Raw genomic sequence first — 47,381 nt, 5'->3', positions numbered from 1 at the left:
TGCTATCTTTTTTATTTTTTCATACATCTAATTCTATTACAGATTTGTTAAAGGTCATCTCTTCATACACCTTTAAATTTTGATATATAGTTCCTAATAATGGTGCCGCTATAGAAAATTTCTCTGCTACATCCAGTAAATATCCTTGCAAGTGCTTCCCTTCAATAAATGAACCCTTTTCCATATCACGCTGCATCGATGACTTCATATCATACGAAATTTTATCAATCGTTTTCATATGTTCCTGGGCAATATTTTCCTTTACTGGAGCTCCTAATACTCTCATGATTTGTACAGATTCCTCAAACACATTACGGATAAAATCACGGCCGCCTTCACTTTCACGGATTGGTCCAATTGGTGCACGCATTAACGTTGTCACACCTGACATTACAGTAATAAATAAATATTTATGCCACATATCTTGCGTAATATTTTCACTTAAAACAAAACTAGACTTCGTACCTGCAAATGCTTTAGAAATATGCTTTACTCTCTCTGAATTTTGAGACTTAATTTCTCCAAACACAAGTCTGTTGGCAGCACTAGTTTGTACAATTTCTCCTTGATCGTTTAACGTCGTCTCGATAAAGCATAAACCGCCAATTACTTTTTCTTCGCCGAATTCTTTTTGTAGTAGTGATAAATGAGCGATACCATTTAACAATGGAATGATTACAGTATTTTCGCCAACAAACGGCTTCAAATCTTGAATAGCCTCGTTTAAGTGATACGCTTTTGTTGAAAATAAAATGACATCAAATGGAGAAGTTCTCTCTTCTTTCGTTATTAATTTCGGTTGGAAGGAAAAATCCCCGTTAACACTTCGGATTACAAGTCCTCTTTCCTCTAATTGTTTTTTCCGTTTACTACGAACAAGAAATGTAACATCTTCTCCCTTTTCGACTAATCTGCCACCAAAAAACCCTCCGACTCCACCAGCGCCTAATACTAAAATCCGCATACAGCATCCCCCTTTTCAAAATACAATTTTACAACTTTTAGTATACATAACATTATACATGTCCTCTGCTAAATAAGCTGAATTTTCACTCTCAATTGAGTATAAAACAGTGGTTATTTTCAAATAAATTTGGGCATGTTGTTTCTATAGCATATATGGAAAGGAAACAATGTAGATGGAGGCAATACAAACAATTGAGGAAAAAGGTGTAGCAACAGCTATATTCCAATTTATATTCCCGTTTTCGTTTAAAACTGGATATGAACAAAATATGTTCCCTTTCTTACAAAAAAACGATTTTCGTCCTTTTCGGCTCGATCATCTCGATGATGAAAATACATATTATGGGGAGTTTAAAGTTTCACATCAAAATATGGAAGCATACTATCTCTCATTTACAAATAAAATTCTCTTTCCTCACTCAGAGCATCAAAAGGGCTTGCAACGTTATTCAAAAGATCTTAACTTAACTGGACATTTAACAACAAACCTTATTTCAATTCCATTCAAGATACACTCTATTGATGTAACACTTTGTCCTTATGAACTTGGCTTCTTAACAATTCGAACAGAAGTAAACACTGCTCCAAACATGACTTTATCTGAAGCAATCGAATTCGCAGATCGCTTCCGTGTACTTGAAACTAAAACTGATACAAATGAGTCTATTTGTATTGAATGTAACGGAAAAAAGTATTCCCAAGTTGAAAAATTCATTTTTGGTTATTTATTTCATGGCGTAACTGATTTCTTTGAAAAGAAGAGATTAAGAAGTTCATACTTTCAAACCTTCCCTTTCTTTGAAGACCAGAGAATGTACGTCCAAACTTTATTGTCACTAAAAGAAGGTATGGAACTTAATGAAGTGGATGTTTATCGTACTTCCAGTCTTTCCGGATTAACAAGTGATGGTAAGCCATATGTGAGTGCAAGTAACCTTCCTTACATTCATAACTATTTAAAAAAACACGCTTACCAGAGATGGGCTCCAAATCGTTATTTCATTATGGAAGAACATATTTTTACATGTGTAACAAATGAAGGAGAACGCGAAATCGATAAACTTGCTAGTCAAATGTACGGAGAATTTTATTACGCTTTATTATTAAACCTATTCCATAAAATTGTTTTATTAAAAATGGCAAACGCCTATGCTGAGCTAAATATTGAACAAGATACTAATGAAATAGAGAAATTAATTTATTCGATTAATTCGTTCACTGCTAATTATTTTTCTTTAGAATTAGTATCTCAATCACAAAGTGAAGATATTTTCTTCCGCTTAAGAAAACTTTTTAATATTGAGGTTTTATACTCGAACGCGAAACAAAATCTTGATAGTTTGTTTAAATATCAAGAAAATGTCGCCTCAAAAAAAGATAGTCTCTTATTATTAATTTTAACGCTCTACTCTGTAGTAGGCCAAATGTTAGGGTTTACTATGATCGATCTTCTAAGAAACACCGATTCAAACAAAATATCGTCACCTCTTGAATTTTTCGCTCTATTAATTGCGATTAGCGGCATTGTCATTTCACTTATTTTAGGGGCTCAAGGGTTATACCAATGGGCTGTGCAGCACAAAAGAAGAAAAGCATGGGTAAAACAAACTGTACTGTCTGCTGTAAAAGAAAAAGAGGATAAAAATTAAAGAAGGTTATTTCCAAATATGTGGTATGCTGCAGTAAATGAAATTTTTATCAGCGATTTTTCAAATATATCGAATTACCGACAAATGACAGAACCGTATAACAAAAAAGGTACTCCAAAATAAAGCTTGGAGTACCTTTTTATTATACGAATTCAGCTTACTTCCCTGCTTCGATTTTCTCTAATGCAGCAGCTACTTGCTCTTCCGTTAATTCATGTTGTATTACGTAGCGGTTACGTGGACTTACACGACATTTATGAGAACATGCACGTAAATATTTCGCTTCGTTTTCTTCAGAACATAAAATTTTCTTATTACATTCTGGATTTGAACAGTTTACATAGCGCTCACATGGTTCACCTGTAAAGTGGTCTTTACCAACGATAACATGTTCTTTTTGATTTACTGGTACAGCGATACGCTCATCAAACACGTAACATTGTCCATCCCAAAGCTCACCTTGTACTTCTGGGTCTTTTCCGTACGTTACAATTCCGCCGTGAAGCTGACTTACATCTTCATAACCTTCACGAACTAACCAACCTGAGAATTTCTCACAACGAATTCCGCCTGTACAATAAGTTAAAATCTTTTTACCTTCAAGTGTTTCTTTGTTTTCTCTAATCCAATCTGGTAATTCACGGAATGATTCAATATCAGGTTTAATCGCACCTTTGAAGTGTCCTAAATCAAATTCATAATCATTTCGTGCATCAATGATAACTGTATCTTCTTGTTTCATTGCCTCATAAAAATCTTTTGGCTCTAAATACTTCCCAGTTATTTCGTGTGGGTTAATGTCATCTTCTAGACGAAGTGTAACTAATTCTGGACGAGGACGTACGTGCATTTTCTTGAATGCATGCCCTTCTTCTTCATCTATTTTAAATACGATACCATCAAAACGTGGATCATTGTTCATTGCTTCCATGTATTTTTCTGTTTGCTCTACAGTTCCAGAACAAGTTCCGTTAATACCTTCTTTTGCTACAAGAATTCTTCCTTTTAATTCAAGTGAATTACAAAATTCTAAATGCTCTGCCGCGAATTCTTCTGGATTTTCAATTGTTGTGTACATGTAATATAGTAATACTCTGTATGGTTTTGTAGTTGCCAATGTATTTCTACCACCTATCTAATTTTTAAAATCATGTATAAGTTAACGTTCATATCAAAACATATATAATAAGAAAATGAATCCCATTTTCTTTTCTTTATACTATTTTCTATCAGTTAACAAAAATAAAAAAACAAGATTACACATCAAAACACTATGGTTATGTTGTAATCCCAATATATTATATATCATACAAATGCAATTCCATCAATTAATATGCTGTATTATCGGCTTTATGTTCACATAAATTTCAAAAACAGCCCTTTAATTCACTATGTTTCCCCATGTCATCACACCATAAACTCCCAATTCATTTTACATTATCACACCATCCATTGCATAAAGGCATATAATTTGCATTAAGGAAACTTTCGTGTTCAAATGAAATTATCACATAACATATTTAAATGTATTGAAATAATGAGTAAGAATAAATACAATAATTTCATCAAGTTAACATTTTAAAGGGGAAAACTACTATGAATAAAGATATAACAAAAGATGAACATCTCCCTTCTGAAAGTACAACTGTACAATCAGCTCACTTAGCTTTAAGTGGAGAAACAAAAGGCTGGAAAAGACTGTTACCATTTTTAGGGCCCGCTTTTATCGCGTCCGTTGCTTATATTGATCCTGGCAACTTTGCTACAAATATCGCAGCTGGTTCACAATATGGATATTTACTATTATGGGTTATATTCGCTTCTAACTTAATGGCTGTATTAATCCAAACTTTATCGGCTAAATTAGGAATTGCTACAGGAAACAATTTACCCGAAATAGCTCGTGAAAACTTTCCAAAGCCTGTGTCTATCGGCTTATGGATACAAGGTGAACTCGTTATTATGGCTACAGATTTAGCTGAATTTATCGGGGCAGCACTCGGATTGTATTTATTATTTGGAATACCTATGTTACCAGCTGCTTTAATTACAGCAGTCGGATCATTTATTATTCTTGAGTTTCAACGCAGAGGATTTCGCTCACTAGAAGCTATTATTACAGGGATGATCTTTATTGTAGTAATAGCATTTGGGATCCAAGTTTTTTATGCAAAACCAGAATTAAGTCCCCTTCTTTCAGGACTATTTATTCCGAAATTCCAAGGTGTAGACAGTATATTACTTGCAGCAGGGATTTTAGGTGCGACAGTTATGCCGCATGCAATATACTTGCATTCTGCATTAACACAACGCCGCGTGGTTGGAACAACTGACGAACAAAAGAAAAAGATTTTTCGTTTCGAATTTATCGATATTATTATTGCAATGGTTATCGCTGGAGCAATTAATGCAAGTATGTTAATTGTAGCAGCTGCACTATTCTTTAAAAACGGTATGCACGTTGAAGATTTAGATGTTGCTTACACTCAATTTACCAACTTAGTAGGTCCTGTATCGGCTGCATTATTTGGGATTGGACTTTTATCAGCAGGTTTATCAAGCTCTTCTGTCGGTACAATGTCAGGTGATATTATTATGCAAGGATTCATTCGCATGCATATTCCGTTATATTTACGCCGATTTATTACAATGATTCCACCACTAGTTATTATCGCTTTAGGTGTAAATCCAACTTACGCTCTCGTTATGAGTCAAGTTGTCTTATCATTTGGTATTGCATTTGCACTAGTGCCACTTATTATGTTTACAAGTAATAAAAAGATTATGGGTGCACTCGTTAACCACCGTATAACAACATTTATCGCATGGATAATTGCAGCACTCGTTATCATTTTAAATATTTTCTTACTGTATCAAACGTTTGTAGGGTAATGAAAAAAGGGTATTCCAATTTTAATTTGGAATACCCTTTTTCAATTCATTATTTGTATTAATCCTATAAAGTCTTTTTAAAATAAATTATATAATTTATTTCCAGCCAATAATTTCCCTACAATTTGAATAATCTTTATTTTCAGATTAAATTATATAATAACAAATACATTCTATTTTCATGTGCAAAGGAGCGAAAATATGTTTCCTTTATTAAAAACTGAAAGACTTATTTTAAGAGAACTGACCGAAGAAGATGCACCGCGTATACTACAATGCTTTTCTAATACTAATGTACTGCGCTATTATGGCCAAAAACCGTTACAAGATGTTGATCAAGTGAAACAAATCATTCATAACTTTAAGCTCAGTTACAATGCAAGAAACGGTATAAAATGGGGAATCGAATTAAAAGACAAGAAAGAACTCATCGGTACCATTGGTTTTCACGATTGGTCTTCTGAGCATAAACGAGCCAATATAAGTTATGCCTTTTTACCTGAACACTGGGGAAAAGGATATGCGACTGAAGCTGTTTCTGAGGTTATATCATACGGTTTCCATACGATTCATTTAAAGCGGATCGGGGCAATTGTATTTCTTGAAAATGAAGCTTCCAATAAAGTACTATTAAAATTAGGTTTTGAAAAAGAAGGCGTTCTAAAAAATTATATGTATCAAGATGATATCCCATATGATACGAATTTTTACGCTTTATTAAAATCGGTTTAATAGAATTCATGTGTAAAAAACCTTACTTTTAAAAAGTAAGGTTTTTTGTATTTATTCATTAGCAATATAAGCATTCTTATAAGTATAAACACCACCAAATTGATGTTTTTCAATCCCTTTTACATACTCCTTTTGTACATACGCTGAGCCAATATGATAAAGCGGCGCCACCGCAGCATCTTCTAATAATACCTGCTCGGCTTCTCGCAACGCTTCCCATCGTTTTTCCCTATCTAGTACAAAATCCGTTTTCGCTTTCTTTATTAATTCATCGTAACGAACATTAGAATAATTCATTTTATTATTCGGATTCCCTGTCGTAAATAACTCTAAATAACTAATTGGGTCTTTATAGTCAGGTCCCCAATTTGCCATAGTTATATCGTAATCACCTGTTTGTTCTAACTGTAATTTTTGCTTAAATGGCTGTTGTTTAATTTGTATCGTTAATCCATGCAAATACTTTTCTAAGTCACCTTTTATATATTCTGCCATACGTTTTGCGTTATCTTGTTCAAATGTTAGAAACTCAAGGTTTACTTCGCCTACTCCAAGTTCTTTTTTCGCTTCTTCCCAAATCTTTTTCGCCTTTTGTAAGTCATATAGAGAAAGATCTCCGTTTTCTTTTCTAAAATCTTTGCCAGTCTCTTCATTTACATGACCAACTGGTACAAGTCCACTTGCAGGTTTTGCTCCGTTATTAATAAAGTGAGCAACGAAATCATCTTTATTTAACGCTAATGAAATAGATTGACGCACCTTTTTATTTGCTAACGCGGTATTTTTTTCATTAAAACGAAGCATAGCAATTCCAGAATCACTCGACATATGTAATTCCTTATTCCCCTTATACTTGTCTACAACTTGCGAATTAATAGGTACCCGGTCCAAATCTCCGGCTTCATATAAATTTACAGCTGTCATTGTATCCTTCACGATATGAAAGTTTATTTCGTCTAGTTTCACTTTCTTTTGATCCCAATATGTAGCATTTTTCTTTAATTGAAACTCTTGTTCATGCTTCCATTTTTCTAATACAAATGGACCGTTATATATGAGATTACTAGGTTCCAATGCATAATTGTTTCCTTGTTCTTTCAAAAATGATTCATGCTGTGGTAAATATATAGGTAATGCTAACAACTGTAAAAAATACGGAATTGGCTGTTCTAGTTCAACTTCTAACTTATAATCATTTATAACCGTAACTCCAAGTTCATCTAGAGACATTGCTCCCTTATTAATCTCTTTCGCATTTTTTACATAAAAGAGCATGGACGCATATTGAGATGCTGTTTCAGGGTTAATTGCACGTTTCCACGCAAACATAAAATCATTTGCTGTTACATTATCCCCATTTGACCATTTTGCATCTTTACGCAAGTCAAATGTATATTTCTTACCATCTTCACTTCTTTTAAACGATTTTGCTATGGCTGGAGTAGGCTGATCTTGATCATTTAATACATATAACCCTTCAAATATATTCTGCATAACGTGCGCTGATGTACCATCTGTTGTTTTCACAGTGTCCAGAGAAGGAATTTCTTCTGATACTGTTACATTTAACACTTGTTTTTTAACCTCTATGTCACTTTTATCCGCTTTATTATTACAAGCTGTTAATAATAAAGATGTAACAAGTGCCATTACCATTAAATGGCTCTTTTTTCGCTTCATGAGTTGTTCTCCTTAAATATAAAATATTATAAAGCGTAATATATTATAGCAGAAATACTAACAGAAAGATGCGACATTCTTTTGAATATTTATTCGTTCAAGAAAAAAGCTATCCTTTTAAAAGGATAGCTTTTTCAACTGCCACATAATTATCTATCTTTGCAGACCTCGTTTATAACGACTTGCTTCAAATATAATACTCTCTTCATCTAACGTTTTACATTCACCATTCCAAACGACACGTTTTCCGTTAATAATTACATCGCTTATATCTTTACCACTCGCAGCATATACAAGGTGTGATAACACTTCATCTGCTGGTTGTAGATGCGGCTTGTTAGACGGGTCAATCGTAATAAAATCAGCACACTTACCAGCTTCTAGTGACCCTGTTTGTTTCATCCCGATTACTTCCGCAGCTCCTTTTGTCGCAAGAGAAAGAGCTGTTTCAACTGGTAATGCTGTTGCATCTTGGTGAATACCTTTTTGTAATAAAGTCGCTATGCGCATTTCTTCAAACATGTCTAAATTATTGTTAGATGCAACACTATCTGTTGCAATTCCTACTTTTATTCCTGCTTCTAGCATCGCTTTTACATTCGCTATACCAGAACCTAGTTTTAAATTACTATTCGGATTATGAGCTACTCGAACATCATGTTCTGCTAAAAATGCACGCTCATCATCATTTAATACTACACCGTGTGCAATAACTGTTGGGCGTTTAAACAATCCGCAGCTCGCTGCATATTCTACTGGACGTTTTCCGTACTGTGCTTCAATATCACGTACTTCACGCTCTGTTTCAGAAAGGTGGATATGAACCATTGTTTGATTCTCTACTGCAATACGAGCACACTCTTCTAACAATTCTGTACTACATGTATATGGACTATGTGGTGCAACCATCGTAGTTAACATGCCACTTTCTTTATAATAACGCTTCACATATTTCTCAGCTTCTTCAATCGCTTTCTTTTCATCGTCTTTCGTTCCGAAGCTAAATAAAGTCCTTGAAACAGCAGCTCGCATCCCGCTCCTTGATACCGTTTCCATAATTGCGTCTTGATCTACTCCAATTGGATTAAACATGTCAGAGAATGATGTTGTACCACTTTTCACCATCTCAAGTAATCCTAATTCCGTACTAGCGACCGCAAGCTCTGGAGTAAATTGACTTTCCAGTGGCCAAATTCTCGTCTCAAGCCATGGCTGTAATAACATATCATCTCCAATACCTCTTAGGAGACTCATTACAACGTGTGTATGTGTATTTACAAGCCCTGGTAAAACCCACTTTCCTTTCATGTCAATTACTTCATCTACTTCAAAATCATTTGCAAATTCTCCGCTCTTTACATCTATAATTTGATCATTTTCTACAATGATATATCCATTTTCTATCACTTCGTTTTGTTCATTCATCGTTACAATTGTAGCGTTTACATAAGTTGTTTTCAAAAGTATTTCCCCTTTCAACTCTATGAAGTTCCCTTTAATGAAGTTACCACCATTATAGTAACTTATTAAGGATTAAGAGTCAAAAGATAATTTGAATTCTTTCATTATCTTTTCCTTCAAAATGCTATATTGTTTTTCATTTGTATCTGCAAATGCTTCTTCTCGATTTGATCCTATATCCATATAATTCAGTTTTTTATTAAATTGAGCCTCTGTAAAATCAAACCTCTGTCCATCTATAAAGTTATAAAAGTGCCACGCCTCTCTTGCTTTTGTCTTTTTAATCTCTCCTCCGTATATGTCTTGAACGACTAGAGCTGTAACACCACATTGTCCCTTTGCTGGATTTTCAATTGTCCACTTTGAGCTTGTTTCAATCGACCACGATCTTATTAGTGCTTCATATATTTGCTTTCTCTTTACATGATCCATTCTCAGCTTCTCCTACTATTAATTGTTTTACACATCATATTTCAAAAGGGGCAGTAATCGGTCCTTAAAAACCGTTGATGGTGTCTCTCCGATTAACTTTGCTCCCATATTCAAATAATATCCTTTTGCATTCGGATCACTATCAATCGTAAAGCTTTTTATTCCTAGTTCCTTTGCTTGCTCTATTACAAACTTCCACATTATTTTTCCATACCCCTTTCCTTTATAACGAGGATGAATGTATAAGAAATCGAGAGCTTTATCGTTACGTAAAAATGAGAAAAACCCAATCTTCGTATTATCGTTTTCTAAAACATATACAAATTTTTTTTTATGTGCTCATCGGTAATTGTTAAATCTTCCTTACAAGCAAGTATGAATTCTTCACTATAGTTCCACGTTGCTTTTGAATGTAGTGCGAGTTCACTTAATTCATTTGCTTCACTTAATAACGCCGTTCTTATCTTCATGATTCTTTTTCCTCACTTTCAATATGTAAACTACTAAATTGATTCGGAAAGCACTTCAAAAAACCTTTTATTTTCATAAATTAGAAATTACTTTTATAAATCTTTATTATAATCAGTACGATTTTTAACAATTTATTTAAAGAAAAAGAACGCCATCCCTAAAAGTCGGCGTTCTCTTTTTCTAAAATTTAATCTTCAAGCTCACTCATTCGTTTTACTATTTCGTACGATACACACCTATACAGTTTCTACTACCGCTTCAAGCATTGTTCCATTTTTAGCATAGTTCGTATGCCAAGAAAAAGCTTTTTCTAAAATATGAGGAGTTTGTCCACCTCTTGTTTTTGCTTCTTCGTAATAAGCTCGTAGCTGGGCACGATACATTGGATGTACGCAATTCTCAATAATAAGTTCCACTCTTTCTCTTGGCGCTAATCCTCTTAGGTCAGCATACCCTTGTTCAGTGACGATAACATCTACATCATGTTCCGTATGATCTACATGAGAAACGAAAGGAACGATACTTGAAATGTTACCACCTTTCGCAATCGATTTAGTAACAAAGATAGCTAAGCGAGCATTTCTCGCAAAATCACCAGAACCACCAATACCATTCATCATCTTTGTACCTAAAACGTGAGTAGAGTTAACATTTCCGTATATATCTAATTCTAAAGCAGTATTAATCGAGATCAATCCGAGGCGGCGAATGATTTCAGGGTGATTAGAAATCTCTTGTGGGCGCATCATTAATTTGTCTCGGTATTTTTCAAAGTTAGAAAATACTTGTTGCATTTTCTCTTCAGAAAGCGTGATCGAGCAGCAGGAAGCGAAATTAACTTTCCCAGCGTCCATTAGATCAAAGACCGCATCTTGTAAAACTTCAGAATACACTTCTAAATCTTCAAACTCCGAATCTAGCATGCCGTGCAATACTGCATTGGCAACTGAACCAATTCCCGATTGTAACGGTGCTAAACTCTTTGTTAATCGGCCTACTTTAACTTCTTCTCGAAGGAACTCTATTAAATGTTGTGCCATAATGACAGTTTCTTCATCTGGAGGAACAATTGTCGATGGTGAATCCAGTTGATTCGTAAACACAATCCCCTTCACTTTTTCAGGATTTATCGGGATACCAATTGTTCCAATTCGATCATCCGTTTTTACGAGCGGAATTGGAAGTCTTTCCCCTTGTTTACCTGGTTCATATAAATCATGCAGCCCCTCTAATTGCGTAGATTGAGCCATATTCATTTCAATAATAATGGACTTAGCATTTAAGGAAAATGCTAAGGAATTTCCAATTGAAGTGGTTGGAATAATCATACCATCTTCAGTAATCGCAACCGCTTCCAAAATAGCGACATCTATATCCATAACGTCAGCACGGAGTAGCTCTGCTGTATGAGATAAGTGCTGATCTACAAATAAAAAGTCTCCGTTATTAATTCCTTTTCGCATAGTCGCATCGGCTTGGAAAGGCAATCTTTTCCCTAAAATTCCTGCCTCAGCAAATAATTTATCTACATCCGAACCTAAAGAAGCTCCTGTATAAACATTTACTTTAAAAGATTTATCGTTCTTCACTCGATTCACCAGCGCAAATGGGACTGCTTTTACATCCCCAGCACGTGTAAATCCACTTAAACCTAAAGTCATTCCACTTTCAATCCATGAAGCTGCCTCTTCAGGTGTAACTACTCGATCTTTGAAACGTTGATCCCTAATTCTATCTAAATTATTCTCCATATGTAATCCCTCTCTCAATGAATATTCATAATTATTTTACACATTAACACTATCAAAATAGGGATTTTTGTACAGAATGCCGAAAATTCAGATAAAAAAGCAAATCTAGGTTCTAAAGCAGAAAATTTTAGAATCCTAGAAGCTTACGAAAATAGCTAGCGTATGATTGACTAACTGGTACTCTCTCACCATTATCCATTGAAAGTACAAAAGTAGAATGGGTATCAGGGTAAATCGCTTTAATATGATTAACATTTACAATAAAGGAACGGTGGCATCTAATAAAGGAATCTTTCGGCAACAAGTATTCGAATTCTTGTAGCGAGTACTTATGTGTTCCTGTTAACTCTTCTGAATTCACATACGTCTTTTTGTCTTTAGCTTCTAAATACATGACCTTTGAAAAAGGAACCGGAACCCATCCGTCTGTTGTTTTTAAAGTAACGACTGACTTTCCATCCGTTAAAGCGGGATAAATTGCCGTCACGCACCCCTCAATCTTCCCATTATTTGAAAACGGTACGGCCATTCCATGATAAGGAATACCGAAAACGTCCCGGTTAATAAACTCAGAGGCTTTTTGCTTCGTTACCATTGCTTTATGAGCAATCGTTCCTTCTTTAATAGGATCCCCAGCACTAATCTTTAAATCAATTCGTTTACTTGGCCGATAGTAAATATATTCTTTCGTATTCGAAACGGCAATTGATATTTCATCTGAAAATAATTCTCCAACTACATCTAGTAGTATACCTAATGTTTTATCTTCCATAGTATGAACACCTCATTTACTATTATACTACTATTATGATTTGTAAAACCGTTCAGCACTTTGAACGGTTTTACAAATCATTTAGTTCACCTTAGCCCCATAACATCTTGCTACTGCAACTGCCTGTGCTATATCTAATTTCACATTTTTCAAATCAAAACTTGTAAAATCAATTCTATCAACTACCGCTCCTTTTAAATTTGCACCACTAAGTTTCGCCTTACCTAATTGTGCACCGGTTAAATCCGCTTCACGTAAATCTGCTTTTTCTAAATTGCATTCATATAGGTCCGCTTCCATTAAACGTATACCCTTTAATATTTGTTTACTTAAGTTGGCGAACCTTAAATTCGTATATGACCAATCACCCGATATGATAGTTATTCCGTCTAAATTCGCTTCTTCAAAATCAGAGCCGGTCATTTTACATTCTTCAAACTTCGATACGAATAAATTCGCACCAACAAACTTACAATTCGCAAATGTAGTTACTTTATGAATAGAAGCGTTAAAAAGTGCACCGGTAAAATCACATTCTATGAAATTACAATTTTCAGTAGAAATTTCCGATGCATCTATCCCTCTAAAACGGCATTTTATGAAAGTACAATTCTTCAATTCCTCTTCTTTAATCAAAACATCTTGAAAATCTATTTCTACATATTCTTTATTTACAAATTCACTCATAACTATTCCTCCGTTCTCTCAAAGAAACCTCACTTCAAAAAAGTGAGGTTTCTTCTCATACAATATGCTTATCTAACCATAAAATCAAATCTTGAAATACTTCATCTCGATTTACTTCATGAAACATCTCATGTCTCCCATTTTCATATAAACGCAGTGTTACATCTTTCACGTCACATTTTTTATAATTTTCATACACTTCTTTTACACCTTTCCCCATATCCCCAACAGGATCACGATCTCCTGAAAAAATATGTATTGGAAGGTTTTTCGGTGTTTTTTTGAACTCTTCTAGTTTATTTACTTCTAATACACCAGAAAATAATTCTCGATAAAAACTTGTCGTACAAATGAATCCACATAACGGGTCCGCAATATATTTATCAACTTGGTTATTATCTGAAGATAACCAATCAAATTTTGTACGATTTGGCTTAAAGTTCGAATTAAAGTTTCCGAAAGATAAAAAGTTTAGCATTGGACTTTTCGTTTTCTCCCCGCGTAGTTTCATCTCGATTGTCGCTACTTTATGGCCGATACTTCCTAAAAGCCCTGGATTTCCACCTGTTCCTGAAATCAGAAACCCATCATATAGTTCACCCCTAAGTTGTACAGCACGTCTTGATAAAAAAGAACCCATACTATGTCCAAGTAAAAATAACGGGCATGTCTGCTCTTTTCTTATCGTTTCTGATACAAAAATAACATCAGACACAGCCTCATTCCAACCTACATTTGGTTTAAAATGACCATAATCTTCTTCTCTTTTCACTGTTTTCCCATGTCCTTTATGATCATGTGCATAAACACCATACCCCGCTTCTAATAACGCAGCAATAAAGTCTGTATAAACACCTGCATGTTCTGTCATACCATGTGCAATTTGAATAATCCCTCGCGGATCTCCTTCTGGTAACCACTTGCGTAAATAAATTTCTGATCCATCCAATGCCGTAACGAAACTTTCCTGTACGTTCATTTCGTCAGCTCCCAACTCTATTATGTATCTTTAAAAATGAATATCCATTCATTATTCTTACTATGTATTATATGCAATTGCCTTCATTATGACAAATGACTCACTTTTCTAATTAGCTCTTAAATTAATATGTTGACGAACCATCCGTAAAATTATATAGTTACTTACATAAAGTAACTATATATTTTTTAGGAGGTTTCTACTATTATGATGCCATCACTATTTTTAGCACATGGTTCGCCTATGCTCGCTATTCAAGATACAGACTATACACGATTTTTAAAAACACTTGGAGAAACATATAAACCGAAAGCAATTGTTATTTTCACTGCTCACTGGGAAAGTGAAGTATTAACGATTTCCTCATCAGATAACGAATATGAAACAATTTATGATTTTGGAGGTTTCCCCCCTGAGTTATACGAAATCAAATATCGTGCGAAAGGCTCTTCTAGCATTGCATCTATGTTAGAAACAAAATTTAAGAACAAAGGTATTCCAGTTCATCATAATATGACGAGAGGTTTAGATCATGGTTCATGGACACTTCTGCATCGTATGTATCCAGAAGCAAATATTCCTGTCGTGCAAATATCAGTAAATCCATTCCTTTCTGCAAAAGAACAATTTGAAATTGGAGAAGCACTTAAAGGACTCGGACAAGAAGATATTTTAGTAATCGGTAGTGGCGTTACCGTTCATAATTTACGAGCACTGAAATGGAATCAAACTACACCTGAAAAATGGGCAATTGAATTTGATGATTGGATTATTAAACATATGCAGAATAACGATAAAGATGCATTGTTTAATTGGGAGGAAAATGCTCCTCATGCACAATTAGCAGTACCAAGAGCAGAGCATTTTGTTCCTTTATTTATCGCTATGGGAAGTGGTGAATATAGCGGTGAAGTCATTCACCGTAGTTATGAGCTTGGTACATTAAGTTATCTCTGTCTGCGATTTTAAAGAAAAAGGATGAAGCACATGTTGCTTCATCCTTTTTCTTTTTCATTCACTTAGTTAACTAACTTCCAAACGTTGTTTCTCTGATACTTCTTCGTTCTTATTATGAAAATAAACCCAGATACACGCAATAAATAATAGTGATGATGTAGAGAAGAAAACATATTGGAAGCCCGCATGTGCTGCAATTTGTCCACCAAGTACTGGTCCAATCATATTTCCTAAAAACTGAAACGATTGATTATATCCAAATATTCGTCCCGTTACATGGGTTGGTGTATGTTGTTTTAGTAGAGTTTGTACGGAAGGTAATAATCCTGCTTGTGCGATACCTAATAAAAATCGAAGAATTAATAGTTGCCAAGCTGAGGTTACAAATGCTTGCGGGATAAAAATAATTCCTGCAGCAAACAACGCTACAACTAACGTTTTTTGAGGACCAATTTGATCTGATAATCTACCTAGCTTAGGAGCTGCCATAATAATAGCTAAACCTGTCGCAGACATGACTGCACCTGCAATCATTTCAATATGAGCTGTTCCTGGGCCTTCTAAATTCTTTACATACAATGTAATAATAGGTTGAATTGACATGTTCGCAAGTTGAATAATAAATGTTGTTACAAATAAACTAATAATTAAATGCTTTGCTGGAACCATCGTCCATACTTTTTTCGGTTGTACTTTTTTTGCTTGAGCGGAGTGATTCTCTTCATGTAGGAAGAAAAAAACGATGAGAAAAGAAAGGAATAAAAAAGCTCCTGTAACAAGAAAAACATGGCGCATTCCAATTAACTCAGACAAATATCCTCCAAGTAAAGGGCCAAGTAAAGAACCGCTCACGCCCCCAGTTGAAATTGTGGAAATTGCCCAACCTGAATGCTCTTTCGGAGTTTCTGCTGCAATAAATGTCATCGCCGTTGAAAGAAAACCAGATACCGCTCCCATCAAAAACCTTAGTGCGACTAGTTGATACACGTCCGTTACAAACCCCATAAGCGTCATAATAATCGCCATACCAAGGCTCGCACGAATAAGCATCAATTTCCGTCCATGTATATCACCAAGCTTTCCCCATATTGGTGATACGATCGCACCCATTAAAAATGTTACACCAAATGCAAGTCCCGACCACTGTGCAATACTTGAAGTGCCAGTTACTCCTAATTCCTCAATATAAAAAGATAAAAAAGGAATTACTAAACTCATACCGGCTGCAGTGGTAAAACAACCTAGCCAACAAATCATCAAATTTCGTTTCCAGCTGGCCATTTTCACACCTTCTTTCTTTAGATACCCATTCTACACCCTTTCTTGTAAAAAGTTTAGTAATTTGCTTTATTTGTAAAATCCACTACAAAACCCGCTATTTTCTAGTGAAAATCACTACATCTCTACATTATTTTCATAAAAAAACCAACTCCCATATATGGAGTTGGTTAATTACTCTCTACCGGTATTAAACGTGCATTACAACATCGCTCATAAAACTCAACCGGACCTGCTTGTCCAATAATTGCGTATTCATATCCTTCTTTCTTCATACTATGTAAACAACGATATAACAATTGCTTCCCTACACCATTCACACGATTTTTTTTCGCTGTGCCCATTGGACCAAACAATCCCTTCTTTCCTCTCACTACATCATAACAAGCGAAACCTACTATCACTTCTTCTTGTTCTGCTATATAAATAGGTAAATTATCTTTATATGTACGAAATCCATACTCTATTGAATGTAACCAACGTTCACCAAATTCCTCTTTAACAAAACTTGCTAATTTTTCAAAATCAGAAGGGCTAGCCTTTCTAACAGTACAAATTAAATGATTATAAGTAGGAACAAAACATTTTAGATCGACCGCTAAATCTCTTGGCTCAGCTATAATACGTAATATATCTTTTTTTATTTGTACATTTCCAATAAACGTATCTACATGAAATAGTGCATATATAACATGTCCTTCATTCATTATTACTTGCTGGAAACGTTCCATACGTTTCTTCGCTATTTGTAAAATTTCTAGCACCTTATAAGATACCTTATATTGTCCTATTTTTTCATACTCTTGATACGGTGAGTCGTATTGTTTTCGTATTGAAAGTTTTTCTGAAAACTCTATCCCCACTTTACGGAACAAATACATATACAACTCGCTACAAACTCCAGTACCTTCTTTACACATACCGATAAACAGATGAGCTGGTTGAATGATATTACTTTCTGCCTCTTCTGCTGCAATCTTCAATATGTTATGAACACGTTTTGTAAATTTATACTCCTCCATATGTATCTCCATCCTCTATTACTTTACTAGTAAACCGTAACCATAAATAAGTGAAACGATTATTCCAACTACCAATATACCTGGCAATAAATTTGCCACCTTAATTTTAATAACACCAAGTAAGTTCAATCCAATAGCGGCTATCATAATACCACCTGTAGCTGTCATTTCCACTATAAATTGATTCATTAATTCTTTCGGGACCAAACTATTAATTTGTGTTGCAAAAACCGCAATCCCTCCTTCGTATAAAATAACTGGAATCGCCGAAAATACTACACCAATTCCTAAAGTTGTCGTTAATATAATAGAAATAAATCCATCGATAATCGCCTTTGTAAATAAAATATCATGATTGCCACGAATCCCGCTGTCGAGTGCACCAAGTATGCCCATCGCACCTATTGCAAAAATTAAAGTAGCAGTTACAAAGCCTTCTGATATGCTCCCTTTCCCTTTTGATCCAACTTTATTTTCTAGCCAATCCCCTAAATGTTTTAACTTTCTCTCTAATTGTAGCCATTCCCCGATGACGGTACCAATCACTAAACTTAGTATGACAACAAGAAAATTTTCACTTTTCAATGCCATTTGAAGCCCAAGCACAGTAACCGCTAAACCGATTGCATGCATAATTGTTCCCTTCATACTTTCTGGAATCCTACTAAATAATTTACCTAGTAAAGTACCAAATATAATACAAATCCCATTTACAACTGCTCCTAATATAACCATTTCTTATTCTTCACCCTTCGAATTCTTTATTTCTATATTTTGGTTTATACATTGATTTACAGGTTATCTATATGTTAACTTAATATTAAGAATATTAACAAATGTTTTCCACAACATAAACCGCAATTTTTTTTGTAGTAATACATAATGTGAAACTTTAATTAACGTGAGTTTTATTGCCCACAAATTGCGGTATAAATTTAAAAGGGACGGTATTTATGAAAACTTTACTAAAACGATTTCTGTTAATAGCCTTTTGCATTACACCAATTGTTTTATTAATTAACTACTCTTTTACTTCAAAAGCGAAAGACAAACCCGATTTGCAAAACAAATCTAGTAAAACCGCTTCAACAAGTGAAAAGAAAATAGAAGACCCGGAAATTACACTCACTTTCTCTGGTGATACAATGTTCGATTGGCAATTACGTCCTGTAATCGAAAAAAATGGGGCTGATTATCCATTCCAACATGTAAAAGAAGAAATAACAAAAGCTGATATTTCTTTCGTTAATTTAGAGTCAGCATTTACAACGAGAGAAAAGAAAGCTCCTGGACAACTGTTTTGGATTAAAAGTGATCCATCCACGCTACAAGCTATAAAAAACACTGGATATGACATCGTAAATATCGGAAATAACCATACACTTGATTATGGGCAAGATGGATTATTAGACACGATTTCTCACGTAGAAAAATTAAAATTCCCTTATATCGGAGCCGGAAAAAATGCAAAAGATGCATATACAGCACGAGAAATGACTGTAAAAGGGAAAAAGTTCAAATTTCTTTCCTTCGTTCGATTTATGCCTGATACGAACTGGGTAGCTGGTAACAATAAACCTGGTGTTGCAAACGGATATGATTTAAATCTCGTAACAAAAACAATTAAAGAGCAAAAACAAGATGCAGACTATTTAATCGTCTATATGCATTGGGGCGTTGAAAAATCAAATCGTCCGGTAGAATACCAAAAACAATATGTACCTAAAATGGTTGAAGCAGGAGCTGACGCGATTGTCGGGAGTCACCCGCATTGGTTACAAGGATTTGAGTATTATAATAAAGTTCCTATCGCTTATTCATTAGGTAACTTTTTATTCCCAAGTTATGTGAGTGGGAAAAGCGCCGAAACTGGCGTATTAACTTTAACTTTTAAAGGAAAGGATGTACAAATGTCATTCAATCCTTACATCATTCGTAACAACCAAGTTTCCCCTGTAAATGAGGAAGAAAAGAAAAAAGCTCTTCAATATTTACAAACAATTTCAACTGATGTAGAAATTGATGCTACAGGGAAAATAAAAAACAAACGAAACTAGACAGCTCAAGATCTATTTCTCTGTAACATACATTACAGAATAGGTAATGAACATGCTGAAAGACTTATTAGAAAATGTAAGTTTGTTAGAGAATATTTATAAAATATCTATAGCCGTTCTACTTTTATGTTCAATTTTCTCTGTTAGACTTCTAAAAAAAATAAAACGCGAACGAAAACTTACTACCTTTGAATTTACTATGTATGTAATCATTCGTATTGCGATACTCTTTTGGTTAACTAGCTTTATCCTTCTTGAATATGGAAAATATTTAGTTTAACTATAAAAAGATAGATACAAGTAGCGTTTCTACTGCTTATATCTATCTTTTTTATTTCTAGTAAAACCGTATGTTATCCCTTTCCTTCTATTAAATAAGTAAATCAAACAAGATGGGATTTTTATTAAGCTCCATAAATTGAATATTATTTTCTTTAAAGCGAGTAATTAATTGCTCATAATCTTCTTTATGTTTCAACTCTACGCCGACTAACGCTGGACCATTTTCTTTATTATGTTTCTTAATGTATTCAAAGCGCGTAATATCATCTTCTGGTCCTAATCCTTTATCAAGAAATTCTCTTAGCGCACCTGAACGTTGCGGGAATTCAATAATGAAGTAATGTTTTAATCCTTCGTAAATGAGCGAACGTTCTTTCATTTCTTGCATTCTATCAATATCGTTATTTCCACCACTTAGCGTGCATACAACTGTTTTACCCTTTATTTCATCTCTATATAAATCAAGCGCTGCAATAGATAGTGCACCAGCCGGTTCAGCTACAATTGCATTTTTCTTATACAGTTCTAAAATCGTCGTACAAACTTTTCCCTCTGGTACTAAAACAATGTCATCAATTACATCTTTACAAGTTTCAAATGTTAACTTTCCTACTTTTTTAACAGCTGCCCCATCAACAAAACTATCTATTTTCTCTAATGCGACATTTTCATTTTGAAGAAAAGCCTCTTTCATAGATGCAGCTCCCATCGGCTCTACACCAATAACCTTTGTAGCAGGACTAACACCTTTCACATATGTACCAACACCTGATGCTAACCCACCACCGCCGATTGCCGTAAAGATATAGTCAACCGATTTCTCCATATCATGCATAATTTCAACTGCAACTGTCCCTTGACCAGCAACTACATACGGATCATCAAACGGATGAACGAACGTCATTCTATTTTCTTCACAATAGCGCTGCGCTTCTTGGAAAGAGCTATCAAATGTATCACCAACTAATACGATTTCCGCAAAATCACCACCGAAAAATTGTACTTGTGATACTTTTTGTTTAGGTGTTGTCGTCGGCATGAAGATTTTTGACGCAATCTTCAATAAATTACACGTATAAGCAACTCCTTGCGCATGATTACCAGCGCTCGCGCATACAACACCGTTTTGTAATTGTTCTTTTGATAAACTTTGAATTAAATTGTACGCACCACGAATTTTGAAAGAGCGAATCAATTGTAAGTCTTCTCGTTTTACATAAACGTCACAATCATATTTCTCAGATAAAACTGTATCACGTTGTAACGGTGTTTTAATAACGATATCTTTCATGCAATTATGAGCCATTAAGATATCTTCAATTTTCACTCTCTCCTTTACCTTCTGCACCATTATATATCATCCTTATCTCTTTTAAATTGGCTCAATCAAAATCCGGTATTTTTAGAACTGCACCTGTATTCGCCGATGTTACCATCTGTGCATAACGTCCAAGCCAGCCAGTTTTCACTTTCGCTTCTGGTCGTTTCCATTCTTTTTTACGCTTATCTAATTCTTCATCACTAACTCTTACTTCTAGCAAGCGTTCTTCAACATCAATACATACAATATCCCCTTGTTCAAGAAGTGCAATCGTTCCACCCGCAGCTGCTTCTGGTGAAATATGTCCTACTGAAATACCACGTGAAGCACCCGAGAAACGACCATCCGTTAATAGCGCAACATCTGCACCTAATCCCATTCCAGCAATCGCTGAAGTTGGCGCTAACATCTCTGGCATACCAGGGCCACCTCTTGGTCCTTCATAGCGAATAACAACTACATCGCCTTTCTTCACTTTTCCAAGCATAATGCCCGCAAGCGCCTCATCTTGTGAATTAAAAATAACGCAAGGTCCTTCAAAACGCTTTACCTCTGTTGCACCGCTTTTAATAACCGCTCCATCTTTCGCAAGGTTTCCTTTTAATATACGTAATCCCCCTTCTTCACTATGAGGGTTTTCGAGAGAATGAATAACTTCCTTATCTTTAATCTCTGCATGAGCAATGTTTTCTCTTAACGTCTGCCCGGTAGCCGTTATTCGGTCTAGATGAAGCACCCCTTCTTTTCGGCTCATCTCTTTCAAAATTGCACTAATCCCGCCCGCTCGATCAATATCTTCCATGTGCCAATTGGAAGCAGGGCTTACTTTACATAAATGTGGTACACGTCTTGAAACGGCATCAATGCGATTCATATCGTAATCTAAACCCGCTTCTTGTGCGAGAGCTAATGTGTGCAATACTGTATTCGTTGATCCACCCATTGCCATATCAAGCGCGAACGCATCATCAATCGCTTCTTCCGTTACGATGTCTCTTGGTTTAATATCTCTTTCAATTAAAATTTTTAATTTCTCTGCTGCTTGTTTAATTAACTCTTCACGTCTTGGATCAATTGCTAAAATACTCCCGTTACCAGGAAGAGCTAAACCTAACACTTCACATAAACAGTTCATAGAGTTCGCCGTAAACATTCCGGAACAAGAACCACAAGATGGACAGCCATGATCTTCAATATCCTTTAATTCTTCTTCTGAAATTTTCCCAGATTGATAAGCTCCTACTCCTTCAAAAACAGAACTTAAATCGACAACTTCTCCTTTAGATGTTTTTCCTGCTGCCATCGGGCCGCCTGAAACAAACACAGTCGGAATGTTAATACGTAGTGCAGCCATCATCATACCAGGTGTAATTTTGTCACAATTTGGGATACAAATCATGCCGTCAAACCAGTGTGCATTTACAACCGTTTCTACTGAATCTGCAATAATTTCACGACTCGGAAGAGAATAACGCATACCGATATGTCCCATCGCAATACCATCGTCAACTCCAATCGTATTGAATTCGAATGGTACCATACCTGCCGCGCGAACTGCCTCTTTTACAAGTTTCCCAAACTCGTTCAAGTGCTTATGCCCTGGAATAATTTCAATAAAAGAATTACAAATCGCTATGAAAGGTTTATCAAAATCTTCATCTTTCAAACCAGTTGCTTTTAATAAACTACGGTGCGGCGCTTTATCAAAACCTTTTTTAATCATGTCACTTCTCATCTTGTCAAATCCCCTCTTACGTATTTTTCACTTACAATCACTTACTCTATTTTTTCACTAATTCTTTCGGTGCATGAATCCAGCTCATCATTTCACGAAGCTCTGCCCCTACTTTTTCTAACTGATGATTTCGCTCTGCTTTTTTCATCGCATTATACGTTGGACGCCCTGCTTGATTTTCTAAAATCCATTTCTTCGCAAATTCACCTTGCTGAATTTCTGTCAAAACACGCTTCATTTCCTTCTTCGTTTCATCTGTAACAATTCTCGATCCTGTTACATAATCTCCGAACTCTGCCGTATCTGAAATAGAATGGCGCATATTCGTTAAACCGCCTTCGTACATTAAATCAACAATTAACTTTAATTCATGCAAACATTCAAAGTATGCAATTTCAGGTCGATATCCACCTTCTGTTAATGTTTCAAAACCAGCTTTCACAAGCGCAGTTACCCCGCCGCAAAGCACTGCTTGCTCTCCGAATAAATCCGTCTCTGTTTCTTCTTGGAATGTCGTTTCAATTACGCCTGCACGTGTACAGCCTACACCTTTTGCATACGCAAGAGCTAAACTTAATGCTGTTCCTGTTGCATCTTGATGTACTGCCACTAATGCCGGAACACCATTTCCTTCTTGAAATACACGACGAACGAGGTGACCTGGACTTTTTGGCGCGACCATCGCTACATCTACGTAACTTGGCGGGTTAATTTGTCCGAAGTGAATATTAAATCCATGTGAGAAAAGTAACATGTGTCCTTCACGAAGATTCTCTTCTACCTCTGCTTTATACACATAAGCTTGCTGTTCATCTGGCAATAACATTTGTACAACTTGTGCGGTTCGAACCGCTTCTGAAACAGACATTACTTCAAATCCATCTGCTTTCGCTACTTCATACGACTTACCAGGACGAACACCAACTACAACTTCTACACCAGAATCACGTAAATTTTGTGCTTGCGCATGACCTTGTGATCCATAACCAACTACTGCAACAGTTTTTCCTTGTAATAACTCTACATTTGCATCTTTCTCATAATATGTTTTCATATTCCATACACTCCTTATAATTTATTTACTTGCAGTACATCAATTAATTTTTTCAACTGACTAACAAGTAATGTCGCTTCATTTTCAGTACAAACTGCTGTGAGTTTCATTTCAGAAACACCACTTGTATCTCTTTCATTTAAATGTAAAGAAGAAATATAATAACCACGCCGAGCAAAAATCCCACTTATACGTAATAAGACGCTTGGCTCGTTATGAATAACGAGTGAAAAAGTATGACTCATTCTTCCCACCTCTTCATAATCATTTCGTTATTCCCTTTGTTTGGCGGAACCATCGGAAATACGTTTTCACCTTCTTCTACACAAAAATCAACTACGGCAGGACCTTCATGAGCAAATGCTTCTAACATCACTTGTTTCGCCTCTGTTGAATTTGTCGCTCTTAATCCCTTCACTCCATAAGCTTCTGCCACTTTCACAAAATCTGGCGATCCAATTTTTGATTCTGATAAACGATTTTCATAAAACATTTCTTGCCATTGCCTTACCATCCCTAAAAATTTGTTATTTATGATAAATACTTTTACAGGGATGTTATTTTCAGCAATTGTTTGTAGTTCTTGAATGTTCATTTGAAAAGAAGCATCACCTGCAATACAAATGACAAGTTCTTCTTTTTTAGCTAGCTGAGCACCAATTGCTGCTGGAAAACCAAACCCCATCGTTCCTAATCCTCCAGAGGTAAGGAACGTCCGAGGTTTTCTTGCTTTATAGAAGTGAGCAGCCCACATTTGATGCTGTCCTACTTCTGTTGTGACAATCGCTTCACCATTCGTTAATTCACTTACTAAGTTGATCACATGCTGTGGTTTTAACTCAGATTCTTTTTGCTTATAAGAAAGTGGATATTCTTCTTTCCATGCCTTTACTTTCTGAAGCCATTCGTCTGTTTGTGTATAAATAGACATATGTAACAACATGTGTAACGCTTTTTTCACATCACCAACAATGGGATGCTCTACAGTTACATTTTTATGAAACTCAGAAGGATCAATATCAATATGTACTTTTTTCGAGTGCGGAGAAAAAAGTTCTAATTTTCCTGTTACACGATCATCGAAGCGAACACCTAATGCAAGTAGTAAATCACATTCTGTTACCGCCATATTAGCAGCGTATGTCCCATGCATACCAAGCATCCCTAAAAACAATGGATCTCCCGGTGGATATGCACCAAGTCCCATTAAAGTTGAAACGACTGGAATACGGTTCTCCCTTGCGAATTCAAAAAGTTCATCGGATCCACCTGAATGAATGACACCTCCCCCAATATAAAGAAGCGGACGCTTTGATTTTGAAATTGCTTTAGCTACCTCTCTAAGTTTCATGCTGTCTGGTACAAGTTCTGGTTTGTACCCCGGAATATCAACTTCTTCATTAAAGAAACTGGTGACTTTTGCATTTTGAACATCTTTTGGAATATCGATTAATACTGGTCCCGGGCGTCCGCTTTCGGCGATGTAAAAAGCTTCTTGCACAATTCGTGATACATGATTTACATCACGAACTTGGTAATTATACTTCGTAACAGGTACTGTAATTCCGACAACATCCGCTTCTTGAAATCCATCTTTACCAATTAAAGGCGTTGCAACTTGGCCGGTAATGACAACTAAAGGAATCGAATCCATATAAGCGTCTGCTAAGCCGGTAACTAAATTTGTCGCCCCTGGGCCAGAGGTAGCAAAGACTACCCCGACCTTTCCAGAAGCTCTCGCATATCCTTCAGCCGCATGAATGGCAGCTTGTTCATGACGAGTTAAAACATGTTTCAAACCACTTTCGTATAACGCATTGTATACTGGTAAGATCGCTCCGCCTGGATAGCCGAAAACGGTCGTTACACCCAATTTCTTCAAACATTGAATCACGTGCCCAGCGCCTGTCATTTCTTCACACTGTAACTTCTCATACGCTGTATACTGCTGCTTCATTTCAATTAACTCCTCTCCTTATTTATGCTAAGCTTTCCGTCAGCCCGGGAACACGTACTCCTCTTTCTCTCGTTAATTTTTTAAATTCTTCGGTCAATTGTTTCGTTACACTTCCTGGTTTCCCATCTCCAATTTCTCTCGAATCAACTTTTACAACTGGAATTAACTCCGCTGCTGTTCCTGTTAAAAATACTTCATCCGCTACATATACATCATGGCGAGTGAATGGTCTTTCCTCACATGGAATACTCAGTCGTTCACATAGCTCGATAACACTATTTCTCGTAATACCTTCTAATGCTCCTAAATAGGATGGTGGGGTTAATACTTTTCCATCTTTCACAACGAAAACATTATCGCCAGAACCTTCACAAACATATCCTTGTTGATTTAACATAAGAGCCTCTAACACTCCTGCTTGTGCCGCTTCAATTTTTACAAGTACGTTATTTAAGTAGTTCATTGACTTAATGCGTGGATCTAATGCATCTGGCGTATTACGTCTTGATGCAACAGATACAACGCTTAATCCATTATCGTAAAATTCCTGAGGGAATAACTTTAATTGTTCTGCAATGATAATAACGCTCGGTTTCACACAACTTCTAGGGTCGAGCCCTAAGTCACCTTTTCCTCGTGAAACAATTAAACGAATGTAAGCATCCGCATACTCATTTTTTTGCAACGTTTGTAAAACTGCTTCTTCCATTTCGTCAACTGTCAGTGGGACTGTAAGTAAAATAGATTTTGCCGATTCATATAATCGTTTTACATGTTCTTTTAAACAAAATACATTTCCTCCGTAACTACGAATCCCTTCAAATACACCGTCTCCGTATAAAAAGCCGTGATCATATACTGAAACAACTGCCTTTTCTTTTTCTACAAATTCCCCATTCATGTAAATGTACTGGTTTCCCATCTCACATCGCTCCTCTTTTTTTCTCTATTTTTTGCAATCTATTTCTACATCGATTGCTGAGATGAGTATTTTTTACAGAATATTCAGTATATAAATATTAAAAATATACTCGTCTCAACAATCGATTACTTACATACTTGTAGCAATCCATTGCTGAGACGAGGGAATCGTGGTACCACTCAGCTTCCTTACACTTCTCACGAAATATAAGCTCTGCAAGTCCAATTAGACTTTTGTTTTTCTATCGGGAACAAACCCGCTACTTTTTACTAATTTTCAAAAGTAGTGCTCCGAGGTGATTTTCAATGAGTGCATTGTTACCACCCTCACAGCCTCGGGGCAGCTCTCTGAAACAATCTTTATCATTTACTCTCCTCTTCCACGCATTCTCTTATTCTATTTTCTAAAATAAAAACTCTCGCCTCAGCAATCAACTACTACAATTTAGTAGCTTTGATTGCTGAGGCGAGAGTTTCGCGTTACCACTCAGCTTCCTTATTTAGGATTGCTGAGGCGAGAGTTTCGCGTTACCACTCAGCTTCCTTATACTTCTCGCGAAATATAAGCTTCGTAGGTCCAATTAGACCCCCGTCCTTTTACCGGAGACGATGCCGCCGCCCTCTACTCAGTTTCCCTTTCGCAAGCGATGCTCCGAGGTGATCTTCAATGATTTGATTGTTACTACTCTCGCAGCCTTGGAGTAGCTCTCTGAAACGATCATAATCATCTACTTTCCTCTTCTTTGCATATACAACATATAAAGTTAGAAAATTTTTAATTAACTTTTATTTGTTACACGTATTATAGGACGTTGTTCTTTTCTTTGTCAACATGTTTTTTCAAAAAAAATCTAAATTCATTCTATTTATTTTTTCTCAAATCAAAATTGGAATGAATTACTTACATACACTCATATATTGCTTAAGTATGTTTGCACTACTACATAAAGAAAAATTTATGAGGAGATGAGAAAACTATGTTAAAAGGGAAAGTAGCGTTAGTTACAGGAGCAAGCCGAGGAATTGGACGAGCGATCGCTAAACGTTTAGCAAATGACGGTGCATTGGTTGCTGTTCATTACGGTAATCGAAAAGATGACGCTGAAGAAACTGTTCATGAAATTCAATCAAATGGTGGCCAAGCTTTTTCTATCGGCGCAAATTTAGAATCCTTACATGGTGTAGAAAACCTTTATAAAGCTTTAGATACTGAATTACAAAAGCGCACTGGTGAAACACAATTTGATATTTTAATAAACAATGCTGGCATTGGTCCTGGTGCTTTTATTGAAGAAACGACTGAACAATTTTTTGATAGAATGTTTTCAGTAAATGCAAAAGCACCATTCTTTATCATTCAACAAGCACTGCCACGTTTACGTGACAATAGCCGAATTATTAATATTTCATCCGCTGCGACCCGCATTTCTTTACCTGATTTTGTTGCATATAGTATGACGAAAGGCGCTATTAATACAATGACTTTTACACTAGCAAAACAGCTTGGAGCACGAGGAATAACGGTGAATGCAATACTTCCAGGATTTATTAAAACAGATATGAATGCAGAACTCTTGAGCGACCCGATGATGAAGCAGTACGCTACTACTATTTCCGCTTTCAATCGCTTAGGTGAAGTAGAAGACATTGCCGATACTGCTGCATTTCTTGCTTCTCCAGACAGCCGCTGGGTTACTGGACAATTAATTGATGTGAGCGGAGGATCTTGTTTATAAAAAACATATATTTTCAAATCTTTTTTATTGCGCAATAAAACAATTTATATAATACTATATAAAACATATACATTTAGGAGGATTACAGCAATGTCCGAAAAAACATACGAACTCGCAACCTTCGCAGGCGGTTGCTTTTGGTGCATGGTAAAACCATTTGATGAACTTCCTGGTATTCATAAAGTACTTTCTGGCTATGCAGGAGGTCATGTAGAAAACCCAACATATGAACAAGTAAAAACCGGAACATCTGGACATTTAGAAGTTGTTCAAATTACATTCGATCCTTCTATTTTTCCTTATCAGAAATTACTAGACTTATATTGGCCACAAATCGATCCAACTGATGATGGCGGACAATTCTTTGACCGTGGTCCATCTTATCGTACCGCTATTTTTTATCATAACGAAACACAAAAAGGGCTTGCTGAAAAATCAAAACAAGCTCTTGCAGAAAGCAGTATGTTTAAAGATCCAATCGTGACTGAAATTCGTCCTGCTGCACCTTTTTACGAAGCAGATGACTACCACCAACATTTCTATAAAAAGAATCCAGAGAAATATGCTACTGAGCAAAAAGAATCTGGCCGTGAAGACTTTATTAAAGAAAATTGGCAAAAAAAATAATAAAAACGCATCGTGCTTTTTTAGTACGATGCGTTTTTATTTTTGATAAAAGTACCATACAATTAACAGAACAATTGCTGTTAGTGACCAAAGTACTATCTCGTTTTTCACTCTATTCTTTTTCTTAGTCATTTCATTCCCTCCTAATAACAATTAAACATATTCAAGTTTTTCTTTGTTTAATTGTCCACCTTATATACATGAATACATCCTTACAAATTCTAATAGCAAGACCACCAATAATTCCGATTGCAATTGAAATTACTAACATCTGTCCAAAACTAAAAGAATTTGTGTACGTTATGTAGAGAACGATACATATAAGTAAAACATCCGGTAAAGAAAGTAAAAACCTTTTAAGCATTCCTTTATCTCCTCTATACTTTATTTATATCTTCTACTGTAATTTTGAAAGAAAGTTTGTTCAAAAATTCCATTTAGACCCTCATTTTACGAAAAATAATAAGAATCCCTTTTTAAAAGAAATTCTTATTCAGCAGATTTAAGTTTAATTATTTTCTACATATCCTATTCCATAATTACTCCTAAAATAGAATAATATTACTAATCATTTATTGTAAATTGACTATTTGCCAGGCGACCGAATGTCGCGCCAGCTACCTACATCACATTGGCCAAATTCATTATTACCTACCGCGACCACCGTGCCGTCTGATTTTAGTCCGACTGTATGTGCACAACCAGCCGCTATCGCTACAATATCGCGCCAATCGCTTACGTTACATTGACCATACTCATTCCAGCCCACGCCCACCACGGTACCGTCTAATTTTAGTCCGATTGTATGATTCGTACCAGCCGCTATTGCTACAATATCTATCCAGCCACTCACATCACACTGGTTATGTTTATCATTCCCCACTGCTGTCACCGTACCGTCTCGTTTAAGACCAACAGTATGAAGATACCCAGCCTTGACCGATACAATACCTCGCCAGCTACTTACATTGCATTGACCATATCGATTATTTCCCACAGTCGTCAATGTGCCGTCCAATTTAAGACCGACTGTATGCCAGTCACCCGCTGTGACTGCCACAATACCTTGCCAACTGCTTACATTGCATTCTCCTTCTTTATTTCGGCCCACCGCTACTACCGTGCCATCCGATTTAAGGCCAATAGTACGACGCCACCCTGCCGCAACCGCTACAATATTATGCCAATCGTTTACATCACATTGTTCATGCTTATTCCAACCCACTGCTATCGCAGTATTGTCACATGTAAGACCGATTGTGTGAGCATTACCTGTGTTCGTCGCCATATGAACATTGCCTGCTGCAACTGCTTCAATATCTCGCCAGCCACATACATTGCATTCTCCTTCTTTACTCCGGCCCACCGCTACTACCGTGCCATCCGATTTAAGACCAACAGTATGACCACGCCCCGCCGCTATCGTATCTTTTGACCATCGCTTCAATTTTTCTTTCGGTAAAATGTAATCCATGTTTTACCTCCTTGCATATAAGCAACTGTATCATAATAGATATTTTTATCAAATTTCATTATAAATCTACATTTACAAAGAAAGCTTATTTTACTTCTTCAAAAAATAAAAACCTCCAGTTTAAATACTAGAGGTTTTCTCGTTATTTCTTCAAGCGGTCAATAAAATCGTTCAATTTATCTAGCGATTTCATATTCAGATTGCAAGCTACACCATCTTTGCAAATGTAGTTTCCCTTTTTAACGAAAGTTCCTGGTACATCACCTTTAATTTCAACTAAAAACATTCCTACTTCTTCATGCCCATGACATAATGAACAAATGCTTTTTTTATTTAAACTTTGGAACGTTCCTTGCAGACCAACAAATTTATTTTTATCATTTTTCGCTATAATAAATTTCCTGCTTGATCCCTTATCAATCCAGCTTAAATAAGATATTTCTTTCATATCCATTTCTTCCATATCAGGAAGTTTTAACTTTTTCGCCTTAGGAAATAACTTTTTTAATGTTTGTGCTGTAACTTCTTGAAACGGAATTACATACGGATTTATTTTCATTAAAAATGATTCTGCATCTTCTCTATTTTGAACTGTTAATACCGTATCAATTAAATCTTTCTGTTCATCCGTTAAATTCTCAAATACATGTATTATCTTTTCAATCGCAAGCGATTTTAACGCTTGAATAACACCTCTATCATTTGCCGTTGCATGCCCATTTGCTAAAATATAAGCTTGTGATTTTATAAAATTATATTGATCACTTCTAATAAACGCTTCCATCTTTATCACTCCATACAAATTGTTGATCTAGTTTTATTGTATACAATGATTACGTTTTTTGATATGTAAAAGATAACTTAGAAACAAACATTACATATATCACTTATTCTCTACCGCTGCATTTCCTGACAAAAGAAGCCATCATCTGTTTTCCATTCCGCATATAATACGTCTTCAAATTTAGTAATTCCTTTTTGCTTTATTTGTTTATAAAGCCATCCTTCATCAAATCCCGCTTCCCTCAAATTATCCTTAACTACTTTTCCATCACTAATTAATGAAATTGGTAAGTATACAGGCTTATGTTTTAAACTTAAATCATTTATAGTAGGAGATTCGTATTTACTTTTTTTCAGAACGCTTATGTTTCCGTTAGGCTCCAATATCATATATTCAACTTCTCGGATTGAAAATATATCTTTTTGTTGTCTTAACATTTGTTGTAATTGGTTAATGTCCAAATGATTTGATTTTAATTGTTCTCTATCAATATGCCCATTACGAATGATAATAGAAGGGTATCCTTCAAAGAACTTTCTTGTCCTTCTAAATTTTTGTGTTATTACTTCTATTGCGTAAATTAATATTACCCATACAAACACAGCGTATAAAATAGACCATACTCTCACCTCAGGATCATATACAGTGTTTCCAACTAGTTCTCCGATTACAATCGCAGAAATAAAATCAAAAGGGGTTAGCTGTGATATTTGTGTTTTCCCTAATATTTTAGTAGCAATTAATAAAACAAAAAAACCAACAAAAAGTTCTATCGTTATCTGTCCAAGATGATTCATATGTGTTCACCTTTCTGTAATATGAAATATAACGTTTTTATTCCTATTCACATTTCTATACAATACTATTGCGATTCATTTTTTCTATTATCATGCCCATTCACACCCTATATATCCAATACATACAAAGCAAAAAGAGTCTAGTTCAAAATAATATTTGAACTAGACTCTTTTATGCTCATTTAGAATACACAATCTTTTTAATCGTTTCCCCAGAAAGAAAATATTCTTCTGCAAGTTGATGAATAGCAATCCCACTTTTAAACGCTTCTTTAATTGCTTTATTTCTTTCATCTAGTTGTTTTCTTCCACCAGATCGTGTACCCCATTTATAATGTTTCGTTTCTTGTTTCGGAATGTAAATTGTTTCACCTTGTATATACTTTTGAATTTCAGTAATTAAACTCTCTGGTAAAACAGCATTAGCTTTTACGTATTTCATTTCTGCTCGCCCCTTATTTTTTATGGTTCATTTCAATAAGGTGCAAAGCCAAATATAAAAAATGATACGAGCTCATATAGGCGATTGTATATTACTTGTCTACCTCACGCAAAGTATCGCCATTTCCATACTTGGCTTTGCATGAGACGTTGCAGTGTCTGGCAATTGAATTATAATCGCCATATAAACACCTCCTAATATACCTTTTGCATTTTATTATATGATAAAATCCCTCTCCTTGCATCTTCATACTTTTTCAGCAATAAATAATTAATTTTGATATAATACTTTTTATTGAATCAAAAATCATTGTGAGGTTACGTTATGAGGAAAAAAATTATCATTACAATCGTTACACTATTCTTTATTATCACGGCATTATTCGGAACATACAAATTGATGAGCGCAAGAAGCTTTCAATTATTTGGAGATTTAACACAACGCGTAGAAACAAATGAAAAAGTGATCGCTTTAACTTTTGATGATGGCCCTACTAACAATGTAAAACAAATATTACCGTTACTAGATAAATACAACGCTAAAGCTACTTTCTTTTTAATTGGAAATGAATTAGAGAAAAGTCTATCATTAGGAGAAGCTATCGCGCAATCTGGGCACCAGCTTGGAAACCATACATATTCTCATAAAAGAATGATTTTCAAAACACCTTCTTTTATTAAAGATGAAATAGAAAAAACGAATTCATTAATCCGCCAAACAGGATTTACAGACGAAATTGATTTTAGACCGCCTAACGGAAAAAAATTAATTGGACTACCCTATTATTTAAATAAAAATAATATTGAAACGATTATATGGGATCTTGAGCCCGATACTTTTTATAAATCTGCGGCTGATAAAATTAAATATGTTAATAAAAATGTAAAACCAGGTTCTATCATTTTACTGCATTCTATGTATGATGAGTCTGATGACAATTTAAAAACGATTGAAGGTATTTTAGATTCTTTATCTAAGAAGGGCTATCAGTTCGTAACAGTAAATGAATTGCAAAAAAGAGCAAAATAAAAAGAAAGGTAGCGTATCTTTGTATGATACGCCACCTTTCTTTTTATATAATGCCAAGTACATTTAAGAATACGATAATAATCGCAATTGGTGCGATAAAGCGAAGTAAGAATAACCATAATACGAATAGTTTATAACCTTTATTTTTACTTACACCTAGCTCTTTCATTAATACATCTTTCTTCATTTTTAAAGGAACAAAGATAGAAACTAATAATACACCAAGTGGCATTAATACGTTACTTACTGCATAGTCCGCTAAATCAAAGACTGTCTTTCCGAAAATCTTCAGATCACTTAATATACCGAATGATAATGCTGATGGTACCCCAACAACGAAGATTAATAACCCTACGATTAAGGCCATTTTTTCACGTTTCCCTTTACCTTTTGATGTTAACGACGCAACACTAATTTCTAACATCGAAATTGCTGATGTAATCGTAGCGAAGAAGAATAGTAATAAGAAAACGATGAAGAATAATTTTCCGAATGCCATTTTACTGAAAATAGCTGGTAATACGATAAATAATAGTCCTGGTCCTTGAGATGGTTCCATTCCGAATGCGAACACAACTGGGAAAATTGCAAGTCCTGCAAGTAATGTAATAACAAGAGTTAATGCTACGATAGAAAATGCTGAACGTGGTAAGCTTTCTTCTTTCGGTAAGTACGAGCTATACGTTACCATAACGGCTACCCCGACAGATAACGAGAAGAACGATTGCCCCATTGCGTATAAAATAACTTCTGATGTTACATGTGAGAAATCAGGTTGTAAGAAGAAACGAACTCCTTCTCCAGCACCATCTAATGTAAGTGCACGAACGATTAATACAAAGAATAAAACGAATAGTGCTGGCATGAAATATTTATTTACTTTTTCAACACCATTTTGTACACCTTTACTTACGATGAAAATAGTAATAAGAATGAATAATAGCTGTGATCCAACTGCTAAATATGGATTGGAAATGATTTCACCAAACGTAGCTTCGTATGCTCCATTTCCTTCCCATAGTCTACCTGTAATTGCATTCCATAAATATAATAAAATCCAGCCTCCTACAACACTGTAAAAAGAAAGTAATATGAAACATGTTACAATTCCTAATTTACCTAACCAAGGCCATAACGTTTTAGGAGCAATCTCTCTATATGCATCAACAGCCTCTTTTTGTGTACTTCTTCCAATAACAAATTCAGCTAATAATAGCGGTAAACCAATTAATAATGTGAAACCGATGAAAATTAGGAAGAACGCTCCGCCTCCTCCAATGCCGGCCATATATGGGAATTTCCAAATCGCCCCAAGACCAATTGCCGAACCTGCTGCAGCTAATACGAAACCTAATTTCGATGTCCATTGCTGTGAATTCATTTATTAATCTCCTCTCTGTCTCTTTTTCTTTGTTACAATTCGGTATTTATATTGTTCTATCAATACTCTTTTCTAATACGTTCACTTCCTCCCTAATAATAAAAAACGCCCCTACGTAAATACGTAGGGACGACAAAAATATCGCGGTACCACCCTAGTTGTGAAGAATACTAAGAAACCACCTAAATAAAAATGCCCCTACGCAAAAACGTAGGGACGATAAAATATCGCGGTACCACCCTAGTTATGAAGCCACACCAAAGTTAGGACCTAAATAAAAAACGTCCCTACGTAAATACGTAGGGACGATAAATATCGCGGTACCACCCTAGTTGTGAAACAATCTTCACCACTTTATTTGATAACGGTATAAACTACCGTCTTTCATTTCCTCATAATGCGAGATTTATGAAAGATGCTCCAGGACGAACTTCATGAATAATCTATATACTGATTCACACCAACCATCAGCTCTCTGAAATAGGGAGATATTCACTACTATACCCTTTCATTGCCCAAATATTATTTTCCGAATTGATTACTATCATTTTTATCACACATTAAAAATAGTGTCAACTTATATTTTGAATTTTTATGTATTACAATCTATTTAAAAATTTGAAATATAAGTTTTAGTTTAGAAAACAAGTAGATTAGTACATAACGAATTCTAACAGGCAATAGAAAAAGAATTACGTATTATTGATACTTATTCCAGAAGAAAAATCATCTAGAAACATAACCTATCTCTATCTGTATTAGTTTTTAAGAGTTTGATGGATACCAAGAAAATTTCGCATCACTATCCAGTGGTCTATTTTTCGTTTCTTCTTTAATTACACGAAACCATTCATTTAAAATTTGAGTTTTGGGCAATTGAGCAGCAAGGTTATCTTCCCAAATTATATGTGAGAACCAGGCTTTCGTTTCCCATTCAAACTGCAATTGTGCGAACGAAATTATAGGGTGATCAGCTTCACGAAATTGCTCATTTACTGCATTTGAAACTTCTGGAGCTTGCGGTAACAACTCGTTCTGAATTCTATTTCTTATCGTCACATTTTCTAGCTGATCCCAGAAATACAATTGCCCATTTATTTGATAAAAAATATCAAATGAAGCCTCACCTTTCTTCAAATTCAATAATACGAAAGCACGTTCCACATCATTGTCAGCCGCCTTTACAGCATTAACAATTATATTTTGTGCCATTGATACCCAGTAACTAGTCGCTTCCTCTACCGGTGATTCAACATACAATTCTTCACTTAATTCATGAAGAGTGGCTTCTTGCTCATTTACTTTTTCAACTTTTTTAAAAAACCTATTAAAAAAACCCATAACTTCCCCCTTATTACTGTTTTCTATTTCACAAAATAAAAAATAGATTTTTCTTGCTCATCCACATTTACTCCTGGTGCGTATGTATGAACTTGTTGCAACACTTCTTCTATTAGCAACTCTAACTCCTGCACACTATTTTCTGGATTCCCTATTAATGTGTCCGCCATACGTTCATATAATTTTTCAGGTTTAATAGTCATTCGTTCCACATTATTAGGCATCCATTTAAACGCTGGATGATGTACGTACATTTTATTCAAACCAAATAAAACACCGAATACGTTCCTTTGTACTTCGCAAATAACGTCATAAAGCATAAGCCAATCTTTCCGTTTTAAAAGCGCCTTTCGATTGTGCCAACGATTACTTAACCATAGATTTTCTGAAATCATCCGTTTTACTAGTTCATCTGGATATGCCGCTACTTTTTCTTTTAATTCATTCACTTTCCCTTCTCCATACAAACTAACACCATCATGAACGGATGATACAATACATTGTTTTTCATAACTTATATCATATTGATCCACCACATCCGAAATCACTTTCTCTACTGTCTCTGTTAAAAAGTTACTAATCTCTAATTTAATTCCCTCTTTCGTTAAATACGTTTCCGACCATTCTTCTTCCTCATACGGATGATACGATAATATTTTCCCATCAATATGATAAATAGGGGCCCTACGATCCTCATCTTCCGGCGGTGTTGACCATAAAATATGTAATTCTATATCTGAATGTTCATCTTCAAGCTTTCTAGCTACTGAACCCGCTAAAATAATGGCTTCTACTTTCGGATTTTTCCTATAAATCTCTGACATCTCTATCGCTTTCTCTTTTAATCCCATTTCATTTCCCCCTAAAATTGCAGTAATCCCCTATATTCCATTTATCTATTTCGATATTACAGCTTGCATTACCTTTTCAAATTCCTACTGCATCATATTTCTATCCAAAAGCGCTGAATAACTTCACCAGTACGAGAAGAAACTATTTCATTTTCTAACACACCGCCGACCTTTTGAATCGTTTTAGCAGAACCGATATTGGATTTATCGCAAGTTATTAATACTTTCTGCAATCCTAATTTTTGCGCTTCAGCTAATGCAAGCTTTAGTTGTTTCGTAGCGTAACCGTGGCGACGTTTATTCGGATGGACACTATATCCAATATGACCGCTTTCCCGTAATAATTCTGGATTTAATCTATGTCTAATATTCACAAAACCTATAAGTTCTCCTTTTTCAAAACTTAAAAACTGACTAGATGGCATTCGATTAGCTAGTAAATTTTCTCCTAATTCTTGTTTACTCACTTTTTCAAACCATTCATCAAGAGAATCAAAGTTTTGTAAAGAACTACTTCCATGTGGTTGTTCCCCTGAGTGTAAAAACGCGTGTCTATACGCTGTAATATGCTCACTATATTCATGGGTTGGTTTTAATAGTTTCATTGTTCTTCTCCCCCTCTTTATTCCATAAAACAAACACCTTAATAGCAGTTATTCACTATTAAGGTGTTTCTATCCTTTTTATTCAAATAACCCCATACTCAAATAACGTTCACCTGTATCAGGCGCAATACATAAAACTTTTTTACCAACGCCTAGGCGTTTCGCTATCATGATTGCAGCGTAAACAGATGCTCCAGAAGACGGACCAACTAATAATCCCTCTTGTCTAGCTAAGTTTCTCATTGTCGTTAAAGCCTCTTCGTCTGCAATTTGAATAATTTCGTTATACACTTCTGTATTTAAGTTTTTCGGGATAAACCCTGGGCTTGTTCCTACTAGTTTATGAGGACCTGGTACACCACCTGATAAAACGGGAGATCCTTTCGGTTCCACTACTGCAATATATAAGTTTGGTAATTTCTCTTTTAACGTTTCACCAGTCCCTGTAATCGTTCCGCCTGTTCCTGCCGTTGCAACAAAGGCGTCAAGCTCTCTATCCATTTGTTCATAAATTTCAAGCGCAGTCGTATAGCGGTGAATATTCGGATTAGCTGGGTTTTCAAATTGTTGCGGAATAAAACTATTCGGTATTTGCTTTTGCAATTCTAACGCCTTCGCAATTGCTCCTGGCATTCTTTGTTCTGCTGGTGTTAAAACTACTTCTGCTCCGTATGCTTTCAATAAATTAATACGCTCTTTTGACATATTATCTGGCATAATTAAAATCGCTTTATACCCTTTAGCTGCTGCATTCATCGCTAAACCAATCCCTGTATTCCCGCTTGTCGGTTCAATGATTGTATCTCCTGGTTTGATGAGACCATTTTCTTCTGCAACGTGAAGTAAATTATAAGCAGCACGGTCTTTCACACTGCGCGATGGATTAAACATTTCTAGTTTCACATACACATCTGCTGCGTCTTCCGGAATAAATTTAGATAATCGGACGACAGGTGTATCGCCTATTAATTCTGTTACGTTTTCACATAATTTCATAGCGCATCCCCTATTCTATCGTTTTCTTATCACTTGGCAGTAACCATGAAGTGAGTCCAATTAATGGTAGACAACTACATAATAGCATAATAAATTGCAGGCTATATATATCTGCTAATTTCCCAAGAACTACTGCACCTAATGCTCCAAGTCCAAACGCAAGACCTACGATTAATCCTGACACCATTCCCACTTTTCCAGGTACAAGCTCTTGTGCATATACAACAATTACACTAAAACTACTTGAACTAATAAAACCGATACATAAAAATAACGGTACGACCCACACAAGTGAGACATGTGGTAATAACAGTGCAAGTGGCGCTGAACCTAACATTGAAAATACGATGATATTTTTCTTACCAAATCGATCTGCTAACGGTCCTCCGAAGAAAGTTCCTAACACACCAGCAATCATAAATGCGAATACGAAATACTGGGCATTTTTTATAGATAAACCGTAATGCTCTATTAAGTAAAATTGATAGAAATTCCCGATACCAGCACCGTACCAAGAGCGTACAAAAGTAAGAAAAACAAGAAGTATAATAACGAATTTAATGTGTGTACTTACAATTGCATTTTCCGCCTCAAGCGCAGCCCTCTTCTTCCTTCTTACAGCGCCGGTTGCTAATTCATTTTTGTACCAATTCGATACGAAAATTAATAATACAATTCCTACTGCTGCAAATGCTGTAAAACCTAATGAACCAATTTGACCGAGTGGAACGAAAATTAGCGCTGTAAAAATAGGAGCTAAGGAATTCCCCGTGTTTCCCCCAACTTGATAAATCGCTTGCGCTAACCCTCGTTTTGCACCTGCCGCCATATACGCAACACGAGCGCCTTCTGGATGAAAAACTGCGGAACCTAAACCAATAAATAAAACAGAAATAATAACAATAATAAAGTTTGGTGCAAACGCGAGTCCAATCATTCCAAGCATGCTTGAAAACATACCGAGTGGTAATAAAAATGGTGATGGCTTCTTATCTGAATACATACCAAACACCGGTTGCATAATCGATGACGTCATATTTAAAGCAAACGCAATCCACCCTACTTGCATATAGGATAAATTCATCGTTTTTTCCAAAATAGGAAACAACGCCGGCACAACTGCTTGCATCGAATCATTTAAAAAATGCCCAAAGCTAATCGCAAATAAAATTCGATATATTGTCGGTGTTTCTACAGTTTTTTTGTGTGAAACTGCCTGCATATGTGAATCTCCCCTTTCTGTACAAAATATATATTTATTACAGTAGGTGTAATAAATTCTGACTTTTGAAACATTTCTATTCTATACTGCTTTCATTTCTTTTTCCAGAAATATAACTTAACTCCCGTCATTGGCTTGCATCCTTGTAACTTTCAGCGGTAAAACAGTACAAAAAAAGACAACCCAATCACATACTGGGTTGCCTCTTACATTAAATTGCAAAATGCTTATACTTCTCGTAATCACTCGTCTTACATTCTATTTCTAATTTGGTACCTTCGTTTTCGTAACTCGTAGATAAAACGTGTGCATGATTATTGAAATACGAAACTACCTGTCCTTGATCATACGGAATTAACATTTCACATTTCGTATATTCTTTATAAATATGGGAACGAACCATTTCTACAAGCTCTTCAATTCCAACATGTTTCTTCGCAGATAAATACACGCGGTCTTCTTGTACTTTCGGAATTTCAACATCCACCATATCTGATTTGTTATAGGCATAGATTGTTGGAATATTTTCTACTCCAATTTTCTTTAACGTTTCATTTGTAATATCAATTAATTGTTCATAATTTGGATTTGCGTAATCTACAACATGAATAAGTAAGTCTGCTTCCGCTACTTCTTCTAATGTTGAACGGAACGCCTTCACAAGATGATGTGGTAATTTACTTACAAATCCAACTGTATCTGTTAATAAGAATGATTTATTATCTGGCAAATCAATATTTCGTACAGATGTTTCTAACGTCGCAAATAACATATCTTTTTCAAATACTTGTTTTTCTTCTGTACCATTATAAATTTCAAGCATTGCATTCATCGTCGTAGACTTTCCTGCATTCGTATAACCTACTAATGCTACTACAGGTATTTCAGTTTTCTTACGTTGCTTTCGCTGCGTTTGACGCTGGGCAACGAGCGCTTCTAAATCTTTATTTAAAACTGAAATTTGTTCTTCAATTTTACGACGATCTAACTCTAACTTCTTCTCACCGACACCTTTATTTTTCGTACCAACGCCGCCGCTCTGTCTTCCTAACGATTCACGAAGACCGATTAAACGAGGCATCATGTACTGAAGGTGTGCTACTTCTACTTGTAGCTGTGCTTCTTTCGTTTTCGCACGTTGCGCAAAAATATCTAAAATTAAAATGGTACGATCAATTACCTTACAATCTAAATCCTCTTCTAAATTTCGAATTTGTGAAGGAGATAATTCATCATTAAAGATGACCATATTCGCATCTATTTCTTTTACATACGCTGCTACTTCTTCAATCTTTCCTTTTCCGATATAATGCGACGGATTTACTCGTTGTAAATTTTGCGTTACTTGCCCAATTACCTCTACATCACAAGCTTCCGCAAGATTTGTTAACTCTTCCATCGAATATGCAAAATCACCTTCATTACCTAAATTTACTCCAACTAAAACTGCTCTTTGTAATACTTCTTCCATATATTTATTCCTCCATTTCGATTACGTAAAATAAAAAACACAGGTCGCTGCCTGTGTTTTCGTAAACGGATAAGGGTTCACCAAAGAAATAGAAGAAAGCTATGCTTTCATCCTATCTCATAGTCAAAAAGTCCCAAGATTATATACGTATCCACAATAAGTGTTCACCTATACAATCCCATTCTATTTATAAAGGCAAAACAAAAAGAGGGCGTATTCGTCCCTCCCTCTTTTTCACATATAAGCTTAATAAAGGGTTCCTTTAAAATAGGCAGACCAATCCCGTTCACTCTGTACACAGACAGAGCCTTTGAGCGCTATTCAATTATTGGCACAAAGTATTGAGACGTAATCTGATTAAGATCAAAGGAAGCCCCTCCGTTCATTTTAAGTTACATAAAGTGTAGCATAAGTAATTCGCCTTCACAAGGTTTAACAACCTATATCACGCTAAAGAAAATCTTTATATTTTTACTTTAATCGTCATTTTTTGCGAGTTTTTCTCACAACAAAAATAACAAAAGCAATTATCAATTTTAGAAACTTCTCTTATATTATTTTTACAACACTCGATAAATCCCTTCATAGTAAGTTAAGTCGTTCAATACACCAAAAATCTATATTGACATTTTTATAACCTGATATCAGTATCAGGTTATAAAAATAAAAATTAGGAGATGTTCCTATGCATTCTAAATCTCGTATTACTGCAATTGGTACTTATGTTCCAGATCAAATATTGTCTAATAACAATTTAGAAAAGATGGTCCATACGAATGATGAATGGATTGTACAAAGAACAGGAATTAGTGAAAGAAGAATCGCTAGCGAAGAAGAATACTCCTCAAACTTAGCCATTAAAGCGATTGAAAATTTATGTACAACATATAAGAAAAACTTAGAAGATGTCGACTGTATCATTGTCGCTACTACTACTGCTGATTACGTTTTTCCTAGTGTTGCTTGCCAAATACAACAATACTTCAACATACCTCATACAATAGCTTTTGATTTAAATGTAACTTGTGCTGGTTTTACATATGGACTACACGTCGGTAATAGCTTAATCACTTCTGGATCACATAAAAAAGTACTTGTCGTAGCGACAGAGACATTATCTAAAGTTACTGATTATACCGATAGAACGACCTGTATTTTATTCGGTGATGGTGCTGGAGCTATTTTATTAGAAAGAGATGAAAACACCCAAAGCTTTATCGCTGCTCACATGGGAACAAACGGTAATGGCGGCATTCATCTATACAGAACAAACTTATCTACTACTATGAATGGCACACCACTGCAAACAAATGAAAAAATCGTTCAAAATGGAAGAGAAGTATATAAATGGGCAACACACACAGTGCCAAAAGGCATAAAAAATTTATTACATACCGCAAATATGCCAGTAGATGATATAGACTGGTTCATACCCCACAGCGCTAACTTACGAATGATCGAATCTATTTGCGAAAAATCTCAAATTCCAATACAAAAAACATTAACGAGCGTGGAATATATGGGGAATACCTCTTCAGTCACCATTCCACTCGCTTTAAATTTAGCTATAAAAGAAGGAAAATTAAATAACGGAGACACACTTTTACTATACGGATTTGGTGGCGGACTTACGCATTTAGGGCTTATTGTAGAGTGGAATTTAATTTAAGTGTATAAAAAGAGGCTCTAGTCAGTAACTAGAACCTCTTTTTCATTTAATTTCTTGCCCCTTTTCGAGACCATATCACAACAGGAATAAGTAATAACGCTAACACGCCTCCAGCCAATGACAATACCGCATAACTTGAATTCGCTACTACCATACCTGACATCGCTCCACCAGAAGCTCCAGCTAGCGCAATACAAACATCTATTTTCCCTTGTGTTTTAGCACGTGTAGACGGTGTTGTGGAATCAACGATTTGTGCTGTACCACTTATCAATCCGAGGTTCCATCCTAGCCCAAGTAAAGAAAGAGCAACGATTAATAATAATAAAGAATCACTTGGCGCTATCGCAGCTATGACACCCGCTGCAAGTAAAATCACTCCACCAGCTATACTCATTGTAGTTCGGCCAATTTTATCAATTAACATTCCTGTAATGAGAGATGGAAGATACATTGCACCTACATGAAAACCTATCACAAGTCCTACTGCACTTAAACCGTGACCGTGGTGTCCCATATGAACTGGCGTCATCGTCATAATCGCAACCATCACTATTTGCGTAAGTATCATTACGATTGCTCCAACTGTAATACCTCGTTTATTTTCTTTCGCTTCTTCTGTTATTGGTTGCCCTTTATATGTATGTTCCTGTTTATATCTTTCTATTATGTTAGCAATAATTAACGGATCTGGACGAAGCATAACAAAAAGAACTAGACCCGCCAGTATAAATGCTGCTGCCGATAGTATGAACGGACCTGCAAGTTTAGGAACTCCAATTGAATGAGCAAAACTTCCCATTACCCCTACTAAATTTGGTCCTGCAACTGCACCGAAAGTCGTCATTACCATCGTAATACTAACAGCCGTTGCTCTCTGCTTCTTATCTGCTAAATCTGTACCTGCATAACGAGCTTGTAGATTCGTGGCTGTACCGGCACCATATATGAGTAAAGAAATAAGTAAAAGAATAATACTATTTGTTAAAGCTGCCATTACAACACCAATTGCTCCAAATCCACCTACTATAAACCCTGTTGCAAGACCTATCCGGCGTCCATATCGTTGCGAAAGCTTCCCTACTATGAAAGCTGCTAATGCCGATCCCAATGTAAACATAGCAGTTGGTAATCCTGCAAATGCATCTGTTCCAAGCATTTGCTGCGCAAGAAGTGCTCCCACTGTAATACCAGCAGCTAGTCCTGCACCGCCAAACATTTGTGAAATGCTGACGATTATTAACGTTCGTTTGTATAGTTTTTGTTGCTCTTCTTCTGTGTACACATGATTATCTATTAAAGCCCCTGCCTTATCTAGCAATTCCCCATCCTCCTTTTAAAATTAAGCCCTCTTGTTAATGTACTATGTATAACGTTACATATTCAATGGCATTTTCCATTCATCCCTTTCATTCTAAAAAACTTTCTAATCATACTCGACTTATCCCATGCTATATTAAAAATACTACTATTCACAATATGCAAGGAGGAAACAATAAAAAAAACAGGCTGCTATAGCCTGTTTTCTTTACGCTTCTTCTACTAATCTTCCCCTTCTCTTTTTACTCAAAGCTTTTCCTTCCCAAAACAACAAACTTACGAAAGCACAAATTAAAATAATTGGCACACTTGCTTTATATAAATCTGTAAAACTCATAGCCATCTGATTCTTGGCATAATGATTCACATCATTTGAAAATGTGAGTACCTCTTTCTTTATACTTTCCTCTTGTTTTTCAACTTCTTTTGTCACTTGCCTCATAACTTCTTCTCTTTTTACATCCCTATATTCTACTGGAACTTTTCTTAATATTTCATCCGTCTTGTTGCGAATCAATTCTTCCTTCTTCTCTTTACTTAATCCTATTGTCATTGCATTTTGTTTCTTATTTATATTTGACTCTAAACTTTGATTCTCTATTTTTTCTTTAGTCATTTGTAAAATTTCAGTTTGCTCAGTACTATTCACATGAATATTCCGCACCTTTTCTTCTGCATAACGATATACTTTTTCTTTATTTACAGTTAAATTGTGAGTTAAGTTAGAGACAAATATTGCGACCGCCAATACAATTCCAACTTGTCGTAACATTGATACAACACTTTGAGAAGCAGTTAATAATTCTCCTTCAAACGAAGACGCACTTAAAACTGTAATTGGCCCCACTACTAAACCATATCCAACACCTAATATCATACATGGAATAATAAATTCTATATTTGTTGAATTAACATCAATCATTTGCAACCAATAGTAGGAAAGCCCCATAACAAGAAATCCTGACAAAATAATAGTTACTTTTCCGAGTTTTTTAATTAAAGTTGCTGCAACTGGTGAGATTAAAAATATCATTGCTGAAATAGGTGTCACTAAAAAAGCCGCTTCAATTTCCGTCCGACCTTGTAGTTTCGTCAAGAACGTTGGAAGCAATACAGTAACTCCAATTAAAAATAAATTACTTAATATAACAACGATAGACGCTCCGACAAACATTCGATCTTGAAATAACTTTAAATTCACCATTGGGTTATGAATCTTTCGTTCTACTAAAACAAATAGAATAAGAGAAATAGTGCTAATTGCATAACAAGACAAAGCAATATTACTTTGCCATCCCCATGTATTACCTTTTACTAATATGAGAGTAAATGAAAAAATTGCTGTGCTACTTAATAGTAGTCCTATCCAATCTATTTTTGAGATAATACGTTCTTCATTTTTTATTTGTAGCATGATGCAACATAACACGATTCCTATTATACAAACCGGAACATTAACGAAGAACACCCATCTCCATCCTAAATTTTGCGTAATAATTCCACCTATCACTGGTCCCATAGCAGCTGACAATCCTTGTGTTACTCCTAAAATCGCAAGCGCAACATGCCTCTTAGCTAATGGCATAGCTGATACACCAATTACCATACTTGTTGGAAATAAAATCGCTGCCCCAATACTTTGTATAAAACGAGAAAAAATAAGAAAATCACCTGTATTAGCAAAAGCGCAAAGTACCGATCCACCACCAAAAATCACCAAACCAAGAATATACATCTTTGCTTTTCCAAAGATATCAGCTATCCGCCCTAACGGAATGGCGAGTACTGCAATCGTCATTGTATAAACATTTAATACCCAAGACATCTTTTCTAATGAAGTATTTACACTCGATTGTATTGCCGGTAAAGCTATATTCATAATTGTCGTATCAATCATACAAAGAAAGATACCTAGACACATTAAAAAGACAATCTTAATACCCTTTGTTTGCTCCATCTTTATATACCCCTTTATTTATTGTGAACGCGTTTTTCATTCTTCTGTTTTATTGTTTTCTTTCGCCTCTAACTCTTCTAATTTTTTCTTCAAAGTCTCCACTTGTGCACTATACGATGCAATACCTACATCTAGTGAAATTTCTTCGACGAAAGTAATACCTACTCTCCACTTTTCATATTTCAATCGAAGATCTGCAATGTACGCTTCTTTTCTTTCAATTTCATCTTTAATCCATTTTTTTATTGTTACATCATCACTATAGTTACCAAAATACATTCTCATTAAAAAATCCGAACGTAAAACATCCTTCTCTACAGGCGTCTGCATGTATTGATAAAATTCTTCACGCCCCTCATCTGTAATAAAGTACATTTTCTTATTCGGTTTTCCCTCTTGCATGACAACTTCTTTTTTTATTTTCCCCTCATTCTCCAATTGTCGTAACGTTGGATAAATCATTCCAAAACTTCCATCAAAAAAATGAGTAAATACGTCTTCAAACACAATTTTAATATCGTAACCAGACAATTCCTTTTCCATTAATAAACCTAAAACAACATCTCTTCCCTTCAAAGTAAAACCCCCACATAGTATATAATCGATAATCATATTAACAATAT

43 protein-coding genes, 1 pseudogene and 3 other annotated features are annotated in these 47,381 nt (G+C 35.4%); of the genes and pseudogenes, 10 read left to right on the top strand and 34 right to left on the bottom strand.

Features of this window, described 5'->3' with window-relative positions; genetic code table 11:
• Positions 1-19: 19 nt before the first annotated feature.
• Complete coding sequence (gene panE / locus DN403_RS12545; protein WP_001221905.1) at positions 20-964, bottom strand: 2-dehydropantoate 2-reductase; 945 nt, start codon at positions 962-964, stop codon at positions 20-22.
• A 175-nt stretch (positions 965-1,139) separates the two neighbouring features.
• Between panE and DN403_RS12540 the strand changes: the two genes are divergently transcribed.
• Positions 1,140-2,615, top strand: coding sequence for a hypothetical protein (locus DN403_RS12540; protein WP_000387459.1), 1,476 nt, complete (start codon positions 1,140-1,142; stop codon positions 2,613-2,615).
• A gap of 157 nt (positions 2,616-2,772) precedes the next feature.
• Here the strand turns inward: DN403_RS12540 and trhO are convergent, their stop codons facing one another.
• Positions 2,773-3,732 (bottom strand): oxygen-dependent tRNA uridine(34) hydroxylase TrhO, encoded by a 960-nt coding sequence (gene trhO, locus DN403_RS12535; protein WP_000246235.1) that lies wholly within the window; start codon positions 3,730-3,732, stop codon positions 2,773-2,775.
• Between the two features lie 479 nt (positions 3,733-4,211).
• On the opposite strand from trhO, the gene DN403_RS12530 reads away from it, so the two are divergent.
• Together DN403_RS12530 and DN403_RS12525 are read left to right on the top strand one after the other, a co-directional pair.
• Complete coding sequence (locus DN403_RS12530; protein WP_001030674.1) at positions 4,212-5,507, top strand: Nramp family divalent metal transporter; 1,296 nt, start codon at positions 4,212-4,214, stop codon at positions 5,505-5,507.
• Between the two features lie 201 nt (positions 5,508-5,708).
• On the top strand, positions 5,709-6,239 hold the full coding sequence (locus DN403_RS12525) for a GNAT family N-acetyltransferase (protein ID WP_000484220.1): 531 nt from the start codon (positions 5,709-5,711) through the stop codon (positions 6,237-6,239).
• Between the two features lie 51 nt (positions 6,240-6,290).
• Here DN403_RS12525 and DN403_RS12520 read toward each other — a convergent pair whose 3' ends face one another.
• The 8 genes and pseudogenes from DN403_RS12520 to DN403_RS12485 form a co-directional block, all read right to left on the bottom strand.
• Positions 6,291-7,919: a peptide ABC transporter substrate-binding protein gene (locus tag DN403_RS12520; RefSeq protein WP_000823503.1), complete on the bottom strand. Its 1,629-nt coding sequence runs from the start codon at positions 7,917-7,919 to the stop codon at positions 6,291-6,293.
• Between the two features lie 153 nt (positions 7,920-8,072).
• Positions 8,073-9,398, bottom strand: coding sequence for a bifunctional S-methyl-5'-thioadenosine deaminase/S-adenosylhomocysteine deaminase (locus DN403_RS12515; RefSeq protein ID WP_016077867.1), 1,326 nt, complete (start codon positions 9,396-9,398; stop codon positions 8,073-8,075).
• Positions 9,399-9,452: 54 nt separating this feature from the next.
• Positions 9,453-9,812: a YunG family protein gene (locus DN403_RS12510; protein ID WP_016077868.1), complete on the bottom strand. Its 360-nt coding sequence runs from the start codon at positions 9,810-9,812 to the stop codon at positions 9,453-9,455.
• Positions 9,813-9,839: 27 nt separating this feature from the next.
• Positions 9,840-10,282 (bottom strand): annotated as a pseudogene (locus tag DN403_RS12505) (GNAT family N-acetyltransferase).
• A 237-nt stretch (positions 10,283-10,519) separates the two neighbouring features.
• Positions 10,520-12,034, bottom strand: coding sequence for an acetyl-CoA hydrolase/transferase family protein (locus tag DN403_RS12500; RefSeq protein WP_016077870.1), 1,515 nt, complete (start codon positions 12,032-12,034; stop codon positions 10,520-10,522).
• Between the two features lie 127 nt (positions 12,035-12,161).
• Complete coding sequence (locus tag DN403_RS12495; protein WP_000389701.1) at positions 12,162-12,806, bottom strand: LytTR family DNA-binding domain-containing protein; 645 nt, start codon at positions 12,804-12,806, stop codon at positions 12,162-12,164.
• Positions 12,807-12,887: 81 nt separating this feature from the next.
• Positions 12,888-13,493 carry a pentapeptide repeat-containing protein gene (locus tag DN403_RS12490; protein ID WP_001288921.1) on the bottom strand — a complete coding sequence of 202 codons (606 nt, stop codon included), beginning with the start codon at positions 13,491-13,493 and terminating at the stop codon, positions 12,888-12,890.
• Positions 13,494-13,548: 55 nt separating this feature from the next.
• Complete coding sequence (locus DN403_RS12485; protein ID WP_001102579.1) at positions 13,549-14,472, bottom strand: alpha/beta hydrolase; 924 nt, start codon at positions 14,470-14,472, stop codon at positions 13,549-13,551.
• A gap of 207 nt (positions 14,473-14,679) precedes the next feature.
• On the opposite strand from DN403_RS12485, the gene DN403_RS12480 reads away from it, so the two are divergent.
• Positions 14,680-15,441 (top strand): DODA-type extradiol aromatic ring-opening family dioxygenase, encoded by a 762-nt coding sequence (locus DN403_RS12480; protein ID WP_098390549.1) that lies wholly within the window; start codon positions 14,680-14,682, stop codon positions 15,439-15,441.
• Between the two features lie 54 nt (positions 15,442-15,495).
• Here the strand turns inward: DN403_RS12480 and DN403_RS12475 are convergent, their stop codons facing one another.
• The 3 genes from DN403_RS12475 to DN403_RS12465 all read right to left on the bottom strand — a co-directional run bounded on the left by DN403_RS12475 (position 15,496) and on the right by DN403_RS12465 (position 18,464).
• Positions 15,496-16,710, bottom strand: a complete 1,215-nt coding sequence (locus DN403_RS12475; protein WP_149185515.1) for a multidrug efflux MFS transporter — start codon at positions 16,708-16,710, stop codon at positions 15,496-15,498.
• 167 nt (positions 16,711-16,877) lie between these two features.
• Positions 16,878-17,729, bottom strand: a complete 852-nt coding sequence (locus DN403_RS12470; RefSeq protein ID WP_000393444.1) for a GNAT family N-acetyltransferase — start codon at positions 17,727-17,729, stop codon at positions 16,878-16,880.
• An 18-nt stretch (positions 17,730-17,747) separates the two neighbouring features.
• Positions 17,748-18,464: a DUF554 domain-containing protein gene (locus DN403_RS12465; RefSeq protein ID WP_000236049.1), complete on the bottom strand. Its 717-nt coding sequence runs from the start codon at positions 18,462-18,464 to the stop codon at positions 17,748-17,750.
• A gap of 218 nt (positions 18,465-18,682) precedes the next feature.
• Between DN403_RS12465 and DN403_RS12460 the strand changes: the two genes are divergently transcribed.
• Together DN403_RS12460 and DN403_RS12455 are read left to right on the top strand one after the other, a co-directional pair.
• On the top strand, positions 18,683-19,786 hold the full coding sequence (locus tag DN403_RS12460) for a CapA family protein (protein WP_000854495.1): 1,104 nt from the start codon (positions 18,683-18,685) through the stop codon (positions 19,784-19,786).
• Between the two features lie 52 nt (positions 19,787-19,838).
• A complete protein-coding gene (locus tag DN403_RS12455) occupies positions 19,839-20,066 on the top strand; it encodes a hypothetical protein (protein ID WP_000910225.1) in 228 nt (75 codons plus the stop codon).
• 90 nt (positions 20,067-20,156) lie between these two features.
• On the opposite strand, the gene ilvA is transcribed toward DN403_RS12455, so the two are convergent.
• The 6 genes from ilvA to ilvE are packed head-to-tail and all read right to left on the bottom strand — an operon-like array spanning position 20,157 to position 27,057.
• Positions 20,157-21,419 (bottom strand): threonine ammonia-lyase IlvA, encoded by a 1,263-nt coding sequence (ilvA, locus tag DN403_RS12450; protein ID WP_000250342.1) that lies wholly within the window; start codon positions 21,417-21,419, stop codon positions 20,157-20,159.
• Positions 21,420-21,450: 31 nt separating this feature from the next.
• Positions 21,451-23,124 carry a dihydroxy-acid dehydratase gene (gene ilvD, locus DN403_RS12445; RefSeq protein WP_001255822.1) on the bottom strand — a complete coding sequence of 558 codons (1,674 nt, stop codon included), beginning with the start codon at positions 23,122-23,124 and terminating at the stop codon, positions 21,451-21,453.
• A gap of 46 nt (positions 23,125-23,170) precedes the next feature.
• Positions 23,171-24,178, bottom strand: coding sequence for a ketol-acid reductoisomerase (ilvC, locus tag DN403_RS12440; RefSeq protein ID WP_000861148.1), 1,008 nt, complete (start codon positions 24,176-24,178; stop codon positions 23,171-23,173).
• A 14-nt stretch (positions 24,179-24,192) separates the two neighbouring features.
• Positions 24,193-24,423, bottom strand: coding sequence for an ACT domain-containing protein (locus DN403_RS12435; protein WP_000019916.1), 231 nt, complete (start codon positions 24,421-24,423; stop codon positions 24,193-24,195).
• A complete protein-coding gene (gene ilvB, locus DN403_RS12430) occupies positions 24,420-26,135 on the bottom strand; it encodes an acetolactate synthase large subunit (protein ID WP_149185514.1) in 1,716 nt (571 codons plus the stop codon). Before ilvB ends, DN403_RS12435 begins: the two co-directional genes overlap by 4 nt.
• 22 nt (positions 26,136-26,157) lie before the next feature.
• Positions 26,158-27,057 carry a branched-chain-amino-acid transaminase gene (gene ilvE, locus DN403_RS12425; protein WP_000528163.1) on the bottom strand — a complete coding sequence of 300 codons (900 nt, stop codon included), beginning with the start codon at positions 27,055-27,057 and terminating at the stop codon, positions 26,158-26,160.
• A gap of 151 nt (positions 27,058-27,208) precedes the next feature.
• Positions 27,209-27,448: a binding site (T-box leader), on the bottom strand.
• 115 nt (positions 27,449-27,563) lie between these two features.
• Positions 27,564-27,809: a binding site (T-box leader), on the bottom strand.
• A 224-nt stretch (positions 27,810-28,033) separates the two neighbouring features.
• Between ilvE and DN403_RS12420 the strand changes: the two genes are divergently transcribed.
• Complete coding sequence (locus DN403_RS12420) at positions 28,034-28,792, top strand: SDR family oxidoreductase (RefSeq protein ID WP_000911802.1); 759 nt, start codon at positions 28,034-28,036, stop codon at positions 28,790-28,792.
• Positions 28,793-28,882: 90 nt separating this feature from the next.
• Positions 28,883-29,419: a peptide-methionine (S)-S-oxide reductase MsrA gene (gene msrA, locus DN403_RS12415; RefSeq protein WP_001291894.1), complete on the top strand. Its 537-nt coding sequence runs from the start codon at positions 28,883-28,885 to the stop codon at positions 29,417-29,419.
• A gap of 163 nt (positions 29,420-29,582) precedes the next feature.
• Here the strand turns inward: msrA and DN403_RS12410 are convergent, their stop codons facing one another.
• The 5 genes from DN403_RS12410 to DN403_RS12390 all read right to left on the bottom strand — a co-directional run bounded on the left by DN403_RS12410 (position 29,583) and on the right by DN403_RS12390 (position 32,916).
• Positions 29,583-29,783, bottom strand: coding sequence for a hypothetical protein (locus DN403_RS12410; RefSeq protein ID WP_000919318.1), 201 nt, complete (start codon positions 29,781-29,783; stop codon positions 29,583-29,585).
• A 222-nt stretch (positions 29,784-30,005) separates the two neighbouring features.
• A complete protein-coding gene (locus tag DN403_RS12405; protein WP_016077872.1) occupies positions 30,006-30,893 on the bottom strand; it encodes an RCC1 domain-containing protein in 888 nt (295 codons plus the stop codon).
• A gap of 142 nt (positions 30,894-31,035) precedes the next feature.
• Positions 31,036-31,677 carry a FusB/FusC family EF-G-binding protein gene (locus DN403_RS12400; protein ID WP_016077873.1) on the bottom strand — a complete coding sequence of 214 codons (642 nt, stop codon included), beginning with the start codon at positions 31,675-31,677 and terminating at the stop codon, positions 31,036-31,038.
• A 110-nt stretch (positions 31,678-31,787) separates the two neighbouring features.
• On the bottom strand, positions 31,788-32,474 hold the full coding sequence (locus DN403_RS12395; protein WP_001015968.1) for a DUF421 domain-containing protein: 687 nt from the start codon (positions 32,472-32,474) through the stop codon (positions 31,788-31,790).
• 178 nt (positions 32,475-32,652) lie between these two features.
• Positions 32,653-32,916 carry a CD3324 family protein gene (locus tag DN403_RS12390; RefSeq protein WP_000878325.1) on the bottom strand — a complete coding sequence of 88 codons (264 nt, stop codon included), beginning with the start codon at positions 32,914-32,916 and terminating at the stop codon, positions 32,653-32,655.
• A gap of 324 nt (positions 32,917-33,240) precedes the next feature.
• Between DN403_RS12390 and DN403_RS12385 the strand changes: the two genes are divergently transcribed.
• A complete protein-coding gene (locus tag DN403_RS12385; RefSeq protein WP_149185513.1) occupies positions 33,241-33,945 on the top strand; it encodes a polysaccharide deacetylase family protein in 705 nt (234 codons plus the stop codon).
• Between the two features lie 43 nt (positions 33,946-33,988).
• Here DN403_RS12385 and DN403_RS12380 read toward each other — a convergent pair whose 3' ends face one another.
• From DN403_RS12380 to hflX, 7 genes are all read right to left on the bottom strand, one after another.
• On the bottom strand, positions 33,989-35,326 hold the full coding sequence (locus DN403_RS12380; RefSeq protein ID WP_001088185.1) for a sodium-dependent transporter: 1,338 nt from the start codon (positions 35,324-35,326) through the stop codon (positions 33,989-33,991).
• Positions 35,327-35,624: 298 nt separating this feature from the next.
• Positions 35,625-35,847, bottom strand: a binding site (T-box leader).
• A gap of 244 nt (positions 35,848-36,091) precedes the next feature.
• Positions 36,092-36,667, bottom strand: coding sequence for a hypothetical protein (locus DN403_RS12375; RefSeq protein ID WP_000505549.1), 576 nt, complete (start codon positions 36,665-36,667; stop codon positions 36,092-36,094).
• A gap of 23 nt (positions 36,668-36,690) precedes the next feature.
• On the bottom strand, positions 36,691-37,518 hold the full coding sequence (locus tag DN403_RS12370; protein WP_000523177.1) for a DUF4037 domain-containing protein: 828 nt from the start codon (positions 37,516-37,518) through the stop codon (positions 36,691-36,693).
• A gap of 92 nt (positions 37,519-37,610) precedes the next feature.
• Entirely contained in the window at positions 37,611-38,123 is a 513-nt protein-coding gene (locus DN403_RS12365) for a GNAT family N-acetyltransferase (protein WP_000771300.1), read from the bottom strand.
• 78 nt (positions 38,124-38,201) lie between these two features.
• Positions 38,202-39,119, bottom strand: coding sequence for a cysteine synthase A (gene cysK / locus DN403_RS12360; protein WP_000762276.1), 918 nt, complete (start codon positions 39,117-39,119; stop codon positions 38,202-38,204).
• A gap of 10 nt (positions 39,120-39,129) precedes the next feature.
• Positions 39,130-40,341 carry an MFS transporter gene (locus DN403_RS12355; protein ID WP_001149399.1) on the bottom strand — a complete coding sequence of 404 codons (1,212 nt, stop codon included), beginning with the start codon at positions 40,339-40,341 and terminating at the stop codon, positions 39,130-39,132.
• 211 nt (positions 40,342-40,552) lie between these two features.
• Positions 40,553-41,812, bottom strand: a complete 1,260-nt coding sequence (hflX, locus tag DN403_RS12350) for a GTPase HflX (protein WP_016077874.1) — start codon at positions 41,810-41,812, stop codon at positions 40,553-40,555.
• Between the two features lie 685 nt (positions 41,813-42,497).
• Here hflX and DN403_RS12345 point away from each other — a divergent pair.
• Positions 42,498-43,481, top strand: a complete 984-nt coding sequence (locus DN403_RS12345; protein WP_016077875.1) for a ketoacyl-ACP synthase III — start codon at positions 42,498-42,500, stop codon at positions 43,479-43,481.
• A gap of 46 nt (positions 43,482-43,527) precedes the next feature.
• On the opposite strand, the gene DN403_RS12340 is transcribed toward DN403_RS12345, so the two are convergent.
• The 3 genes from DN403_RS12340 to DN403_RS12330 form a co-directional block, all read right to left on the bottom strand.
• Positions 43,528-44,802, bottom strand: coding sequence for an MFS transporter (locus tag DN403_RS12340; RefSeq protein ID WP_016077876.1), 1,275 nt, complete (start codon positions 44,800-44,802; stop codon positions 43,528-43,530).
• Between the two features lie 207 nt (positions 44,803-45,009).
• Positions 45,010-46,758 carry an MDR family MFS transporter gene (locus DN403_RS12335; RefSeq protein ID WP_016077877.1) on the bottom strand — a complete coding sequence of 583 codons (1,749 nt, stop codon included), beginning with the start codon at positions 46,756-46,758 and terminating at the stop codon, positions 45,010-45,012.
• A 36-nt stretch (positions 46,759-46,794) separates the two neighbouring features.
• Positions 46,795-47,334, bottom strand: coding sequence for a PadR family transcriptional regulator (locus DN403_RS12330; protein ID WP_000678333.1), 540 nt, complete (start codon positions 47,332-47,334; stop codon positions 46,795-46,797).
• Positions 47,335-47,381: the final 47 nt, after the last annotated feature.

This window comes from Bacillus sp. AY2-1 (assembly GCF_008368965.1).
Classification (GTDB): domain Bacteria; phylum Bacillota; class Bacilli; order Bacillales; family Bacillaceae_G; genus Bacillus_A; species Bacillus_A thuringiensis_S.
The sequence above is the reverse complement of the archived record's forward strand: the minus strand, read 5'-3'. Positions and strand labels throughout refer to the sequence as shown.

Coding starts and splice junctions, on each gene's coding strand:
- DN403_RS12495 (WP_000389701.1), bottom strand. CDS start 12,806: ATGGAAGATAAAACATTAGGTATACTACTAGATGTAGTTGGAGAATTA.
- DN403_RS12435 (WP_000019916.1), bottom strand. CDS start 24,423: ATGAGTCATACTTTTTCACTCGTTATTCATAACGAGCCAAGCGTCTTA.
- DN403_RS12345 (WP_016077875.1), top strand. CDS start 42,498: ATGCATTCTAAATCTCGTATTACTGCAATTGGTACTTATGTTCCAGAT.
- DN403_RS12455 (WP_000910225.1), top strand. CDS start 19,839: ATGCTGAAAGACTTATTAGAAAATGTAAGTTTGTTAGAGAATATTTAT.
- msrA (WP_001291894.1), top strand. CDS start 28,883: ATGTCCGAAAAAACATACGAACTCGCAACCTTCGCAGGCGGTTGCTTT.
- DN403_RS12385 (WP_149185513.1), top strand. CDS start 33,241: ATGAGGAAAAAAATTATCATTACAATCGTTACACTATTCTTTATTATC.
- ilvB (WP_149185514.1), bottom strand. CDS start 26,135: ATGAAGCAGCAGTATACAGCGTATGAGAAGTTACAGTGTGAAGAAATG.
- DN403_RS12355 (WP_001149399.1), bottom strand. CDS start 40,341: ATGCAGGCAGTTTCACACAAAAAAACTGTAGAAACACCGACAATATAT.
- DN403_RS12380 (WP_001088185.1), bottom strand. CDS start 35,326: ATGAATTCACAGCAATGGACATCGAAATTAGGTTTCGTATTAGCTGCA.
- DN403_RS12485 (WP_001102579.1), bottom strand. CDS start 14,472: ATGAACGTACAGGAAAGTTTCGTTACGGCATTGGATGGATCAGAAATT.
- ilvE (WP_000528163.1), bottom strand. CDS start 27,057: ATGGGAAACCAGTACATTTACATGAATGGGGAATTTGTAGAAAAAGAA.
- DN403_RS12525 (WP_000484220.1), top strand. CDS start 5,709: ATGTTTCCTTTATTAAAAACTGAAAGACTTATTTTAAGAGAACTGACC.
- panE (WP_001221905.1), bottom strand. CDS start 964: ATGCGGATTTTAGTATTAGGCGCTGGTGGAGTCGGAGGGTTTTTTGGT.
- DN403_RS12530 (WP_001030674.1), top strand. CDS start 4,212: ATGAATAAAGATATAACAAAAGATGAACATCTCCCTTCTGAAAGTACA.
- DN403_RS12395 (WP_001015968.1), bottom strand. CDS start 32,474: ATGAATCATCTTGGACAGATAACGATAGAACTTTTTGTTGGTTTTTTT.
- DN403_RS12390 (WP_000878325.1), bottom strand. CDS start 32,916: ATGAAATACGTAAAAGCTAATGCTGTTTTACCAGAGAGTTTAATTACT.
- cysK (WP_000762276.1), bottom strand. CDS start 39,119: ATGAAATTATGTGAAAACGTAACAGAATTAATAGGCGATACACCTGTC.
- ilvA (WP_000250342.1), bottom strand. CDS start 21,419: ATGGTGCAGAAGGTAAAGGAGAGAGTGAAAATTGAAGATATCTTAATG.
- DN403_RS12520 (WP_000823503.1), bottom strand. CDS start 7,919: ATGAAGCGAAAAAAGAGCCATTTAATGGTAATGGCACTTGTTACATCT.
- ilvC (WP_000861148.1), bottom strand. CDS start 24,178: ATGAAAACATATTATGAGAAAGATGCAAATGTAGAGTTATTACAAGGA.
- DN403_RS12400 (WP_016077873.1), bottom strand. CDS start 31,677: ATGGAAGCGTTTATTAGAAGTGATCAATATAATTTTATAAAATCACAA.
- DN403_RS12410 (WP_000919318.1), bottom strand. CDS start 29,783: ATGCTTAAAAGGTTTTTACTTTCTTTACCGGATGTTTTACTTATATGT.
- DN403_RS12370 (WP_000523177.1), bottom strand. CDS start 37,518: ATGGGATTAAAAGAGAAAGCGATAGAGATGTCAGAGATTTATAGGAAA.
- DN403_RS12500 (WP_016077870.1), bottom strand. CDS start 12,034: ATGGAGAATAATTTAGATAGAATTAGGGATCAACGTTTCAAAGATCGA.
- DN403_RS12420 (WP_000911802.1), top strand. CDS start 28,034: ATGTTAAAAGGGAAAGTAGCGTTAGTTACAGGAGCAAGCCGAGGAATT.
- hflX (WP_016077874.1), bottom strand. CDS start 41,812: ATGGAAGAAGTATTACAAAGAGCAGTTTTAGTTGGAGTAAATTTAGGT.
- DN403_RS12470 (WP_000393444.1), bottom strand. CDS start 17,729: ATGGAGGAGTATAAATTTACAAAACGTGTTCATAACATATTGAAGATT.
- DN403_RS12510 (WP_016077868.1), bottom strand. CDS start 9,812: ATGGATCATGTAAAGAGAAAGCAAATATATGAAGCACTAATAAGATCG.
- DN403_RS12405 (WP_016077872.1), bottom strand. CDS start 30,893: ATGGATTACATTTTACCGAAAGAAAAATTGAAGCGATGGTCAAAAGAT.
- ilvD (WP_001255822.1), bottom strand. CDS start 23,124: ATGAGAAGTGACATGATTAAAAAAGGTTTTGATAAAGCGCCGCACCGT.
- DN403_RS12480 (WP_098390549.1), top strand. CDS start 14,680: ATGATGCCATCACTATTTTTAGCACATGGTTCGCCTATGCTCGCTATT.
- DN403_RS12540 (WP_000387459.1), top strand. CDS start 1,140: ATGGAGGCAATACAAACAATTGAGGAAAAAGGTGTAGCAACAGCTATA.
- DN403_RS12365 (WP_000771300.1), bottom strand. CDS start 38,123: ATGAAACTATTAAAACCAACCCATGAATATAGTGAGCATATTACAGCG.
- DN403_RS12375 (WP_000505549.1), bottom strand. CDS start 36,667: ATGGGTTTTTTTAATAGGTTTTTTAAAAAAGTTGAAAAAGTAAATGAG.
- DN403_RS12465 (WP_000236049.1), bottom strand. CDS start 18,464: ATGGTTATATTAGGAGCAGTTGTAAATGGGATTTGTATTATATTTGGT.
- DN403_RS12490 (WP_001288921.1), bottom strand. CDS start 13,493: ATGAGTGAATTTGTAAATAAAGAATATGTAGAAATAGATTTTCAAGAT.
- DN403_RS12335 (WP_016077877.1), bottom strand. CDS start 46,758: ATGGAGCAAACAAAGGGTATTAAGATTGTCTTTTTAATGTGTCTAGGT.
- DN403_RS12475 (WP_149185515.1), bottom strand. CDS start 16,710: ATGGCCAGCTGGAAACGAAATTTGATGATTTGTTGGCTAGGTTGTTTT.
- DN403_RS12460 (WP_000854495.1), top strand. CDS start 18,683: ATGAAAACTTTACTAAAACGATTTCTGTTAATAGCCTTTTGCATTACA.